Raw genomic sequence first — 57671 nt, forward strand, 5'->3', positions numbered from 1 at the left:
TAAGGAAAATGAAAAAGAAATTGAACCATTTAGAAGGAAAATTTATTCGGATTTTAGATTAACTAAAAAGGAAGCACAGAAGTATCTTGATTTTCAAATTAAGACACCACCTGTTGTAGTAAATGAGTTTAAACTAGCTGGTGAAGAAGTTCAAACTTCGTTGTTTCCTGGTAGGAAGAATCCCGTTATTGTTTCTGAATATCACAGAGGAGATTCGTTGTCTTGGTATGTTGTGAATCAATCTGTAGTTAGAGATAAAGAAGAAAATCCATTTTACGGGATAATGGAAGAGAGTGAAAAGGTAACAAATTATAAATTAGAAGGTGCAAACATTACTTTTGCAGAATCATCTGAAAGTAATACGAAGTATATGGAAGGAATTGTTCCTGCAAAAGGAAAGAATAGCGCTTATCAAGTCATATTACTTGCAAATGATGTTAGTAAAGAAGAATTAGAGAAAGTTATGCTGTCCTACATAAAATAAAAAAAATAGAGTCTGAGGATACTGTTCCTGAGGCTCTATTTTTTATTTTAGAAAGAATCATTCTACGCGAATGTACAGAAAATCTCTCTGTTTATTAATAAAATTACTATTAAAAATCTTAATAAAGAGGCTCGTAGATATATAACTAAAACAATTCTTTTATAAAAAAGTATTCACTTTCTTACCCTAAAACAATGATAGGAATATAAGTACCCACTTTCTTGTCTAAAAAGTATCCATTTTCATGTCCTTGTACAACTATAAAAAGACATGAAAGTTTAAACTAAAATCACATAAATAATCGTTGATAAATAGCCATTATCATAAATTTTGTAGGTACTTTCTTGTCTCAATAACAGGACATGAGAGTCTAAACTTTTTAAAATTGGGACAAGAAACTCTAAACTATTTAACCAATAATAATGAAATATATTAATTTTATAAAATTGAGGATAATAGCCCTCCTATAATTATGAGAGCTATTATTTTTATGTTTAAAAGTATTTCTCTTTTGAACTTTTAATATCATTCAAATTAGTATGCTATAGTTTACTTCCTACCGATAAATTAATTTCCTCATATGAAATCTTTTTATTATTGTTAGCACCTGACTTATGAACAACAGCTGTTGGACTCTGGTTAAAATTCATACTCAAACTTTGGTTAGAATAATGGCCAGCGGGATCAATGTAATATTTATAATCTATTATTTTTTCTATATCTATATCAGCATAGGCAATTCCCTCTGTTTCTGCTGGAATCATATCGCTAATGGGCTCCCCATTAGGTGCATAAATACAGGTGTGTCCACTTTTAAATGTATTAAAGTATTCTTCCTGCTCTGCTGTTAGACAGATTTTTTGTTTTATATAATCTGAATATATAGAAGATGTCATAATAACGAAAGTTTGTGTTGATATTGCATAATATCTACTAGAAATCTCATCATCAAAGTATCCTGGCCAAGATGCTACATGTACTTGTTCATTTTGAGAATTCATAGCAAGTAAATTTAGAGGAACTTGGTGTTCCCAACACATTAATCCACCTAAATTTCCTAGTTCAGTTTCAAATACAGGCATGAAACCTCCATTTCCATCTCCCCATATAAGTCTTTCTGCAACAGACGCTTTCATTTTTCGATGTTTTCCAATTAAATCACCTTTAGAATTAAACCATAATTGAGTTAGGTATAAAGACCCACCATCTTTTTCACTACAAGAAATACATACATAAGTATTGTTTTTCCTTGCAGCTTCACTTATTTTTTGAATAGTTAAGCTCGGGATTTCAACAGCATTTTTATAAAGTTCATGATAGAAGGATCTTGTATATTCTGGGTGACCAATAAGAGCAAACCAAGGATACCCAGGAAGAAAAGCTTCTGGGAAAGCGACTAATTTCGCTCCATTTGATGCAGCTTCAGCAATTAATTCACAAGATTTCTCTACCGTTGAATCTAAGTCTAAGTATACTGGTGCAGCTTGAATAGCTGCTGCACGATATTTAGGATAACTGTTCATAATAAACTCCCACCTATCTTTATTATTATTCAATTACAAGGCAATGGTAGCACCTGGAGATTTACATGTAACCATCCACTTTCTGTTATTTTTCACCACCCACTTTGAATTTAATAACTCAATTCAGGTTATTGACCTTATTAATCAAAAATTAGAATCACCAATTTTATGAAAAACCCGATTATATTTTTGAATATAGAACAAAAATGAATCTTAACCGTAAAATATATTCCTATGTTTAATAAGTGGTTGAGTAAAATACTGATTAAGTGGATGTTTTATTTTTTTTTAGTTCTATTAGTATTAAATATATTACCAATTACATTTTTTGGTTAATGCTCTTAAAATAATTATTAACTAGATATAAAAGGCTAAATTGATACTAGATGACTGGTTAAAAAGGAAGGGATAAAATGAAAAATCAAAAATCTAATGTACGAGTTGCCGTTGTCCAAGCTGCTTCTGTCATTATGGATCGAGAAGCAAGTACAGAAAAAGCAATTTCACTCACTCTTGAAGCGGGAAATCAAGGTGCCAACATAGTTGTGTTTCCTGAGGCTTTTCTTCCAGCTTATCCAAGGGGACTAACATTTGGGGCTACAGTAGGCAGTCGATCCCAAGAAGGCAGAAAAGACTGGCTACGTTACTGGGAAAACTCAGTTCCAGTTCCTAGTGAAACAACTAAAAAATTAGGAGAAGCAGCACGTAAAGCTGGCGTTTATCTTATTATTGGTGTAATTGAAAGAGATAATGAATTTAGTGGAGGAACTTTATATTGTTCTGTATTGTTCTTTGGGCCAGATGGAACATTGCTTGGAAAACATCGTAAATTAAAACCGACGGGTTCTGAACGTCTCATTTGGGGAGAAGGGGATGGTAGTACACTTCCTGTTTTTGATACACCTTATGGAAAAATAGGGGCTTTAATTTGTTGGGAAAATTACATGCCATTAGCGAGAGCAGCAATGTATGCAAAAGGCGTTCAAATCTATATTGCTCCAACAGCAGACTCTAGGGAATTGTGGCAATCTACCATTCGTCATATTGCAGCGGAAGGGAGATGCTTCGTTTTATCTTGTAATCAATATGTTAATAAAGATATGTATCCTGTCGATTTAGCCTGTTATGAAGACTTGCTATCCTCTCCTGATGAGATGTGTCCTGGGGGGAGTGCAATTGTTGGTCCTTTAGGGGAATATATTAAAGAACCTGTTTTTGGAAAAGAGGATATTCTCATAGCAGATCTTGATTTACGAGATATAGCATACAGTCAATTTGATTTTGATGTAGTAGGTCATTATTCAAGACCAGATGTATTTCAACTCTTAGTAAACGAGGAGAAAAAAAAGAACGTAAAATGGGAAAGGTATGAATGAATAATAAAATTGTTTACTTTTGATCTGAAAAATAAGAGCCATAGTACATTTCAAATGTATTATGGCTTCTAATTTTGAATACTCACTTGCTCTCCCTATTGTAAATAATTTCGAGTCTGATATACCCCTTATTCTAGGAGTATTGTTTACTTTATCGTATATGTGAAACAATGTACTTACATTAACAGAGCAGGTTAATTAAATAAGTAGAACAAAACCATCCTATGTAGGATGATTTTGTTCTTTATCATAAATTTTTGAGGTGGAAGTGTCTATTAATAGGTGTTCTACTATATTTTTAGTGATTGGTATAAAGTAATTAAGTATTATTCCTCCTAAACAAACAGTTAATAAAGTTCCAATGCCAATTGGACCATTAAAAATAAATGCCACAATCAAGAATATGAGATAAATAAATGTTCTGGATAAAAATATATTTGTTCTAGTTAATTCTTGTATGATTAATGTCAATCTGTCTACTGGAACCGCTGCAAAATTTGTGTGTAAATAAATTGCGGTGCCAAATCCTATAACAACTAGGCCGATTATAAAACAAACAATTTTACTATACCATAGTTCAGGTGATATCAAATTTTTCAATAATAACAGCCACATATCGATACCGATACCTGTTATAAAAGCTGTTAATAACCCTAAAACTTCAGGTCTTTGTCTTTTTAAAAATGAATTACAACCGATCAATATGAAAGCTAGAATGATTTCCCAACTGCCTACTGTTAGCCCCACGTTTTTGGATAGTCCCACCAAAAGTGCATCAAAAGGTGAAGTTCCAAGGTCTGATTGTATAGTGAGAAAAACACCAAAGGTTAATATTAAAATTCCTAATACATAAAGAACATATTTTATTTTACTCACCTCTTTATATTTTTATTGCAAATACAACAATAATGAGTTATATTTAATATACATTCTTTTTGTTGTATTTACAATAAAAACAGTTGAGGAGTTAATTATGAAAGAAATTCTTCGTGAAATTGGTAAGATTGCAAGAGCATTAGATTCTATTAGTAATATAGAATTTAAAGAATATGACCTCACAAAAGGGCAATATTTGTACCTTGTACGAATATGTGAAAACCCGGGAATCATTCAAGAAAAGTTAGCTGAGATGATAAAAGTAGATCGAACAACAGCTGCACGCGCTATAAAAAAACTAAAAATAAATGGATTCATCGATAAGAAAGATGATGAACATAACAAAAAAATAAAAAAACTTTTCCCAACAGAGAAGGGCAAGAATGTTTATCCTTTTATAAAAAGAGAAAATGATTATTCTAATATGGTTGCATTAGATGGATTTACAGAAGTAGAAATGGAGACCCTATTTAACCTTCTTCAAAGGGTGAGTGAAAATGTAGAAGTTGATTGGGAATTTGTTAAAAAAGGAAACAAAAGAAATTATTGATTATATGAAATTCATTGCATTTGCAACAAAAAACAAGAGGTGAAATTTTATGGGTTGGAATTTAAAGAAATTTGACGAGTTAACAAATATTGAACTATACAATCTTTTAAAAGAAAGAACTTTAGTTTTTGTGGTTGAACAAAATTGCCCTTACCCAGAAGTTGATGGTAAAGATCCTTTTTCATATCATCTTTTTAAAGAAAACAATGGGGAAATCATTGCATATTTAAGGATTGTACCTGCAGGTGTTTCTTATCAAGAAATTTCCATTGGAAGAGTCTTTGTAAAGAAAGAATATAGGGGACAAGGAATTGCAGAGGAACTTTTAAAAAAGGGGCTAGATTTTATCCAAAATGAATTAAAAGAAAAAACTGTTAAAATTCAAGCCCAAGATTATTTGAGAAAATTCTATAGTTCCTTTGGTTTTCAAACCATATCTGAAACATATTTAGAAGATAACATCCCTCACATCGATATGGTTTTACAAAGATAACAAAACTGATCATTATTAGGTGGTCGTTGGAGTTATCTTAAGGTGTAGAAGAGTTTGTTAAGAATTACACTTAAACAAACGGGGGCGCAAGTTTAACACGAAAAATTTAAAATCGGTTCCTAAATATTGTAAAGGAATCGATTTTTATGCTCCATTTAGCTTAACGTTGTATATCCGCATTTTCCTGACGTTCCTCCTACTGGTGGGAATGCCATTATCTAATTTAATATATTTAATTGGTTTAACCAAAGAACTGTTAATCATAGCAAAATCAATTAAATCTTGTTTCTTACTAAGCATTGAAAGGGTTACTTGGGAACCTAAAGAGAAATTTTTTGTCACAATAAACTTACCTTCTCTTTTTTCTTCTATTTTATTGTCACTAAACAAAAGGGCCCATAATTAATTGGAAACATATAATAGAATTTATCTAATGTGAAACTCAAAAAGACACCTTGAAATAAGGTGTCTTTTTGAGTTTCACATAAATATTAATTCCATATTATCGTATCTTTTTTCTTTTCCATCATATCTACTATACAAGCCGCCAATTCCCGAATCCCATATTCTATTTTATCTTTATTTACCTTGGAGATACTGATCCGAATGGCCTTTTGCTTGCTTCCTTCTAAATACATTCGAGATGCATTATCTACATAAATGCGTTTTTCTTTTAACAAATCAATCAACTTGTCTATGTTTATATGTGAAGGCAAGAAAATAGTAAGATACAAACCACCTTGTGGTTTCGTAAATTCTATATAATCTGGTAAATAAGAAGAACAAGCATTTAATAAGATATTCATTTTATTAATATACAATTTTTTAACATTATCTACATGATAATGAAACATGCCACTTTTTAGATAAATTTCTAAAGCACCTTGTGAGAGTGTCGATGTATTAAAATCAGAAACAAATTTATAATTTATAAATGAATCAACCATCGCTTCAGGTAGTATAACTGTTGCGATACGTAATCCCGGTACAAAAACTTTTGAAAAACTTTTAACATAAATGACCCTTCCATTAGGTTCATATGCAAATAATGGATCTGCTTTTGAATTCTCATCAAATTCAGCCAAATAATCATCTTCTACAATGTAAACATCATATTTTTCTGCAAGAGCGACCATTCTTTTCTTATCTTCATTTGTATAATGATGGCCAAGTGGATTATGAAATCTTGGCATAGTATAAAAGAATTTAATATCTTCATCGCGGAACAAGGCTTCTAGTTTACCAAAATCAATTCCATCCATTGTTAAATCAATTCCTATTATCTCATTTTGATTTAACTGTAAGGTATTTATCATACCATAGTAGGTGGGTTGCTCAATTAATACTTTTTTCTTCCCGTTTAAGAAAGGCATGATTGATAAGATATTTAACGCTTGTTGTGACCCCGAAGTAATAACAAGTCGCTCAGGCTTTGTAAACACTTGTGAATGATGTAAGTAATTTATTAACTCTTTTCTCAACGAGAGTAACCCTTGCGGCTCACTATAAGCGAATATTTGTATTTTATAATACTCGATTGCTTTGTTGATACAATGCTGAAAGTCTTCATACGGCATGGTTCGTTCATCAGGACCTACAGACAAAAAATCTACATCATGCGTTTCATCAGGTACTATGTGTGTATGAACGACGTAATAACCACTTTTAGGTTTAGAATAAACAATATGTTGTTTTTCTAATTCTAATAATGCTTTTACAACCGTATTTTTACTACATTGAAATTGATCAGCCAATGTTCGGATAGAAGGTAATTTATCTCCAGCTTTAAAATGCTTATCTTCTATTTGTTGTTTCAACCATACTAAAATACCTCTATATTTTGAAATCATATAAATTCTCCCTGTAATCTGTACCATGACAGACATGAAATTCTACTATATAGAAAAAAATTATTAACAATTATAATCATATTTAATTAGCTTAAACAGTTTAATGATTATTATGATGTACATTCATGTATTTGTGAAGGGGGAAATGAACATTAAAATTCTATGTTGTTGCTTTTAAATCATCAAAACATTCAAACCTACCAAGAATTATAGTAAAAAAGAAAAGTAATGTTGAAAATATTGAGAAAGAAACAAAATGGATAAGAGGCGGACTACGGTGTAAAAGTGATTGTTGTCACAAGCTAACTTATAACATATAAATCATTTAATCGTTCAACGGTTTTAGTTCAACATATGAAATAAATTTGATAACCAATCCAAGTAGAATTTAAGGTGTATGAATTACAAATGTGAGAACTTTTTTCTGATTGAACAGTTGTTACCAATTGTTTTAGTCACTCAGTAGTTAACATGCAATGTCAACAGTATTAAATGGAGGAGTTATGAAGAAACAGCAAGGAAAGAAACAAGAGAAGAAAATAAAAAATAATAAACAGAATAGACGTATATCTATCCGATTAAATATAATGTTTCTTTTCGTATTTTTACTATTTTCAGCTATTATTATTCAACTGGGAAAGGTGCAAATTATTGATGGTGAGACCTATAAGAATCAAGTGGAGAAAAATGAGAATGCAACAACGAGTATTCCAGTCCCACGTGGACATATTCTAGATAGAGAAGGAAACGCTGTTGTAAATAATCGTATGATGCGTACGATTACATATACAAGGTTAAAGAATGTAACTAATGATAAGATGTTAAAAGTGGCAAATGATCTTGCAAAGGTACTTGAAATACCTGATAAAGATCTAAGTAAGTTAACTGAGACGGATAAAAAGGACTTTTGGATGCAATTAAATAAGAAACACGCGGAATCACTAGTCACAAAAAAAGACATAGAAAAATATAAAGAAAAAGGAATTGAAGGGAAAGAGTTAGATAAAAAAATAGAAGACTTAAGGCGAAGTCGTATAACAGAGGAAGAATTGGCAGAGCTAACAGCACAAGATTTAAAGGTATTAGCTATTAAAAGTAGAATGAGCTCAGGTTATCAATTTACACCTCAAATTTTGAAAAAAGATGCGACAGATGAAGAATATGCAAGGATAAGTGAACATCTCGCTGAATATCCAGGGGTAGATGCAACAGTTGATTGGGAACGTAATTATGTGAATGGGGAATTGTTCCGCTCTGTATTAGGAAATATTACAAGTAGCGAAGAAGGTTTACCAAAAGAAAATTTAGACTCATATTTAGTACGCGGATATAACCGAAATGAGCGTGTAGGGAAAAGTTATATTGAACAAAAATATGAAGATGTACTACATGGTACAAAAGAAGAAGTTAAATATATTACGAATAAATCAGGTAACATCATAAACACGGAGAAGGTTTCTAAAGGGAAAAGTGGCAATAGTTTAACACTAACAATAGATATGGAATTACAAAAGAAAGTAGAAGAAATTATAGAAAAACATTTGAGAGCATTTAAAACTTCAGAACCATTAATGGATCGAGCTTTTGTTGTCATGATGAATCCGAATAATGGACAACTTTTATCTATGGCGGGTAAAAAGATTGTACAAAAAGATGGGAATATAGAACTTCAGGATTTAGCATTAGGTAACATGACGACTTCATATGAATTAGGATCCTCTGTAAAAGGAGCTACGGTATTAACCGGATACCAGACAGGTGCTATCCAACCAGGAACGCAATTTTATGATGCTCCTATGAAATTTAAAGGTACACGAGTTAAGAAATCTTGGAATGTATCTGGATTTGGTAGTATTAATGAATTGAGAGCTTTACAAGTATCTTCAAATGTCTATATGTTCCATACAGCTTTGAAAATAGCAGGAGTTAATTATGTACCAAATGGCTCGTTATCTATTAAACAAGAAGCATTTAATACAATGCGTTATTACTTTAAACAATTTGGTTTAGGAGTTCAGACAGGGATTGATTTACCGAATGAAATTACAGGACAAACTAGGAAAGTAGATAGTCAACCTGGATTTCTACTCGATTTCGCCATTGGACAGTATGATACCTATACACCATTACAATTGGCACAATATGTTTCAACTATTGCAAATGGTGGATATCGAATGCAACCTCAAATTGTAAAAGAAATACAAGAACAACCAATAAAACAAGAAGAGGTTGCTAAAGTTATACGTTCTATAGAACCAGTGGTATTAAATCGAGTAGATATGAAGACAGAATATATTGATCGAGTAAAAGAAGGCTTTAGATGGGGATTTCAAGAAGGGGATGGAACGGGTGTAAAGTACTTCAAAAATGATCCATACAAGCCAGCTGGGAAGACAGGGACAGCCCAAACGGTTTATGGTGGAGATGACCCAATTGGGAGAAATGAAAAGGGAGAACGGATAGAATGTTACAACTTAACATTAGTTGGATATGCTCCAAATGATAATCCGGAAATAGCATTTTCAGTAGTAGTCCCATGGCTAAAACATGATAATAAAGGGATCAATTCTATGATTGGAAAGGAAGTTCTAGACGCATACTTTGACTTGAAAAAACAACGTATAAATGGTGGAACTACTAACATAGAATCTACAAAGCCCAAACAATAAAACTTACTTCCTTATGAGAAGAAGTTAGCCTTTACCAGGGTTAGAGATACTCTGTTTATATAAAATACTTTCATACTAATTAAAGAATATTAAAAATAAAAAAGGAGAAATAGCAACTATCAGAGTTGCTATTTCTCCTTTTTATTTTTGTAATGTCTTATAAAGTCAAATTAATTCAATGAAATATCATAATGTTTATTATCAAAAATTACTTATCTATTATTTTTCGTTTTAATTATTTTATACTGTACAGTTATATATCCTACGTGAATTCTGTACCATGACAGATGCGAAAATCTGTCCTATAGAAAAAGTTCGATATCAGTTAGAATCGTAATTAATTAGCTTACTCAGTTTAACTACAAATTGCATCTATGTATCTATAAAAGGAGGATCGAATGAAGAACAATATAAGAAAAGGAATGTTACTTGGTTGTATTGGTGTTATTTGTTTTAGTCTGACACTCCCAGCAACAAGAACGGCCGTACCTTACTTTGGTGAGGCAATTGTTGGGTTAGGTAGAGTTGTCATTGCAGCAATAATAGTAGGTATTATTTTTATTAAAAACCAAGAGAAAATACCAAATAAAGACCAAATGAAAAGCCTATGGATTGTTGCTATTGGTGCTGTACTTGCTTTTCCATTATTATCAACCTACGCAATGAAATCATTACCTGTATCACACGGGGCCATTGAAGTTGCATTATTACCACTTGCAACAGCTGGCTTTGCCACATGGAGGGGGGGAGAGCAACTTTCCAAGCGTTATTGGATTGCAAGTATCATTAGTACAATAACTGTTCTTCTTTATGCTGTATACCTTGGATTAGGCCAATTACAGATGGGTGATATAGCATTAATTGCAGCTGTATTAATTCTCGGTTTAAGCTATGCAGAAGGCGGAAAACTTTCGAAGGATCTTGGAAGTTGGAAAGTAATCGCATGGGCGAATTTAATCGGTGCTCCTTTCTTTATAATTCCTGTTGGACTAAGCATATCCAGTGATATGCTTCAAGCTCCTATAGAGGCCTGGATTAGTTTATTCTACTTAGCTATCATAAGTCAATTTTTAGCTTATATCGCTTGGTATGGTGGCATGTCTTTAGGTGGCATTGCAAAAGTTGGTCAGTTGCAATATTTACAACCATTTTTAATGATTATTTTTTCTGTTTTATTCTTAGGCGAATCAATTACATGGCTAACAATTGTCTTAGCTTTTATTGTTGTCATCTGTGTAATTGTGGGTAAAAGTGAGCCTTCAGCTAAGAAGGAATCTTACTATGAAAAGCATGTACTTCATAAATAAGGTGTCAAGTGTATACCAAGCTAATTAATTATTTCAGTTAAAAACATCATAAAAAATTCGATGTCTTAGAAATGAAATTCAAATAAATTTAATATGAGATATTCACTCCCCTTTAATAGGGTGAATCTTGAGCTGTATTTAGTTATCCATGAAAAGAAAATTGAAAGTTACGGGACTAACTAGTAACGGAAGATAAACAACATACAGATTAATTTATTGTACTACTAAATACAAAGCGATTGAGGATAGTACAGCTTTTACAAAATCGAGAATAAACTTCACTTTTAATTTGTTAATCATGGTAAAAATTAAACAACATGAAGTGGACTACTAGGATAGAAAGAAGAAATAAGGTATGAAAATTAGACTTAAGAAAAAAAGGGTTATAAGTGTATTACTAGCTATTATAGTAGTAGCGATAGGTTATTACATGTTTCATTCTATTACAAATCCTAAGCTAGTAAATGCGGTAGAGGGAAACAGTGTTCAACAAGTGAGCAGTCTACCTGAAAATAAATTAGAAAAATCGATACCTAATCGTTTTGATGGTAAAGAAAGAAAAGTTGTATATTTAACTTTTGATGATGGACCAGGAAAATATACAGCTAATTTATTAGATGTATTAAAGAAAAATGATGTGAAAGCAACATTCTTTTTAATTGGCGACAATGTGAAAAGGTTCCCAGATTTGGTGAAACGAGAACATGTAGAGAACCATTATGTGGGCATGCATAGTATGACACATGATTTTAAAAAGTTATACACCAATCAGGAATATGTTAAGGAAATGAAAGAAGATCAATCTTTAATTCGGAATGTTATTGGAAACACACCGAAATTAACACGTCCACCATATGGATCAATGCCTGGCTTAAATGAATCACTTCGAAATGAGGTGGTCAGAAATAATTTAAAAGTATGGGATTGGACAATTGATTCTTTAGATTGGAAATACAATAAATTACCCGTTGATGTAGCAGCTGCAAAAATTGTTCAAAATGTCTTAGCAGGTGCGACGTCTTCAAAAGAAATTGTTTTAATGCACGATATACATCCACAATCTGTCGCGGCAGTTCCAGCAATTATAAAAGGATTAAAAGAAAAAGGGTATGAATTTGAAGCTTATGATGAGAATAATCATTTTCCAATAAACTTCTGGCATGATAATCGTATATAAAAAGATATGTATTAGTTAAGAGAAACTCAGAATGGAATAAGCAATTTATATAGGGTTTATATATTCGTAAGAGCGTGTTTAGATAAATAGATGAATACACGCTCTTTTTGCTTTGTTATTTTTCATTAGAAATTAAAGTTTAGACTTTCTTGTCTAAATAGTTTAGAGTTTCATGTCTTTGTACAAGTACAATAACAGTAAGAGGGGATAGCATCTCCATCCAATCAAGAGTTCGTTAAATTCACATTTAACGAACTCTTGGAAGGTGAAATTCTAACTCTACTAGGGGTAGTATAACATTGCTATTAAGTTAAAATTTATAAATCTAGAAAAGCCTAGAAAGATTTATTTTCCACGCTTCTTATTATTAATAAATATTTACTGTTGTTCTAAATTTCTTATATAAGATTTCACAGCTTGTAAATTAGGAGTTACACTTGGAATAAATACATTAGCACGTGCGATTGGCTCTGCCAGTGGAGGGAGCAAATCCCTCAATGACTAATAGTTGAAGCAAACGGACTTTTAAAATTAGATATTTTCCTACCTAATTTCATTACTACTGTCTATTTTTGAGGTGGGAGTCTTAATGCTTTTGGGTTTTATGAAAATAAAAGAGCCTGTTTAAGTTAGAAAAACAGGCTTTAAAACCTTAAATAAGAAGGAAAGAATATAAAAGTATGAATATATTTTTGAGGTACGGCAACGATTCCTTCTAATTTGGGCCATTCATACCCCAAATTATGATGGATTTGACTCTAAAAAATATGCTAATGAAATAGCAGGAATTGTTTTAGAAAAGTAAAAAATAGGGCGTAGAAGACAGAATCTAGATTTGGTTAACCTCACGTTGTTTTAGGTTTAATTGATTTTAAGAACGGAAGGCAAGCATAAGTTTATGCTTGCCTTTTTTCGTATTAAAATGAACATAAATATTTATATTCATACATTTAAAAAAATAATTAGAAATTCTTTAAATATAGATTGATTAATGAGGTCGAATTTTAAGATAAAATATAAAAATTATATATTAAGATTATAAAACTTATTTTTATTAAAAATTGAAATGTTTATTAATATACCTACCGATATTAAATTGACCATTAAAGAACTTCCACCAAAACTTACAAATGGAAATGGAGTCCCTGTAAGAGGAAATAGTCCCGTAATACCGCCTAAATTTACAACAGATTGCATACCAATCATACATCCTATACCAATTGCTATAAAACTGCCGAATGGATCTACACATAATTGTGCGATTTTTAAGGAGCGAAGTACTATAGTCAAAACTCCAACCATTAGAATAAATACACCAATAAATCCTAGTTCTTCAGAAACTATTGCCATTATAAAATCAGTATGTGGTTCCGGAAGATAACCTGTTTTTTGTATGCTATTTCCAAATCCACGACCAGTGATTCCTCCAGAGCCAATGGAAATAAAAGAATTTACAAGCTGGTATCCATTTCCTTGCGAATCAAGAAAGGGATTGAAAATCGTAGTAATACGTGTCTTTTGAACTTCTGACAAACTATATTGAATCAAGAAATATAAAATAGGTAACCACAAAATAGAACTGATGATAGTTCTTTTGATTAGTAGATTTATATTTATTCCTGAGCAAAGAAATATGCTAAAACCTATACCTAATATTAAAAGTGCAGATCCTAAATTTGGTTGTTTAAAGATAAGAAAAAAAATTGTGGTTAAAAAAAATAAAAGTTTTCCGATACCACGCCAGTTATTTTTAGCTTGTTGTTGTCGTAATGCAAAAAAACGGGCTGTTACAAGTATTGTTCCTAATTTAAGAAATTCAGCTGGCTGTATTCCAAAGATCCATGATTGAGCATTATTTACCACTTTTCCTTTCCATAAAACCATAATTAATAAAAGAATCCCCCCAACCATAATACAGATTGAGACTATTCGTTTTTTCCATATTTCATATGGGAGTAAAGCACAAACTATTAATCCTATTGTTCCTAAAAGTAGCTTTGTTAATTGAGAATCAACAAAATGTCTACTGTTATAACCGTAATGTTGGACAGCGACAATGGAGCTTGCACTATACATCATGATAATACCTAAAGTACATGTTATGAATAGAGGAAGGAGCAATAGATAATCGAGTTTTAATATTTTTTTCATTTTAATATCCTCCTGATTTAAAACAAAACATAATATTACATTTGCTAATGAATAGAATCTTGTTCTCGTCAATTACTAAATATGACTTTTGTTTAGGAAGATTCTATCGCTTACTCCCTGTTTTTTTACGCAAAAATCCCCCTAGTATGTAACTAGAGGGATTCAAAATGGCATGACTAAATAAGGCTTTTTCCCCCTAGTAGAGCTTTGGCACTATACAACGTAAAGTAATGAAAATTCATCACTTAGCTATCTTAAGAAGAGCCTTAATCCGACAATTCCTGTTCTACCCATTGGCGTCTTTCGACATTTTTGGGCAATAGCCTGTGTTTGCATAGGAGCCTCACCTAACAGGTTAAGCAATATAAATTTTATGTGTTTGTTTCGTGTAGCAAGCATAAATATATTTTTTTTGCTTGTCAAGCAACCGTATTGCTAATTTTATTTATTTTATTGCTTAATAGTCCTTTGAGAAATGATAAGAGAAAATGTATGTAATCATTCCGTATAAGTACATATTTTTGACTTGTAGTGTATCGTTTGATTAAGTAGTTTAACCACCTAAATTTGATAAACAGTAAAGAAGATTTTAATTATAAAAGAAGATTTTTTTAGAATGTTCTTTTGATATAAAGAATGACTAATTATTTATCTTTTGTTATACAATTGGAATTTGATTAAAAACAATAAGTTTCATATATTTTATAACTCTTCTTCGAATTAAATCTATTTGAATTCTATGTTTTTTAAGGGGAATTTTAAATTTATTATAAAATATAATTTCATTTTCAATAAAAGATTTTTTTATGAATGGAATTGAAAGTCAGTTGACAAATATTAAATTCTGGTTTAAATTTTGAAGTAATTCAATAAACTTTGTTAGGTGAGGCTCCTGTATAGAGAAACGCTGCTGCCCAAAAATGTCGAGAGACGCCAATGGGTCAACAGGAACGGTCGGATTAAGGCCCTTCTTAATGTAGCTGGTTATAAAAACCTATGCTATACAGTGCTAAAACTCAACGAGGGAGTGGTATACGATTTGATAGAAAGGCACCTCTGTGATTTTGGCAGGGCGGTCTTAATAATCATTTATTTGTATTGTGAAAAAACCTTTACTCCTTTTTGAGTAAAGGTTTTTCTGTTTAATTTTATTTATTTTTATCTTGTCTATATTCAAAAAGGAGGTAATTCTAACTAATGAATTGATTGCAATGTAACTATTATTGCTTTAATAAAAAATTTAAGACAGATAAAATAAAACAAAACCACTCATGAAACTCTAGAGTCTCCCTTAGCAATATGAGGAGGAGTTAACATGAAGAAATTATTAAAGGAATTACTTATAACCAAAAATAACTTGGATGCAGAGAAAGTTTTACGTCATCCATCGTATGATATTGCACAAGAAGTAAAACAGTTTTCAATTGAAGATCAAGTCATATTGCTAAATACAATACCTGTATTAAAAAGCTCTAAAATTCTTCAATATATGAGTGCAGAAGAAAAATATAATATCTTAATTCACTTATCTGAAAATAAAGCCAAAAAGTTGCTAAATTTACAACCGATTGATGAATTAGTAGATTTACTTCTAGCGGTTCATCCGGAAAAACAGGCTAAATTAATGGCGTATCTAGATAAAATTACAAAACATAATGTGAAAAAATTGATGACTTTCAAACCTGAAACGGCAGGAAGTCTTGTAACAAGTGATTTTGTTGCAGTTAGAGGAAATTGGTCAGTAAAAATGACATTGAAGTACATTAGGGAACATTCTAAAAATGTAGAATCAATATCTTATAGTTATGTTCTTAATAATCACGGTTATCTTAAGGGAATCGTTTCCATACATGAGTTATTACTAGCACCAGATGAAGAGATATTATCTACTATCATGATTCAAGAGGTAATTTCAGTACAAGCTGAAATTGATCAGCAAGAAGTTGTAAAAAAGCTACTGAATTATAATTTAGCAGCAATACCTGTGACAACAGCAAATAATAAAATGATTGGTATTATAACATTTGATGACGTAATGAATGTTATGGAAGCAGAAGCTACAGAAGATATTCAAAAGTTAGGCGGAAGTGAACCATTGAATCAATCTTACTTTGAAGCTAGCATTTGGAGCATTTTCTTAAAACGTCTACCATGGCTATTACTTCTTTTTGTTGCTGAGGCATACACAGGTACGGTATTAAAGTACTTTGAAGACGAAATTGAAACTGTAGTTGCCCTTGCTTTCTTTGTTCCATTATTAGTAGGTACTGGAGGGAATACAGGAACACAGGTTGTAGCAACAATTACTCGTGCAATTGGTATCGGAGAGGTGAAATTTAAAGACCTTTTCCGTGTAATGAAAAAAGAATTTGCAATTGGTATGCTTCTTGGGCTTGCACTTGGGATAGCTGGGCTCACTCGTGCTTATATGTTAGGAGTTGGAACAGAAGTTGCACAAGTTGTAGCAATTACTTTATTATTTATTGTTATTTGGGCTTCTATTGTAGCAGCTGTTTTACCTTTGATTCTAAGAAAATTAAAACTAGATCCTGCAGTTGTTTCAGGTCCATTTATTACAACGTTTGTTGACGGAACAGGATTAGTAATCTATTTCATGGTTGCAAAAACGTTATTAAATTTATAAATATACACTGAAAAAATAAAATTTGGAATAAGTATTTTGCCCTAATTGTTAAAATATAGCGGGGAATTCAGGCATGAGGAAATCAAACACTTTTGTCTTTAGATAAATAATATTTTAATGGATTTATTGAATGTAATGAATGCTGGAGGATAAAACTATGAAACATCTCAGAAAAATCTTCAAACGAATTTTGCTTCTATTGTCTATTTTCATGCTTATTGGCATAGGAATATTATTTGGTACTAGTTATGGCCAAGAACTTCGCATAACAATGGCTGGGAGTATACTAACTTCTCAACATCCACAATATGCGAAATATACATTCCTATCTCAAAAGGAACTAGATAAACTGCAAGATAGAATTAATCATCCAAAATGGTCAAACAGTGATGAACATATTTATAAAAAAATAGCAGGAAAAAGATTGGAAGAATTAAAAAATCAGCCATTAGAAATTGATGTAGAAACAATTAAAAGCAATAAAGATAGTCGTTTTCTTTTCGAAGGAAGGTTAGTTACCATAAGCAATCCATTCAATGTTAAACTTGTTAGCCATCAAGGAACACAGGGGACTAACAGGGGAGAAAAAATTAGTGTAATGGCAAAACGTAATCATGCACTTGTTGCTGTGAATGCAAGTGGATTTGCTGATGAAACAGGAAGGGGTGGAGGCAATGTTGCAACTGGAATAGTAATAGAAAATGGGAAAGCTATTGATACAAATATAGATAGTAATACCCCTACAATTATTACGGGTTTAACAAAGTTTGGGCAAATGATAACAGGAAATTATTCTACCCGACAACTTTTGGATAAACAAGTCGTTTCAGCAGCAGGATTTATGCCACAGTTAATTGTAAATGGTGAAAAAATGATTACAGAAGGAGACGGTGGTTGGGGTTCTGCTCCGCGGAGTATTATGGCCCAAAAAGAAGATGGTACAATTATGTTTCTAGTCATTGACGGTAGACAGACGCATAGTATAGGGGCTACGTTAAAAGAGTGTCAAGATATTCTATATGAAAAAGGGGCTATAAATGCAATGGCAATGGATGGAGGATCTTCGGCTACTCTATATTTAGGAGGAAGGGTTATAAATTCACCGTCTACATTATCCCATGAAGATCGCTATTTACCAAATGCTTGGGTGGTAACAGCAAATCCAAAACAGAAAATAAATATGACGATAGATGGAGAAAAAGTAAATTCCGAAACATTCGATAAATTTGATACAAATATTATATCTCATTAAATAGTAATAAGAAGCAAATGTAAATATGAAATGTTTTTATAAACCAATTAATGTAAAATTTATATTATGTATTTTTTATATAACAAAAAGAATATGGGCAAAGAACTCAAGAGAATAGAAAAGCTTGCATTGAAATGACTATTAAGCAGTATTATTCTGATTTAGAAGCTATTAAAAAATTAGAAGAAGTAAAAGCTTAATTAATATATATAATTTTTGGGCGCATAAATGAATGAATGAACAGTTGATGGTTGAATTAAATGATATAGGTCTAAGAAGATGAAACCGTTCGAACTTCTGTCCGATGGTTTGGATATTCCCGTTTTCGCTTGGCAAGTGAAAACGGGTTACATATTAAACTGGAATCTTTATGATTTATCTCGACAATTGCGTGTGTTCGGCTGGCAAGTACTCACCTATCCATTGCCTCCAGATATGGAAGCAGTTACTATTATGCCCGTTGTGGTTCGAAACGGATTTTCCATGTATCTCCCGCACTTATTTTTAAAGAACCTCAAACAGGCCGTGGCCTTCCTGGATTCCCTAGATGGGCCTATGATGCTACATGATACGAAATGTGATAATGGGTTTCATCACTAAGTGGGGAAAGATTTCGTTATCATTAAGTTGAGCTATCCACATGAAATTGGTACATAAAAGCTATGGGATACATGATGATAGATGATGAGCAAATTGATGTCAGAGAGCTTTACAATATCAAATCACACGCCCAATTTGTAGATATTGCCTTTTAAATTTAAAAATAGTTATAAAAAAAATCAGAGGCACCTGATTTTTACTCATGAAAAGATTAAAAAAGCCCTCAAAGATATGGAGAGAGAAGGAGTGAACAGTCGGTTCACTCCTTTATTTTATTATTCCTTACTGAAATTTTCCAGGAACTTTCTAGCCAATAAGGACATGTAACTGTCCTTAAACCAGATTGCCGCAATCGTGATTTGGAGAGGGAAGGACTGTCGATTTCCTTATAGATCAGACTACTGTGGTTCGCCAGCTCAAACGCGAATTTCGGGATAATGCCGAAGCCGGTTTTCTGACAAGTCTCGCGTATCAGCTGTCGAATCGGCGGTAAATGACCAGAGAGCGCCCGTGCAGCTCTTCGATTCGGATTACATCTCGCCCGCTGCTCCAATCCAGCTCCGGGGTCATCACCGGCTCGCAATTTGAAAAGGTTTTATAAGATTAAAATCCTATACATTATTTCTTTGATTTTCCTTTTGAAAACTTGCTTTTTTCATATACAAGCATTTTCCTAGGCTAAGGTTAATTGCATTTATATTCATCTATCTAGTTTCAACAATAATCTCTAATCCTATTTTTCTTTATCTTTTGTTTTTAATTAAGGCGTTAATCTTGTTATATCTCATTTTTTAAATGGAAATTAAATATTATTGTACTAATTATAATTTTATTGAAAGCCATTGTTTCAACTGTTGTAAATGTATCTTCCATCTCTCATGTTTTACTTGCTCTATTTTATTTAGTAGAAGAGAAGATTCGTGAAATGTAGCATCACCTTTTAAAGTACTTTGTAAACCTGATAGTAAAGCATTAATAGATAAAACAACAATGGTAAAGAAAATAACAGGCCCCACTGCTACCCAAGGAAAGTTCATTAGTTTTTGATTAGTGTCACTAATTAATACAAGACTACCTCCCACATTAAAGGAAATAGTTTCAAATAAAGCTAAATGCATCATTAATATCATTACCTGTAGTATTTGTTGATGAAACCAAATGAATAGTTTTGAAATTAAATAAGGCCTAATATGAACTTTATATATGTGATAAGAATATCCACCAAGTAGCTTCGAAGTTATAACATATTCACGTTTTAAGAGTAATCTAACTTCATTGCTAATAAGATGTGTTAAATTTGGTATGCCAATTAAAGTAAGAACTACAATTGTATAACATATCCATTTATTTTCAGGATTATCATAGATACCTGACATTGTAGGACTGATTAGTAAAATTGCTAACAGAGTGGTAGGTATAAATTGGAAAATTTCAAAAATCCAATTTATATATTTCGTCCAAGTGTAAAAAAAAGCATGTAATACCCCAAATATAAGTGAGAAAGCGAGTCGAAAGATACAAATGACTATAGCGAAGAAAATTGGTATTCGTGCAAAAATAAGAACTTGTTTTAAAATATCCACTCCATAATCTCCAGTACCCAATGGATGCATTAAAGAAGGGGGTGTGGGTACAGATTGAAGATCTAGATTTTCAGAATTATATTCAATTGAGTATTCTAAAATAAAGCTAGTTATAATAATGCTGAATAAAATAAAAAGACCTACTAAAAATTGTGTGTTTTTATATAATTTTTTTATCATATAAATACCTTCTTTCTACTATAACAATTTTTAAGACTTCAAATAAAAAATAAAGTGGGATCATGAAAAGTAAAATACCAATGGAGATAATTTCAGGGTTTTGATGGCTAATCAAAAATCTGAACAATCCAAAAGAATTAAATAAAAATTCAAGAATAATTGAATTGGAAATCATTAGTAACAAAATGGATTTCGCATTATAAAAAATGGAGATTGATGTATTACGCAAAACATGGTGATTTAGTATATAAAAATGTTTCAATCCTTTGGCGATTGCTAGATCAATATAACTGTTTGACATTTCATTTTTATAGTTAATTAAATTTATTTTATATAGATAAATCGTTGGTAAAATTGAAAGAGTTGCAATAGGTAAAAAATATGTTGTATTTGTTATTGTAGAAAATGGAATAGTAATAAGCCAATTTGTATTTTTATATATTAAAATAATAATTAATTGTACAGATATTATTAAAAATAAGTCAGGTATAGCTTCTATGATATTCAAACTTTTCGAAATTATAGATTGGATTCTTTTTGGTAAATAGAATGTGAATTTTGTTAAAACAATAGATAAGAATACCGCAATAAAAAAAGCTGAAATTATAATAGTTAAGGTATAAAAATATGACTCTAATAAATTGGGTAATAATAAGCGTTTAATACCATAAATTTCATATGTTATATGTAATGGATCTAGTAGGGAATTAATAACTTTTTTCACATAACTAATATACTCTAGCCAATCCAATTCAAATATAATTAGTTTCTTATTGTTTTGTGAGGAAGTCAAAAACAATTTTGGTAGACAGCAAATGAAAACAACTCCTATAGCAATTAAAATAATTTCTAGAAACACGAATATAATCCTTTTTGTAAAGTGCATAAAATATATCTCCTTAAAATAATTTATTTTCATTGTTTTCAACTACTGCTGTCGAATACCCTCTTTAAAAGAGAAAAATATTAATCTAGATTTTTCAAGAACTGCAATTAATTTTAATGATAAATATAAAATTCTCAAGATTTGAATATTCTTAAAATTTTTTATATTGTTATTGACTTCCTTTATTTGGTTATGTATTGTAATAAATGTAATAAAAATCCTAAAAAAGGAGGGAAAAAGATGAATAAATTTATGCGTGAACTAAAAGCAGAAGAATTAACAAAGTACAGTGGAGGTATTAACCCTACAAATGAAACAGTAATTCATGATGGTGGAGGAGCAGGCCCAAACTGTAGAAACTTACTTGAGTCATGTATGGTGTTTAAAAATTTAAAATCGTGTAAATTATATGACCAATTTTGCTAATATGTTTAAAAATCAATATTACTTAGGAGGGAAAAAGATGAATAAATTTATGCGTGAACTAAAAGCAGAAGAATTAACAAAGCACAGTGGAGGTATTAACCCTACAAATGAAACAGTAATCCATGATGGTGGAGGAGCAGGCCCAAACTGTAAAAGTTTATTGAATGAATGTCTAGCAAAACGCCCCAAATCATGTATTCTGTATAACCAATTTTGCTAATATGTTTAAAAATCAATATTACTTAGGAGGAAAAAAGATGAATAAATTTATGCGTGAACTAAAAGCAGAAGAATTAACAAAGCACAGTGGAGGTATTAACCCTACAAATGAAACAGTAATCCATGATGGTGGAGGAGCAGGCCCAAACTGTAAAAAGTTACTTGAGTCATGTATGGTGTTTAAAAATTTAAAATCGTGTAAATTATATGACCAATTTTGCTAGACAGAGTGGGTTAAGACATATAGTTGTATTGTAGTATATATAATAACCTCAAAAAGTATAGTATCATAAAAGGTTATAAAAACTGAATTTTCATTTTTTGTAGATGCCTGTTTAAACTTGTATTAAAGATTCTTGTAACAGATTCCAAAACTCTATTCAAAGAAGGAGGATTTTGGGATCTGTTCCTATAAAGTATGAAAAATAAAACTTTAAAAACCTAATATTACGCAAAGGTGATAATAAAAATGAAATACATACATACAAAGCAACAAGAAGAATACGATTGTGGAATAGCTTGTGTCGCATCTATTTTTAAATATTATCATTTGCATCATGGTATTAATTACCTTAGGGATCAAGTTACTTATAAAAATGGATATGATTTAAAAGATTTGATATCGTTATTTAGTCAAGTTAATCATTTTTCTTGTAAAGCAGTTGAGATAAATAAAGAAGATATTGGAGAAGCATTAAAACACATTGAAGGACCTTGTATAGCTTTAATAAATAAAGGGATCAATGAATCTTATGAAGGTCACTATATAATTGTTTATAAAAGGAATAAAAATAAATTGGTAATAAGTGACCCGGCTAACGATAAAATATCTAAAATTACTATTGATGAATTTAAACAATATACTACAGGCATATTTCTTTTAATTGAATCTAAAAATTGTAATTCTGATAAAAATACAAGTTATCATCAGAATTTTTTCAAGGAATTGATAAAAAATAATAAATTGAATATCTCGTTTGTCTTATTTTTATCTATTTTGTTTGTCTTGTTTTCAATTAGTAACTCTTTCTTCTTTAAACTTGTAATAGATGAGATAATTCCTCACAATTATGAATATCTATTGCTGGAATTCGCTTTGATTTTTTTAGGAATTAATTTTTTAAGTAATGCATTTGATTATTTAAGAACTTACATAATTAATAAGGCAGCGATAAAATTAGACAAATCTATATCGAAAGAATTTTTTAGGAAAATATTAAAACTACCTATTAATTTTTTTGAAAATAGGGACGATGGCGACATTATATCGAGATTTAATGATATTTATTATATTCGGAATTTAGTTAATATAGCTTTTGTTTCAGTAATATTAAATACTGTAATTTTTTTAGGAATAGGATTCGTCCTTTATAACATCAATGTTTTACTTTTTTTCACTGTTCTTATTTTGACGTTGATTTTGATAGCAATTACTTTTATGTATTATGATATTATCCAAAAAAGAAATAAAGATTCTATGAGTAAAAATGCTGATACCCAATCTTTTTTAATACAATTTATAAAAAATATGAATAATATTTATTCTTTAAACAAGAAGGAATATTTTTTCTCTGCATTTAACAAAATTTTCAATAGGGAACTTAATGCGGCGTTAAAAGAAGCAGTTACAATAACAAATAATAATGGACTAAAAAAACTTATTCAGACTTCATTTTCTATCATATTATTATATGTTGGTGCTAAACAGATTATGGCGGATACTATGTCATTAGGGGATTTACTTTTTATAAACTCGTTAACTATGTTTATGCTAAGCTCTTTATCAGGATTAATTGAATTGCAAGGAGAAATTCAAAAATCGCTTGTGGCTAAGGAAAGATTGACTGATTTAATGAATTATCCAGTAGTTCAAAATAAGCCTCAGACAGATATTACAAGGATTAAAGACATATCTATACAAAATTTAAACTTTAATATTAATGATCACTGTATTATTAAAAATGTTAATATGAATATTTCTAATAATGATAAAGTTATTTTAATCGGTGAAAGTGGTTCAGGAAAAACTACGTTTTCTAAATTATTAAACAAACTCTATCAAACTAACCCATCACAAATATATATTAATGGTGTTGATATTAATGAAGTTAATGATAATAGTTTAAGAAAGGAACTTATTTATTTAAATGAAAATCCATTTCTCTTCAAAAATACAATTAAAGAAAATATATGTATGGGAGAATATTTTACTGAAGATGAAATTATAAAGGCTTGTAAAATTGCACATATTTATGATGTAATCACTTCACTTCCTAAAGGATTTAATTTTGTAATAAATAATAGTCATTCTAATTTGTCTACGGGACAAAAACAGCGCTTATGCCTTGCTAGAGCAATTCTTCATAAACCAAGTGTTTTAATTTTAGATGAATCGCTTAGTAATGTAGATTCTGATAATTTCATGAAAATTTATGATGCTTTATTAGATTTAAATTCGATAATAATTTTTATTACACATAATCCTGAGTATATAACAAAATATGATAAGAAATTTATTTTTAGAGAAAAATCCATCTTCGAAATGCAAAAAGAATTTGAGAAACAATTAAATTAGAGGTGAATAAAATGTCAAAAAAAATCCTGTTTTTCAGTTTAGTTATTCTAATAAGTATAGGTTCTCTCTTTTTTATCTTTACTTCAAAAGATTTAGAAAAACCTAACTATACTAATATTGATATGAAGGAATATAAAGGTAAAATAAACTCAAAAGATAATTTTTATGTTTACGTTTACAAAACTAGCTGTACAGCATGCCAAACCACTAAGCCATCCTTAAATGAAGTAATTAAAGAAGATAAGAAAAAGGTATTTGCTATAAACATGGAGTCAGAAGAAAATATGGATATTGAATTTTTGAAAAAAAATAACATTCAAAAAACACCCACTCTACTAAAATATAAAAATGGAGTAGAAATGAACCGGGTAGAGGGGATCCAATCTAAATCTGAATTAAAGTCATTTTTGGCAGAATAAAATTAATTTGATTTTTTTAAAGGAGTAAATATATGATATATTTTTCTTTTCTTGTTTCACTAGTAGCTACGATAGGAAGTTTATATTTTAGTGAAGTAAAGGGCTATGTTCCTTGCAGTCTATGTTGGTATCAAAGAATTTTAATGTACCCAATTCCTTTGTTAATTTTCATTTCAATACTAATTAATGATAAAAATATAAAATATTATCTTCGTTATTTTTCATTGATAGGTATAATTATTTCTTCTTACCATAATTTTATTCAATTTACTCAACAGAAAAGTAGCTTTTGTGGTATTACAAGTAGCTGTTTAACAACCTATGATAAATGGGGAGGTTTTATAACAATTCCGCTTATGTCTTTAACAGCATTCATAATAATATTCGCTTTATCATTTTTTATAAACGGAAAGGTTCTGTTACAAAGTTCGAAAAAATCATAAACTGATTGACAAATGGGAAACAATGTTTAGGAAGTACCTAGTATATTCATTTTATTATAGTTAATTTTTCCTAAATATAAACCTAACTAATCTTGAGTAAGAATGGTGGCATCTTACTCAAGATTAAATAGGTTTAAGTCTGTTAATCAATAAAATTTTAGTTTAATAATTTTCATCGGAATATTTTGGAGTTTTATGTCCTTGTACAGATAGGATAAGGGGTAACGGCCATCTTATAATTGTCCGTTAAATAAAAATTTAATAGACACAATAAAAATAAGAATCTATACATCATATTTTTTTCAAAAGAAAGTGATTATACACCAATTAAAGTAAGGTTTAATTATGTATTTTTTATACAATAAAATTTAATTTATATTAAAATACATATGTTTGAGTAGGATAAAGAATAAGATTTTGCAATGGGAATTTGCTAAACTCTTATTCTTTATTTTTCCCTATTCTTCCTAAGCTATCTTTAATAGTTGTTTCTCCAAGCTGTGTGTATAACAAAGCTGTATCTTGACTCGTATGTCCAAGTTGCTGCATGACTTGTAACGAATCTTTTTCTTCCATATATAATTTATTTGCCAATGTATGTCTTAATTTATGAGGAGACATTCTTTTTCCATATGCTTTAGTATATTTTTCTACTATATCTTGGATAGCCCTAACCGAAAGAGGCTGTGCAGTATGTTTATATTTCGACAAAAACACATTTTTTAATTCTTTCCCAGGAGCATATTTCTTATCTCTAATTTCCATATACCTTTCAAGATCATTCAATGCAATAGGGGTAATCCATACAGAATCTTCTTTGTTTCCTTTTCGAATTACATCAATTAGTCTTTCTTTTAAGTTTATATCTTCCATACGAAGATCGGCCAATTCACTTACTCGAATACCACTACCAAGGAAGAGGGAGAGGATAGCTACATCACGCTCTTTATCTCTAAGAAAATAGAATAATTGATGTTTTGTTAAAGATTTTTCATGTTCGTACTTAACGTAATTCAAAAATTCTTGATCGTCATCATTATGAAATATTTTAGATCTCATACGTTTTGCACGAGCATTTAACGTTTCTTTATCTTTATGTATTTCAATCTTAGCCATTACATTTCTATAAAAATAACATTCTCCATCATCATTCTCTGATAGGGCGGTAAGGTACTTAAATAAAGACTTTAAGGCTGAAACTTTTCTGTTAACCGAGGAATTCTGCATGTTTTGTTGTAGTTTTAAAAACCTCATAAAGTTCTCAACATCTTTTTTCTTTAAATTCTCCAAATCAGAGAAGGATATGTCTTTAATAAGCTTATATTCAATAATTTGTTCAGATAATAGCCAATTAAAGAAAACTCTAAAATCATATACATAATTCAGTAGGGTGGAGGGAGAGGCATCATGCAATTCTTTGTACTCCACAAATTCTTCTATGTAAAAGGGCATTTCATTTAAATTCTCGTATAATTTCTTACGATGTACTGATTTTTGACGTTGCTTGCTGTAATCCATAAAAATCACCTCATATATACTATAACAGAAAAAATAAACGAACACAAGTTCGCGTTAAATTCAATTTTTACACAAACTTATTTACATAATTAAATTATGAGATGCTCAAATACAATCAAAATTGAATGGAATAATGTAGTTGCTCAAATAGAATTTATTGATAGCTAAGTGATAAATTTGTATAAGACTTAAAAATTAGTGCAAAAACTACATATAAATGTATGTAAAATAAAATAAATTTGATATATAAATTCATACAAAAATAATTTCAAAATATTAATCAAATGTAAATTGATTAATTTAATCATGTTTATAAGGAATAAATTAGATGAACATAAGAAAAAATCTTATAAATAAAAATGAAACTTGCTATAATAATTTTTAATGCGTTACTCAACAATTAATGATCTCTATATAAAGCATGTTTTAGATAAACACATACTAATATACTTAGGTTCATGCAATTGAGCTCGAAATCCCTAAATACGGTATTAGATTTTTATTTAACTATCTTATTGTTCGTAAAATTGGTATTTCGTGCGAAGTTATTGGTGCTTATTTTTCCCTTTCTTTATAAAGATATAATTCTCCTTACCATCGGCTAGCATGGTTAATTTTTAGTTTTAGATACTTTAAACTATACATATTACATATTAGTCTATAGTTTCGCGTTCCTGCACTAGCAAAGGGCTATAAACTCTTGATCAAAGCGATCGAAGACTTTATAGCCCTTTGCTTTTTAAAATTATAGTAGGAAAACTGCGTACATAGCCAGGAACGTCTCATTTCAGATCGTTTAATGTTTTCCGAATTTGAAATGATAATATCACAGTTTTTTATTAAGATTAAGAAACCGCAGATGAATCTTCTTGCGTACTATTCCAAATTTTTTTCATTTCTTCAGAATTTTCTAACAGATGGTCTAGACTGCCTGTTGCTTCTACTTGTCCGTCTTTCATAACGATGATTTGATCTGCACGACGCAGCACGGCTGGACGGTTAGAAATGACGAGATACGTAGCATCTTGACTATCAAAAATTCGCTCCCACATCGTAAGTTCCGTATTCACATCAAGCGCACTAGAGAGATCATCAAACACTAGCAATTCAGCTTCTCTTACAAACATACGCGCGGCCGCTGTACGTTGTAATTGACCGCCGGATAATTTTGTTCCTCTCGTACCAATTAAGGTCTCCAATCCTTGCTCCATTTGCGAAACATCCTTCTCTAACACGGACAATTGAATCGCTTGTTCTAGGTTCACTTTATCTTCAGGAAGCCCCATCAAAATGTTTTCACGTAGCGTTTCACTTGATAGCTTTGGAACTTGAGGTGTATAGGAGCTACGTGGCGATACAAAGAAAGCCCCTTGATCTTCCACAAGTTGATCGTTCCAACGAACTTCGCCTTCCTGCTTTGGCAATAGACCGAGCAGCGTCTTCACGAGTGTGCTCTTTCCAGAACCGACTCGACCTGTAACTACAGTCAACGTGCCCCGTTGGATGTACAAATCTACATCCTGAATGCCCTGCTGTGACCGTGGGTAGGTATAGCTCAGACCTTTTACATCCAATTTATTCAAATGATGTTCTACCGATTTTTCTACATACGGAACTTCTGGAAACTGTCCATCCAAATAAACGGGTCCGTGCTCAGTCAGCTTATCCACTTCACCGCCTTGCATGTCTAAAATACGATCAATAGATACACCCGCCTGCTTAAAGCGTGCAATTAGACGTCCAAGGAAGTGTGTGACCTCTCCAAGCCATCCCAAGTAAAAAATGAATAATACTAAGTCACCCGTGGAGAAACTTCCATCTTGAACAGAGGCAGCTGCAAAAAATAGAATTAAACCTGTTCCGAAGCGAATCGAATTCTCAAAAATAGTGTTTAGTAAATCACTGAACAACTGATCTCTAACAGAGAATACTTGTCGCTTTTCGTTAAGACTCTGCAGGTATTTTACCAATTGTTTTTCAGAACCAGATGTTTTGACGGTTTCCACACCATCGAAAGTATCCGCGATAAAACCTGTGACACGTCCCATCGCTTGACGACTCGCTCTTCTATACTTTTCAACATAGGTTTTCGCAATATTACTTACTATCATTAATCCTACTAACGGAATAAAGACTATCAGCGTTAATTTGACGTTGATTTGGAACATAATCACCAATGCGACAATCGCAAAAAGTGGACGATAGATTAAATCTGCTGTCCAACCGACAAATCCTGCGATTTCATCAATGTCATCACGGAAACGACTGATTGAATCACCAACCGAGCTCGGCAATGCTTTGGCAGCAGGGCGTTTAAAAATGTATTTAAGCACATTTTTACGCAATAAACTTGCCACGACAAAGATAAAGGTGAAATCAACATAAAAACCAGCAATCAATGTAATGGCCCGGACAAGTAAAGTTGCAACCAAAATGATAATTAAAAAACCGATATCATTTGAAACAACTGCCGCTCCATCTAAAGCGTCAAAGATTTCTTTTAAAACAATCCCTGTGGCTAGTGGAAGTCCATGAACCAATGCCCAAAGAAAAAAGGCACCTAAGTAAAGTCGTGGACGGAAGCGAATGAGGCGACCTACCAATTTCCATATCTTCATGCGATCACCTCCGTTAAACCAGCTTTCTTCAGTTGGGCAAAACGCGAAAGCTCATCCTGTTCAAGAATTTCACGTTTGTCATGCTCAATGATCTCTCCGTCCTCAAGTATCATGATTTCATCCACTTTTTGAACAGTTTGCATGCGATGAGCGATAATAATCGCAGTCCGTCCTTCTAGCAATTTCTTCATTGCTTTATCCATAATCTTTTCTGTGCTAGCATCTAGACGAGAAGAAGCCTCATCCAAAATAACCAATCCTGGATCCTTCAAAAAGACACGAGCAAAAGCAAGGAGCTGAACTTGCCCAGCTGAAAGACCATTGTCGCTTGTTGAGAGCTCCGTATCGAGTCCATGAGGCAATGAATGCAGCCAATCGCTCAGTCCGATTTCTTCGAGTATTTCAATGATACGTTTATCCGAAGGACTATCGTCAAACATGGTAATATTATCGCGGACTGTCGCCCCAAATAATCGGACATCCTGCGTCACAATACTAACGTGTTTACGTAGTTCGTCAAGCGGAATGTCGCAAATATCATGTCCTCCAAGGAGCAGATTACCTCTTCTTGCTTCATGCAAGCGCAATAGTAATCGAGTGATGGTGGTTTTTCCACTTCCCGTCCGCCCAAGTAAGCCTAAAGTTTTGCCAGACTCTAACTTGAAAGAAAGATCATTTAAAATTGTAGAATACTCGTCGTAACCAAAGGTGACGTTTTTAAATTCTACTGATAACGATTCTTGAGCCAGATTCACCTTATTTTCATCCTTAATACTGCTTTCCATAGACATCAATTCTTGAATACGCTGAATACTAGCACTTGCCTTTTGGAAGTCCTCCATTTGCAAGGTTATACGTTCTAAAGGAGCACGCAAAGTATCCATATAGTAGAACATCAAGAATAATGTCCCCATAGTAATAAACTCTTGCTTCATGAGGTAAGAACCAAGAATAAAGACCAACGCATACCCTAGAGCAAATACACAAATAGTTGCTGGCCACAAGGCGCGTGCACGTACATAAGCTTTTCGCTCTTTAATCAAAAGGTTATACATATTTTCAAATAACTTCCGCATCACATAGGAAGTTCCTTGATTCGCTCGAATATCTTCCATGCCTGTGAGACGTTCTCCAAGAAAACCGAAGAAATCGGCGCTCGCTTGACGCGCGATCACCCAAAAAGGAGTAGCATATTCACGAATGCGGTTAAGGGTAAAGAATGCCAATATCGTGAATGTGACAAACGAGAGACCAATCCAAATGTTTTCGATGAGTAAAATAATCACAATTCCAAAAATCAACAGCATATTTCCTAAGACTTGAATCACAAATCTTGAGAAAAAGTTTGCTAGATTTGTGACGTCTCCATCAATTCGTTCGATCATTTCCCCCGAGGAGTGCTCTTGGTGAAAAGAGCTATCCAGTTTTAAACAATGCAGCGTCAATTCTTGACGCAAAGCATTCGTTGCTTTCCACGCCACGTTTTCACCAATATATGTTTCAAAGAGTTGTACTATTTGATTGACAATTGTCAGCCCAATAAATAGTAAAGCCACTAGTTTTAAAATTTCAAGACCACCAGAGGTACCAGCAGTATCAATGTAGTAGCGCATAATCTGCGGGCTAATTAACTGTAAACCAATCCCGCTTAACAACAAAATTAGCAAGAATATTACCCTGGTACGTTGAGGAGCAATATACTTTGTATATAACTCTTTGTAATCCTTCAACGATATTTTCATAACCTTTGATTTCTCCTTTTGTATTATTGGGCAGATTGAGCAGATGCAATAATCCGTTTAATACAGCTGACATACATCTCTGATAATGATTCTATTGTTGATTTTTCGTGTACATTTGTGCTGTATTGCCAGTTCAACATAATTTGGCTGTTATAGACCCAGCTTCTAACATCGAGTTCATAATATCTTTGTGCCTTTGGACTACGCACTGATCCACGGGATTCAGTAGCATGTTCCCACAAAGAAGGTTTTGCCTCTCCCTTGCGCCCTGCACTTCCAATCAATGGACCATCATAGTCAAAAGAAACTTGTGGTGTGGGGATTTGAGACAAAGCTTCTTTCACAACTTGATCTTTACAGAGCGATTTCATCACGGCATAGTTAAAGCCGTATTGACGACTCGTCTCGAGCCGTTCTTTCGTCGATAATAATATTTTTTCAATCGACTCATCACTATCTATTTCAAACTTTGTTGGGAAAGAAGTGGTAAACCATCCCATCGTACGGGACAAGTCTATATCTTTACTTATGTCTTCCCGTCCATGAATTCCTTGATCAATGAGCACACTGCCTTCGCCATTCCACTTGACAAGGGTCATTGCCATAGCGGTGAGCAAAACATCTCCTACGTGCATCTGATATGCTGCTCTCACCTCTTCAAACAAGGATTCTGTATCTTCAACACTTAACGCAAAATAAAATTCAGCTAAGGATACCTCGATATTATTGCCATCCTCGCAGTCCCTTGGCAGATCACGATTTGCTGTTTTCTGTTCTTCTACCCAGTGCTTCATCTCCTCGAAAAGTTCTGGTGATTGGGCATAGGCTGTCAATTTCTTTGCCCACTCCTGATAAGCAGTCGTTTTAGCAGGCAGACGCGGAACCAATCCTTTTTCCAAATCCATATAAGCCGTCTGAATATCTTCCATCAGGAAAACCCAAGACATATGATCAATCACCAGATGGTGTACGACGATGAAGACACGTTGTCCGCGAACACCCAAATCAAACAACACCACTTTGATTAAAGGTCCCTCTGTTAAGTTCAACTCAGATTGATAATTGGACACTGCTTGCTCTAGTGCGGATTTCTGCCGCTCTTCAGCTACATCTGAAAAATCCATATATTCAAATGTGTTATGGTCTTTGCGTTGTTCTTGGAATTGTATCCACCCCTCTTCTGTCTGGCGATAGCGATAGCGCAAGCGCAACACATCATGATACAAGACGATATGCTGAACCGCGGCTTGCAGTAAATTAGGTTCAACCGATCGAACCGTTTTTAGCACGATAGCCGTATTCCAGTGATGCGCTTCGACAAATTCTTGTTCAAAGAACCATTGCTGCATATGAGTCATTGGCTCATGGAATTCCCAAGTATAACTTCGTACTCCCGTCTGCTCCTGTGTACTAGCAACCTGCTTTTCTCCTATCTTAGCACTGGAACAATCATGGATTATGGAGCGTAGAGCTTCCATAAAACCTTGAGCAAGCTGTTCAATTGTGGCACGATGATGAAGATTGTCACTATACTCCCAATTAAAACGTAAGCAACCGTCGATTACAGCCCCATTAATATCGACAAGGTAGTTACGCTGGTCTCGTGCACTCCGCAACGAGCCCATTGATTCAGGAGCAGCTTCAAACATAGATTCTACCGATGAAACTTCATTAAACTGACCCAGATAATTAAAGCTGACCTCTGGTTTTGCTAATGCAGCAAACTGTTCTCTCACATGATTTTGTGAATGCAAATAACGAAGCAGGCCATAGCTAAATCCACGCTGCGGAATCTTCTTTAATTGCTCTTGAATTTGTGACATAACAGAAGTAAGTGAACAATCTAGTTCTAATATAACTGGAAATTCTGAAGTAAACCAGCCAACGGTTCTACTAACATCCAGATCATCAAATAGATCTTCCCGTCCATGTCCTTCTAAATTAAGAAACAGAGAAGATTCCCCTGTCCATTGGCTAAATATCTTCAGCAGTGCAGTTAATAAAACATCATTTATCTGAACATTGTAGAAAGCGGGAACTTGCTGGAGCAAGGACTTGGTTTCCTCTGCTGTTAGTCCTTCCGAAATAATTTGAGAAGAACCTACCGTATTGTCTCCTTCTTTCTTATCAATCGGTAGAGCAGAAACGTCTCTTTGCGCTAAATTAAGCCAGAAAGGAATATCCTCTGCTATGTTTTGTGATTGAGCATAATCCACCAATCGCTCTGCCCACATTTTGTAAGATGTAGTCTTGACGGATAACGGAGGGGCCTCTTTACGGCGCAGAGATTGATAGACCGTTTGGAAATCATCCAAAAGAATGCGCCAAGAAACGCCATCCACGACCAAGTGATGGATGATAAATAGCAATCGCTCAGGTTCATCCTCACCTAAATCAAATAATACAACACGTAGGAGTGGTCCATTCCATATATCCAGGCTTGCCTGATACTTCTCAGCCAACTTAGTTATCGTGACAACCTGCTCTTTTTTAGCCATTTCTGCTAGATTTATCCTTTCAAAAGGAAGGGAATCATAAGAATCTTGAAATAATTGCTGCACTCCCGTAGCTGTTTGTTCAAAGCGAACACGAAGGGCATCATGATGTTCGAATATTCGTTTTAGCGCTTCTTGCAACACATCAATTTTTACGCGTTCACGTAGTTGCAAAAACGTCGCCTGATTCCAATGATGGGCATCCAGATACTCCTGCTCAAAGAACCACTCTTGAACAGAGGTTAATGGTGCCACCCCGCTGACAGCGCCTTGCTCAGCTTGCAGCGTTTTGGCTTCGCTTACCATACTTGATAGCTCTTCAATTGTCTGATGTTCTAAGAGATGGGTAGGACGGATAAATATTCCCTGCTGCTTACTTTTGTACGCCATTTGAATACTTAAAATTGAATCTCCACCTAATTCAAAGAAATTACTTCTGACCCCAATCTTTTCTAGATTAAGGACCTCCGCCCAAATATCTGCCAACACTTGTTCGACATGGTTTCGCGGAGCAACGTAAGTGTCACTAGACGCTGCCTCAATGAAATTTGGAGCAGGCAATGCTTTATAATCCAGTTTTCCATTGGGGGTCAGCGGCATGGCATCCAGCCACACAAAGATATGAGGTACCATATATTCTGGAAGGCATTGTTTTAAAAAGCCCTTTAACTCCGCTTCTTGAAGCCTGATCCCCTGCTCACATACGACATAAGAGACAATCTGTTTATTATCACCCACACCGTCTCGAACCATGGTTGCTACGTCTTTGACACGCGGGAACTGTCTTAATACCGCATCAATTTCTCCGAGTTCAATGCGATATCCGCGAATTTTCACTTGATAATCGACACGACCGATGTATTCTAGATTTCCATCACTCAAATATCGTCCTAGATCCCCTGTTTTGTATAATCTTGCTTGGGGGTCATCTACAAAGGGATTTTGCAAAAATGCCGCGTTTGTTTTTTCGGGATCATTCAAATATCCACGGCCAACTCCTATCCCGCCCACATAAATCTCCCCTGTAACACCGATAGGCACGGGATTTAAGTGAAAATCGAGCACATAAACTTGCAGATTTGGAATCACTTTCCCAATGGGGATATTGACGGTATTTTCAGGCGGGCTCTCATGGATTGGATACATCGTAACATCATCTGAGCACTCAGATGGACCATAAGCATTCATTAATGGGATATCAGCATAATGCTCAAACCACTTGCGCGCTAAATCAGGAGGGAATGCTTCCCCAGTCACACTTAAACACTTGAGTTTTGACAACTTTGGCTTCAGAAAATGCTCATTCTCTATCCCATGAAGAAACGCACGTAATAAAGACGGTACGATTTGCATAATATGAACCCCTTGGACATCCGCCTGCTGAAATAATTTTTCAGGATCGCGAGCCACGTCATAATTAAAAATGTGTACTTTTCCTCCGACCAATAAGGCAGCGAGAAACTGCCATACGGAAATATCAAAACATTGTGATGCAGTTTGTGCAACGATATCTTCGTTGATCAAATCAAAATCCTGGATCATCAAAAACAGATGGTTAATCATTCCCAGTTGTTCAATCATAACCCCTTTTGGTTCACCAGTAGACCCTGACGTAAAGAGAACATAGGACAAATGCTTTTCTCCAGTCACAACAGGCAGGTTCTTTTCATTCTGCTCCCTTGCAAGTAAATCCTCTGCCACAAAGAATTGAGGAGGTTTATCCGTAGACATGCCCTCTAACACTTCTTCCATCTTCTCTGCAAATTCTGAAGTCACTACTATGGTGCGAGTGGCACTTTTTTGAATAACCTTGCGCATTCGCTCCACAGGATAGTTAGGGTCAACAGGAAGATAGGCCCCGCCCGCTTTAAAAATGGCAATCATCGTGGCAACGAACCACACACCACGTTCAGCGAGCAAGGGAACCACGGAATCAGGACCTACATTCTGTTTCACCAATCCTCTAGCCATTCGGTTGGCTTTTGCATTCAATTCACGATACGTCCATGCTTCTTCTTCAAAGCACACAGCAATCTGGTCAGGGGTCTTTGCCACCTGTGCTTCAAATAATTCTTGAAAACTCTTATCCAATGGAAAATCAGCTTTACATTGATTCCATTCCACTAAGACTTGCTGACGTTCTGCTTCGGTTAAGAGGTCTACTTCTGCCACCGATGCTTGATTATACTCTACCAAAGTGTGCAAAGCATTTAGGAAATGCTGAGTAAACCTTTCAATGGTATCTGGAGCAAACAAACTAGAATTGTAGACGAGTTCTCCTCCGAAAGCTTCCCCTTGATTTTCAAAAGTAAGGGTAATATCATTTTTTAAATCAGGAATTTCGCCGTGTATCTCCGAATAGGCTAAGATGATATCAAATACAGGACAACTGTTCAATTGTTTCTTGATTCCTACATCCCTAATGACATGCTCAAAGGGATACGATTGATGCCTATATGCTTCCAATAAAGTTGCCCGAATCTGTTTGATCAGCTGACGCATTGTCGTTTGATCATCTATCTTATCAATAACCGAGACAAGGTTTGGTTTTGTCTCGGTATCTTCTCCTGTTTTACGACTAGGACTCCCTACAATAATAGAAGGGTTTCCTGTATACTTGTACAGGCAAGTTTTTAATGACGTCATCAGTAAAACATAGATTAGAAAAGGAGAATCCTTCGCTAATTTACGTACTTTACTGGACAACGCAGTTGGGATGTTGATCGTCTCAACATATCGCTTATCTACGTATTGAGCGGGACGAGAATAATCCAGTATTAGATTGGTACTTGGAACATCTCCAGAAAGCTTGTCGGCCCAGTAATCCCGTTCTGCTTTCAGCTGTTTATCAAAAAGTAACACCATAGGAACAGAACTCCTTTCATGCTGAAATAATCTTAGAATTAATCGAAATCAAAATCATCCAATTCATCATTAGCTATTTGCTCCCCTGCAGGGACAGAGACTGCTGTCTTCTCCATTTTGATATCTAGCAACTGAGTTTCAGGGTGCTGTAAAATATATTCGATCAGTGTAAAAAAGCGTTTCATGAGCAGCTCTATTGTTGGCTCATCAAAAAGTGGAGTACTATACTCCATGATACCAAGGATTTCCTCATCTCCCTCTGCCAAAGTCATACATAAATCGAACTTTGCCATCTCTGTGTTGGTATTTATAAATTGCATATCAAGACCCAACAGCTCTACATCTTTAGTCAATGATTTGTGATTATGATAATCAAACATCACTTGTACCAAGGGAGAATAACTAGAAGAACGTGGCACCTTCAGCGCATCTAAGAGTTTGAAGAATGGCAGCTGTTGGTGGGAAAACGCTTCAAGTGTTGTCTGACGAACATTCTTTAAGAAATCACGGAACCTCGGATTCCCAGATAAATCAGAACGTAAAGCCAGCGTATTGATAAACAATCCAATCAATCCTTCCGTCTCTACCTGTCGCCCCGCTACGGGCGAAGCTACCACAATATCCTCTTGGCCGGAATAACGATAGAGCAGTGTTTTCCAAGCTGCCAAAAGGATCATAAACAAGGTAGCCTCTTCTTGCTTACTAAACTTCCTAAGCTTTTCAGTCAATTCCGCTTCAAGTTTAAAGGAATAGCTCGCCCCTTGGAAATTCTGTACTGTTGGACGTTCATAATCTAGCGGAAGATCTAGCAAAAGTGGAGCTTGATCAAGCTTGGCTTGCCAATAGTTTAATAGCTTCTCTAATGGTTTTCCCTGTAAATATTTTCGTTGCCAATTGGCAAAATCATAGTACTGGATAGGAAGAGCAGCTAAAGCAGCTTCTTCCCCTTTCACTAAGGTGTTATAAAGAGTAACAAGCTCACGGATGAAGACATGAATCGACCATCCATCTGATACAATATGGTGCATCGTCACCAACAACACATGTTCATCATCATCAAGCACCAGCAGACTTGCACGGAATATCGGTCCCTCTGCAAGATTGAAAGGAATCTTCGATTCTACGTCAATCCGCTTTTGAACTTCTGCTTCCTGGTCTTCTGGGTAGAAGCCTTGCAAATGTTGAATGGTTAAAATCGAATCGGTTACAGACTGAACTTCTACCGAAGGCATACCATTGACTACAGGAAATGTGCTTCGTAGTGTATCGTGACGTTTGACAACTTCGCATAGACTTTTTTGTAACACTTCCTGATTGAGCTCCCCTTTTAATCGGATCGCCAACGGAACATTATAAAGCGCACTCCCTTCTTCCAACTGGTCTAAAAACCATAAACTCTGTTGGGCAAAGGAGAGAGAAGCTTCTTCATCATCTTTCATCGGGATGATTTCATTAAGGTCTGTTGCCGAAGCTAACTCTTGTTGTGCTACAGAAACTGTTAGCTCTAGAGAATCAATATACTTGGATAATTCTCGTAAGGTAGAGTATTCATACACATCCTCAAAGGCGATCTCCACACCAAAGCTTTTCTTGATACGTCCCATCACACGCGAGCCATTTAAGGAATTTCCTCCTAGTTCAAAGAAATTATCTTCCACACTGATTTCATCTAGTTTTAATACTTCTCCCCACAAACGAGCCAAAGCTTCTTCCGTAGCTGATACATTCTCGCCTGTCACCCGGCAGTGATATGCATCTTTCACAGTTGTTTTGGCAGGACCTATACTCTTCTCAAATGGGCGAGGGTCTTCTACCCAACAACGAATTTTTTCAAATGGGTAGGTTGGAACCTCGACACGTTGAAGCTGAGCAGATTGATAATATTTATCCCAGTTAATTTTCAGCCCTTGAGCGTACATGGCAGAAAGCGTCCGTGACAAAGAGAATGACGTTTTTGAAGTAAAGGATGAAAATACACTTAAATGCGCTAGTTGAGCCGTCAACTTGTTCATTTCTCTTGACAAAATACCTTGTGCACCGACTTCTAGATAGAGCAAGTACCCTGCTTTACTTAGTTTAGATGCTAACAATCGGAGCTTATCTGCTCCTAAAGGCTTTACGGCGCCCAGTTCTACAGCACCTTGGATCCCATCTGACAGTGAAATTTCTTTTGAAATCACTTTTGCCACGAGATTCCCCACGCCATTACCGATAATTTTGTTGGATGAAATCCCGTGCGAACGCCAAAGTTGATATAGGGAATACTGGTATATTAATTTCTTTACATTGTAGTGATCGGCCTGCTCACCAGCGACCTTCAAGCACTCGGTATATATTTTTTTAAAAAGCGGGTAATGACTCAACAAGAAGTCGATTTGATTTTGCTCAGCCTTTACATCATGTGAAAACATAAAGACTACCTTGCTTTCCTTGGTCATGCGAAACTCATCAGGTGATTTGAAATCGCGTTCTAAAGATTGAATCAACTCCTGCTTATAAGCCGCTGTCACTGCATAGCGATACATATGGTCATCGCGTCCCCGGTTAAGGACATATGCAATATCTGTAAGCCGTGAAGTCTCACCTTGGAGATATTCTAATAAATTCACGCCATACCGATGCAGACTAGCAGCAGATTTTGCAGAAAGCGTTATCAGATGATCCTCTTGTTTTTGCTCTTCCTCTCTGACTAGCAGGGGACCTTCTTCTAAGACAAGGTGTACATTGGTACCACTTAGACCAAACGAGCTGACACCTGCCCGTCTAGTTCTCCCTTGAACTTCCCAATCTTTCAAATCTGTATTGACATATACCGCTGTATTTTCAAAGTCAATATGCGGATTGGGTGTATGAAAGTTTAGTGATGGGAAAATCTTTTTATTTTTCAAGGAGAGCACGACTTTAATAAAACTAGCAATTCCCGCTGCGCCAGCAAGGTGACCAATATTCGTTTTAAGAGAGCCGATAGCACAGAATTTTCGTTTCTCGGTATAACGTTTAAAGGCATCTGTAAGCCCTTTAATTTCAATAGGGTCCCCAATTTGCGTACCTGTACCATGGGATTCAATATAAGAGACAGTTTCTGGTTCGATCCCCGCCAACTCCCAGGCTCTGGTGATTACTTCAGTTTGCGCGCCTGAGCTTGGAGCTGTAATTCCTGTGGAACGCCCGCCATCTTGGTTTGCGGCTCCACCTTTGATGACAGCGTGTATTGAATCGCCATCCTTAATCGCTTTTTCAAGCGATTTGAGAATAATGATCCCACCTCCTTCTCCACCTACAATGCCATTTGCAGACGAATCAAACGTCTTACACTTTCCGTCCGGAGACTCCACGCCAAACACTTCATCACCTTGATCTTTAAGCGGAAAATCGAGATTCAGATTTATACCGCCTACAATCGCACATTCTGCTTCACCCATCAGCAATTTATTATAGCCCTCATAAATTGCTAATAAGGAGGAAGAACAAGCCGTATCAATCACCATAGCAGGACTATGTAAATCAAAAAAGTGTGAGATTCTTCCAGCAATCACGGAATGAAGATTCCCAGGAACACCTGTAGGATCAAATTCTGTAATTAATTGATAATAAGAAGGCTTGGGAGCCCCAGGTGCTCCCAAAATGACTGCCGTTCTGCTACCCTTGAATTCTCGTAAACTATACCCGGCGTTTTCAATCGCACTAGATACCAATTGTAAAAGCAAGCGCTGATGAGGATCCATATTTTGGGCTTCACTTCTTGAAAAATGAAAGAATTGGTAGTCAAATTCATCGATTCGATCAAGATACCCACCAATTTGATAATCTATAGACGGATCAATAGAAGAGTTTTCTTTTCTTTCAACCGATAACTCTTTGACGCTATCGATACCATTGCTCAAGTTATAATAAAACTCATCTAGGTTTTTTGCGTCTGGAAATATGCCGCTGAGTCCTATAACGGCAATATCGCGATTTGACATCATGATTCCCCCTTAGTCCGACAAGCTGACTGTATTTACTATAATTCGAAGTTTTCAATTTCGTTTTCCTCAGCTTCCCCTTGCCCTTCTTGTTTATCAATAAATTCACTAAGCGAAGCAATGGTATTGTGTTCAAATAAATCAACCAACTTTATATTTGGATACTTCTCTTGTAGTAACGCTAGCGCATTTACACTCTTTAAAGAATTTCCACCAATTTCAAAGAACTTATCATGAATGCTGATTTCTGCCGTTCCTAAGACCTTATACCAAATCTCGGCAACCCACTTTTGCGTCGGTGTTTCTGGAGCAATAATTGGACGAGCGGATTGACTGGCAGGGTCAGGAAGGGCTTGGCGATTAATCTTTCCGTTGGCTGTCAGCGGAAATTTATTTAAAAAGACAAAAGCAGAAGGGACAAAATATTCAGGTAAAATGGATTGCAATCGCTCGGACAGCTCTTCTTGAGATGGCACTTCACTTGATGAAGCAAGTAGATAAGCAACCAAATACTTGTCTCCTCCGTGGTCGTCACGAGCTAGGACAAGGGCTTCTTTAATGCTTGGATGTTGTTCTAGTGCGTGCTGTATTTCTCCTAACTCAACACGGTAGCCACGAATTTTGACTTGGTCATCCACCCGTCCAAGGAATTCAAGATTACCATCTGGAAGATATCGTACAATATCCCCTGTACGATACAGAGTCTGTTCATTATCAAAAGGATTCTCAATAAAACGATCCGCTGTAAGCTCTGGGTGGTTTAGATAGCCTCTGGTTACACTTTCCCCACCAATGTAGAGCTCTCCAGCCGCGCCAATCGGGACAAGCTGACATTGACTATTCATAATATACACTTTTGTATTGGCAATCGGTTTTCCAATTGGTACCGTTGCTGCTACAGTTTTTTCCTTCCGTTCATGCAACCCATAGGTCGTTACACCAATTGTCGCTTCTGTTGGCCCGTAGTGATTTATGATGCGACAATCAGGGGCTAGGTCTTGGATTCTGCTCACTAAATCCCAAGAAAGAGCTTCCCCTCCAAGCACCAGCAGACGCTTCGGTAAAAGATTTGCTGATTGCGGCGCAGACAGCAGGGTAGATAGATGAGACGGGACAATTTTCAAACAATCAATAGTATGATATTCACAGTAATCGGCGAGCTGTTTTGGATCTAATAGACGCTCTTGGGAAATAATATGCAAGCGGCCTCCTGTACACAAAGAGGTATAAATAACCGTATTCCCCAAATCTGCTGCAAGTGTAGATACGGTGGCATAACTTGCAGCAGAGCCAATCTCAAATCGATCGTACATCCCATTGAGATAGTTTAGGAGCTGCCCGTGTTCTACGACGACTCCTTTCGGTTTTCCAGTCGAACCAGAGGTATAAATCGTATAGGCTGCGTTATCAATCGTAACAGAACGATTCGGGTTATCCTTGCTTTCTGTAGAGAGTTTATCACCATCACTATCCAGACGAATTACGTTTTTTTCTGTTGCTGGCAAATCAGACATTAATGCTTTTTGAGTCAAATAAATTGAGATATCAGCATCTTGTAAGATAAATTGTTTGCGTTCTGCTGGTAATGCGGGATCAATCGGTACATACGCCCCACCAGCCTTCAACACACCTAGCAGCGCAACAATCATATCTAAAGAACGTGCCATACAAATGCCAACCTTGACCTCTGCTTCTACTCCTTGTTGGACAAGAGCGTGAGCTAGCTGATTGGCACGCTCATTTAATTCGCGGTAGGTCAGTTGTTGTTCCTCAAAGATTACTGCTATCTCATCAGGCGTGCGCTCTACTTGCTGTTCAAATAATATGTGGAAGCATTCAGAAGCAAAAGGAGAAGAAGCAGGGTTGGTAGCGCTTCCTGTTAACAGGTGCTGTTTCATCTCTTTGCTCAAAATATCTAAATCTGTAATTAACGTCTCAGGCTGCTCCACAGCATGCTTAACAAGTTGAATATAAGATTGGAGTAATTCGCGTACGTATTCTTCTTCCCAATATGGATTCGTATAATAAATATCAAGTGAAAGTGATTCTTCTAATTTGGTACAAGACATCTTTAGATCAAAGTAATCCACTAAGCTTGTCAGCTTTTCGAGCTCAAAGTGAGGACTTTCAGAAGAAAGCATCCCTACAGCTTCACTATACTCAAATCCACTGGAGAAATATATGTCGTTACTTTGAACTAGTCCATATGAGAAGTATTCCTGCCATTCATACGCATTGTACTGCGCTTCAGCAAGTTCTTGTAAAACTTCATCCATACGCGTGTTAGCAATGTAAGTATAGCGAACAGGCGCGGTGCCAGCTAATAAGCCTATGGTTTTTTCCATTTCTTCGTACTTTCTGCCATCAAACACATAACCAGTAGTGATTTCGCTTTGCCCTGTCAGATGCCACATGAATAGGTGCCAACTCGCAAACAAAAGGTCTTCTAATGAGAGTTCCCACTTTTCTGCGACTTCCTCAAATTGAATAGATAGGTCAGATGAAAGCATGATACTTTCAATATTAGGCATCTTAGGAGAAAGTTCGGATAAATCATTCCACGGGAGTTTTAATTGCATCGCTTGTTCCCATTCCTGGTTTTCCCAAAAAGCGATTCCTCCCTCTTCATCTTCCTCATAGATATCGTTTTTCCACTCGGAAAATTGAATGTATTGCAACGGCTCCTCTTCTTCAAAATCAACCGGCGACATATAAGCTTCCTGAATCTCTGCTACGAGATTATGAAGACTTACCGTATCAGCGCATAGCGCTGAAATCGTCATCAACAGTACGTTGTGCTGTTCTGTAAGTGAGATCAACGTGAGCCTAAATAATGGTCCGTTTTCCAAATCAAACGGTTTAAGCTGCTCCTTCTCATATAATACTTGGATTTTCTTCGTATTATCTGTTTCTGCTTCTACTTGCAAATCTACCTGTTTCCATTCTGGTACCATTTCCTCATGCACGATTTGTAGCGGTAATTCCATTCCTTGTAATTGCTTAAAGGTTGTGCGCAGTGCTTCATGCTTTTGTACGACTTGTTGAACCGCATGTTCTAATTTGGTAAAATTCAATTCCCCCGTTAGCGATAGGGAACACTGAGAGTAAAACGACGGACCATTCACTCCTAAAATCCATAAGCGTTCTTGTTGTGGAGACAATCGAAAGCCTTTAATACATACATCTTTCATATTCGCTCATCCTTTTAATCATAATTTTATAATCGAATAGTCCTCGTCTGCCTATTTTCGGTACGGATCAGCCATGGCAACTACGACTTTACGTTGACCGACAAATGGATTTCTCCCATGGGCAATCAACATATTATCCAACATGAGTACATCGCCTTCCTCCCAAGGGAAAACGATAAGTGCTTGACGATATGCTTCACGAATCATTTCAAGGACTTCGTTTTCAATCGGGCTGCCATCACCATAGTATGCATTGCGTGGTAACTCCTCTTCGCTTACTACGGACAACAGAGATTCACGAGTTTCTTTTGGCAAGCTCGATACATGGAAAAGATGAGCTTGGTTAAACCACAGCATTTCCCCTGTGACAGGGTGCTTTTCTACAGCTTGACATACTTGTTTCGTTCTCAAGCGGCCATTTTCCAACCATTCAAATTCAATGTTGGCATCGCGACAGTATTGTTCGACCTCGCCAGGATCATCGGTTTGAAAGGCATTTTGCCAAGTAAGATCTAACCCGGCACCAAAATTACGAACATACATCACTTTTTTCTCCATAAACTTCTCTTTGATTTTTTCATCTAAAATCTCAAATACTTTGCGATTATCAGCAAGCGGAGTCTCACCTTGTTCATCTGCCGGCTTCACACAGTAAAACCATATTTTTTGTGGCCAGTTAGAGCTATACGACATCTCACTATGCATCTGTATAAATTGATCTGCTGGATACTCTGTAGAAGTATAAACCTTACCACTGACCTCTGAACGCGGCGTTGAGCGTTCATGATAATTAAGAAGATTAGGTGTGATCACTTTTGTAAACTGTTCAAATTCGTCAGTAGATCCCGTTTGAAAGCCACGAAAAAGAATTCCACCATGTTCAACCAACTTTTTGTTCATCTCTTCTTCATTACCAACTACCCACTTCGTAAGATTAATATGCTGAGAATTTGGCTGCATCACGAGCGGTATTTTGATAGATGGGTCCAAAAAGCTGGAGGTCACTAATTGTCCATTAGAGATCGTTACTGCTTTGGGCTTGTTCTTCAAAAAATTCTTTTTCTTGATTCCTTCTTTTTTCTTTATTTTCATCGCTCTCTCCTTCTTCCCTTCTTCTGTAATCATAGGTAAAGCACCGATTGGCTGTTCCGGGTTGCTTATAATACTCTGAAGCAATGTGATAAGGTGATTCAGCATGCGCTGAATCGTTTCATCGTTAAATAATTCTGTACTATATTCAATTCTCCCGCCCACACCTTTTGGCGATTCTGTTACATCTAGCATTAGGTCAAACTTGGCTGTTCCTGTATCTGTTTGTAAAAATTCTATGTCAAGCCCTGGCAATTCCAAATCCATACCTGGTATATTTTGGTAAATAAATTTAACTTGACACAAAGGGGCAAACCCAGGGTTACGCTCCAATTGCAACGCATCTACGATCATCTCAAAAGGAATTTCTTGATTGTCATAGGCTTGCAGAGCTGTTTTCCGTACTCGTCTAAGCACTTCACGGAAATGAAGATTCCCTGACAAATTTGTACGCATTGCCAAGGTATTGACAAAGAATCCAATTAAGTTTTCTGTTTCTAGGTTGCGTCCTGCTGCCGGTGAACCTACAACGATATCTTCCTGTCCTGTGTAACGGTATAACAAGGTTTTCCAAACTGCTAAAAGAGTCATATAAACGGTAGCATCCTCTTTGCGACTTAAAGTACGAATCTCCTCTATCAACTTTTCTGGCAGTGTAAAGTATAGACGTTTTCCTTGGAATGTCTGTACTTTAGGACGCGGACGATTCATAGGCAATGGGATGACAGATGGCACACCTTTTAACTTTTTCTCCCAATAGGATAGTTGTGATTGGATATGTTCACTCTCTAATCTCTCATGCTGCCATGCGGCATAATCCGCATACTGAATCAACAATTCTTTTGGCTGCACGTTTTCCTCTAGTGAGTATTTCGTGTAAAACTGTTGTAACTCTTGAAGAAAGACCATCATTGACCAGGCATCAAACACAATATGATGAACCGCTAAAGACAATACATGTTCTTCTTGGTCTAACTTTAGTAATGTCGTACGAATCAAAGGACCCTGTGCTAAGTGAAAAGGCCGCTTCCCATCTTCCATCAGTAGACTCTGTACTGCGCGCTCACCATCTTCTGGCGACAGATACGACAAATCCTTTACAGGCAATGGATTGTGAAACGGAGGGGAAATCTCCTGCACAGGATTCCCCTTATCATTTTTAAAAGTCGTGCGTAATGCTTCGTGGCGCAGGATAATTTTGTTAAAGCTGCGCTCCATAGCGCTCACATTTAACGCTCCTTTTAGGCGGATCGCGATTGTAATGTTATAAGCAGCACTACTTGAGTCCAATTGATCAGCAAACCATAATGCCCGTTGTGCAAACGACATGGGGTTATGATGTGCCCCTGACCGTTTTGGGATTTTACGTTCGGTACGTCCCGCATTCTCCCTTTTCTTTTTCAATTTTAATTCCAGCAAAGCACGTTGCTTTGGACTAAGCGAAGACAGTCTTTTTTTTATATTACTCATCACCTATTCACCTACAGCCATTTCTTCCGCAGAATATTTTGCTTTTAAATCTGTCAACTTTTGCATACTTTCCATTACCGAATCCAAGTCGAGTCCGAAATCAATTAAACAGCCAATCTCATTTACCCCCAACACTCCTAGCCTTTGAATCACCTTTTCACACTTTTCTGGTGTCCCTAATAAGGAGCTTCCCTTATAATAACGTTCAAACGAAAAAGCGAGCAGATCGTCTTTGGACGTGTCGATGATATTTTTCATTTCACTGTTACGCTTATCTTCCGATTTCTTGTTTGAATTGTCCTGCTGATCAAGAAACTTACCGAGATACTCATACATTGGGAGTCTTACTTTCTCTTTCACCGTTTCATCATCATCCCCGACAAAGGTGTGCAACATCACCGTTACCTTCCCTTGTTGTGGATCATATCCATGGCGTTCTAAGGAGTCTCGATATAGTTGAATTTTGTAAGCTAAGTCATCAAAACTTTGAGTAATCAGAGCAGCGAGGACATTCGCCCCCATTGCTCCTGCTTTTATCCACGTCTCAGGATTGCCCGAACTAGTAATCCAAACAGGCAATTGTTTGCTAACAGGCTTTGGCGTTAGACTTACAGTTACCTCTTTATCTTCTACACCCTCGAAGACCACTTCTTCACCAGCCCATAGCTGTTTCAGCTTTGCAATCCCTTGGAATGTAATTTCTCTACGATTGTCATAGTTTTCGGGACGGAAGACAAAGTCTCTCGGATTCCATCCTGTTCCAAAGGAAAGCCCTACCCGTCCCTTCGATAAATTGTCTACAATCGACCACTCTTCCGCAATGCGAATTGGGTGGTGCAACGGCAAAACGATACTGCCTGATCTAATTTGAATATTTTCACTAATTACCGCAAGCGCTGAAGCGACAACAGAAGGGTTGGGATAGAGCCCTCCAAAGTCTCGAAAATGCCGCTCAGGAACCGAAACGAATGAAAATCCGGCCTGGTCTGCATATTTGGTGGTTTCTAGCAATAGTTGGTACACATCGTCCGCTTCCGCCTGTCCGTTACTAGAAAAGAAGAAAAGACCGAAATCCATATTTACCTTAGCACTGACCTCTTCCTCGAAACCTGTCACTTTGTCTGCATTGTTTGTTTTCAGCGTGTTTCCTAATGTTTTTAAGGAAACACGAGACAACCCCTTCTTCTTCAACTTTAACTCTAATAATTCACGCTGCTTGGGTGAAAGAATTGAAAGACGTTTGGACCAATCACTCATGGCCATCATCCTCCTCATCGAGATGAATCGCCGCTGCGATCTCATCCTCGATATCAGCATCTGTCAAGGATTCGATCTCTACTAGCAAGCTTTCCAATTCATCATCTTCTAAGCTTTCTAGTTCTATTTTAGAAATCCATTCAGCTATGCCTGCAATGCTTGGTGCTTCAAATAGTTGATTAAGAGATAACTCTACCTGGAACACCTCGCGCAGACGCGCAAGAAGCTGTACAGCTAATAAAGAGTGCCCACCCAAATCAAAGAAGTCATCATGGATACTGATCTGCTCCATTCCAAACAGCTCTTTCCAAATCTTTGTAATCTCTTCATTTGTAGACATTGAGAGATTATCAGAGATGCGAACAGTATCTAACTTATTAGAAACTCCGCCGATGGCTTCCAATTGTTCAAAGGCGCTTGTTGCCTTCCATTCTTCATGTTGTTCAATCAGGGCATGTAGATCCTGCGTCGTAATAGCCATTTGTGGTTGTTGGGCATATAAAGTACGGAAAAGCGCATCAATTCCTTCTTCAAAAGTCATTCCAAAAGTTTCACGATTTTGTCTCAGTTCTTCTTGGAATACAGTTGCCGTAGGCAATGCTGCTCCTTGCCAATCATCAAACTGCCATTGTCCCCAGTTGATAGAGATGGTAAGTCTATTTTGCTGCGCATGGTGATAATGGGCAAAAGTATCTAAAAAGCTGTTCGCTGCTGCATAATCAACTTGACCTAATCCGCCATAAATGGCTGATAAGGAAGAGAACAAAATCATAAAGTCTAGCTCTTTTCCTTTTAATACCTCATCCAAAGCTAAGGCCCCTTTTACTTTTGGCGCTAATACATTCGCTGCCATTTCTGGGGTTTTCAATTGGATAAGTCCTGCACCTGGAACCCCTGCCAGATGGATGACACCATTGATGTTTCCGAAATGCTGTTCTGCCGCGCTTACCACGGATTGTAGCTCTGTTACATCAGATACATCAGCTTGGAAAGTCAACACTTTTGCTCCTAATTCCTCAAGCTTCTGTATCTTTTTTATGCGCTGACTGATACGATCTTCCCCACCATGATTAGTAAGATATTGCTTCCATTCTTGCTTATCTGGCAGACCAGAGCGTCCGATTAATACCAGCTTGGCCTGAAAATCGCTTGCTAGCTTTTCCGCAATCGCAAGCCCGATGCCACCAAGACCACCTGTCAAAAGGTAAACGCCACCTTGACGCCACTGGTTCTCTTCAAGTTCTGTTTTCTGTAACGGTACGGCATCAAACGTTTGTTGCCAGCGATAATTCCCACGATAAGCCACCACAGTATCCTTCGCAGACGATGTGGCTTCCGACACAATTTGTCCTGCCAAACGCTGCTGACAGTTGACGTCTTCTGCCGAGATAGATATGTCGACATGGCTGCAATCAATATTTGGATATTCCTGTGGGATGACACGCACAGGACCTGCGATAATAGAAGCCTCTGGATACAACACTTCATCGCCTAAAATACTTTGTACATTATTGGTTACGACCATCAAACGAATTTGGTCCTCTGTGTTTTGAATGCCAAATGCTTGCGCCAAATAGAGCAGGCTAGTAAAAGTAAGATCTTGTGTCTGTTCAAAGTCAGACAAGCGCCGCTTCTGCTCTGATGTCACCTTAACTGCCCACATGTGCAAAACCGTACTCGGAAGTTGGTCTAGTGATTGAATCAGCATCTGGTAATCGGTGCGCTCCGCAGGATTAATTGTATAAGCAGACCCTTGCTGGTCAAAGGCCTCTCCAGCTTTTACTGTAATCACCTCTTTAAATTTGGACTGCAATTGTTCTGCCACTTGGGCATGAAGACCCCATTTATCAGTAAATACAATCACGGTCTCGTCTCCCGTTTCTCTGGTTGGAATAGGAAGCGGTGATTGTTTCCATGTAGGCCTGTAGAACCATTCAGATCGATTGGATTTTTTATCCATTAACTTTTGCGTGTCTCGTTTAGCAACCATCACCTGATTTGGCTCCACCCAGTGGCGTTGACGCTGAAATGGATAGCTTGGCATAGGAATGCGATAACGCTGTTCGTCCTGGTATAAAGACTCCCAATCTACTTCTACACCATTCAACCAAAGTTTTCCAACTGAACTCATCAAAAATTCCAAATCTTCCGCCTTTTTATCATTTACATGACGCATAGATGTGATGACATGATGCGGCTCCACTTTTTGCTGCTTCGTCAACATACTTAATGTACGTCCAGGTCCTACTTCTATAAAAACAGGGCTGTCTTCTCGTAATGTTTCTATCCCTTCAGCAAAGCGCACAGCTTGTCTTAGGTGCTGTGCCCAATATTCTGGACTTGTCGCTTGTCCTTCTTGAATCCAGGTTCCTGTAAGATTGGATACGTATGGAATAGTCGGTTCTTGTTTCTCTATATTGTTTACAAGTTCTTTAAAAGAAGTCAAGATAGGGTCCATCATTTTAGAATGGAACGCATGACTAGTATGCAAGATCACGGCCTCAATATCTTGCGCCTCCAATTTCGCTTGAAAACTCTTAATTACTTCAGTCTCCCCAGATACAACACACAATGCTGGTCCATTAATGGCAGCGATTGATAAATCTTTTCCCAGTAATGGCTTTATATCTTGCTCTGGTAGCGGTACTGCTAACATAGAGCCTTGCGGCAATTGCTGGATCATCTTACCTCGCATCGAAATCAATGCTAACGCATCTTTTAGACAAAATACTCCAGATAAACAAGCCGCCACATACTCCCCGACACTATGTCCAATCATGGCATCGGGTTTAATGCCCCATGCCATCCAGAGTTTGGCAAGCGAATACTCAATGACAAATAAAGCAGGCTGTGTATACTGTGTCTGTTTTAGCTTACTAGCAGCCTCCGTTGCCTCGCATTCCTCAGGATATAGTAAGGTGCGAATATCAAAGCCTATATGCTCCGTTAAAATTTCCGCACAACGATCCACTTCTTTACGGAAGAGCATCTCACTCTGATATAGCTCGCGTCCCATGTCTACATATTGGGCTCCTTGACCTGGGAACATGAATACAACAGGCTGTTGTTCATCCTGTGCAACCTCATGTGTAGAAATTCGTTTTGGATCCTCCAACGCTTGAATGGCTTCTTCGCGATTGCGACACACAATCATACGACGCTTTTCAAAGGCACGGCGTCCAATTTGTAAAGTATAGGCAGCATCAGCCAAATTTATATCCGTTTGCTCGCTGAGATGATCACGCAATCTCTCAGTCGCTTCTTCCAGTGCTGCTTCCGTTTTCGCAGATAAAACGAATAATTTCCATGCTTTCGAGTCGTCTGATGACGACACAACAGGGGCTTCCTCTAAGATCACGTGGACATTGGTGCCACCAACTCCAAACGAACTTACCCCGGCCCGACGAGGTTCCTCGCCTGCTGCCCACTCTTTCAATGCTGTATTTACATAGAAAGGACTATTTTCAAATTCAATCTTGGCATTTGGTTTTTCAAAATGCAGACTAGGTGCTATTTCTTTATGCTTGAGAGATTCAACCGTTTTAATTAACCCTGTCACACCAGCTGCGGCATCTAAATGTCCAATATTTGTTTTGACAGAGCCGATTGGACAGAATTGTTTTTCGTCTGTATCGACTTGGAACGCACGGGTTAATCCCATAATTTCAATCGGATCACCAAGTGGAGTACCTGTACCATGTGTTTCAATATAGCCAATCGTGTCAGGAGAGACACCTGCCACAGCCAAGGCTTCCGTGATAACTTCTGCCTGTCCATCCACACTCGGAGCGGTATAACCAATTTTCATATCGCCATCATTGTTGATCGCTGAACCTCTGATGATTGCTTGGATAGAATCACCATCTTCTATCGCATCTTCTAACCGCTTTAGCACAACAATGCCCATTCCACTTCCAAAAACGGTGCCTTGGGAGTTTTCATCAAAGGCACGGCAATGACCATCAGGAGAGGAAATCCCCCCCTCTTGATACGGATAACCTTCACCTTGACTCACCTTGATGGAAACGCCCCCCGCCAATGCCATATCACATTCACCATTTAATAAGCTTTGACAAGCCATATGCACAGCGGTCAAAGAGGTAGAACACGCTGTTTGGATGTTCACACTTGGCCCTTTAAGATTTAATTTATAAGACACCCGCGTTGGTAAAAAGTCCTTATCATTTCCAATCATGGTTTGGAACTCACCTACGTTTTTAATGAGGTCCGGGTTGGAAAGCAAGTTGAGAATCATATAGGTGTTTAAGGCTGCACCGCCATATACACCGATTAATCCGTCATACCTTTCAGGATCGTACCCCGCATTTTCCAGAGCCTCCCAAGCGCCTTCCAAAAAGAAACGTTGTTGCGGATCCATCATCGATGCTTCGCGTGGCGTATATCCAAAGAACGCGGCATCAAAAAACTCAATGTTGTCTAACATGGCGTTTGCTTTTACATAGTTAGGGTCTTGAATGTTTTCCTCAGCTACACCAGCTGCCTTTAATTCTTCATCTGTATGAAATGTAACCGACTCTATACCATTACGCACGTTATTCCAAAATGCGGAAATATCTTTTGCACCTGGAAAACGCCCCGTACTACCTACAATAGCAATCGCTGATTCATAGGATTGATCAAAATTACTCATTTCGTTTCCCTCTTTTCCTTTTTAGCTTGAGCACGCTGTTGTCTGCGCTGTCTCTGTTTTTTTTGAACTTCCTTACGACTCTTTGCTCGATCTACCTTCTCTTCCATTCCCTGGTGTTCCCGCTCTCCTTGATGCAACACATTAGCTAGGGTGGCTACCGTTGGATATTGAAACATGTGCATGGTTGGAACTGCTTGATCCAGTGTCTCACTCAACCTACTGCACACTCTTACAACGAGTAGAGAATGGCCACCTAAGTCGAAGAAGTTATCTTTCAATCCAACCTTATCCACGCCCAGTACTTCTTTCCACACATCAGAAATAGTTTGTTCTAGCTCCGTTTGCGGTGCTGTATAAGAGGTTGTAGACAGAAGATGATGTTTTGGCGCCGGTAATGATTTCCGATCTACTTTCCCTGTTCCTGTCAATGGCATTTTCTTTAATAAGGTGAAAGTAGAAGGTATCATATATTCAGGCAGAAACTTTTTGAGATATTGTCGGAAATCAGAAGTGATATCAGCGGTCGTCATGATCACATAAGCTGCGAGACGCTGCTCCCCTGGTACTTCCTCACGAACAGCCACAGCACATTCTTGTACCTCCGGGTGCTGGGCAAGCAGTGATTCAATCTCTCCAAGCTCCACTCGATAACCGCGAATTTTCACTTGGTCATCAACACGGCCTAAAAATTCTATACTGCCATCTGGGCGATAGCGCGCTAAATCTCCACTGTAATACATGCGAGCATTTGGCTCATCACGGAATGGATTCTCAATGAATTTCTCCTCCGTTAAGTCCGGGCGGTTGAGATATCCATTTGCCAAGCAGTCCCCTGCAAGATACATAACGCCTGGAACCCCAATGGGAACAGGATTCAAATGACGGTCAAGAATGTACACCTGTGTATGATCTATGGGATAACCAATAGACGGCAATAGCGGCCAGTCATCTGGATTCCCAGTTAGAGCCATCGTCGTGATAACATGGGTTTCAGATGGTCCATAATGATTATGCAGCGTACAGTTGTTTAGTTTTTTAAACAAATACCTCACACTCGGTGTGACTTTCAACTGCTCACCTGCTGTAATTACTTCTCCTAAGTGTGTTGGCGCTTGTACTTGTCCACTGACTACAGCTTCAGCAAGTTGTTGCAAGGCAATGAACGGAAGATAAAGTCTCTCAATCTTCTTTTCATCAAGATAGTTCAATAGCAACACAGGATCTCTTCTTGTCTCTTCTGTAATGAGCACAAGTTCTTCACCAGCACATAGAGTGGAGAAAATTTCCTGATAGGAAACATCAAAACTAAGAGATGTAAATTGCAACGTCTTCATAGGCCTTGTTAATGTAATATTTTTGTGCTGCCAAGCAATTAAATTAGCAAGCGAACGATGCGGCATAGCGACACCTTTTGGCTCCCCAGTTGAGCCAGAAGTGTAAATCAAGTAGGCTAAGCTATCTAGCGTATCATCTCTTGATAAATTGTCGCTCTTTTCTTCATCGATCCGCTGCCATTCTTGGTCTAGGCATATGACTTGGGCTGAAGATAAAGCTGGAATCTGTTTGGACAATGACCCTTGGCTCAATACCAGGTTGACTTGAGCAGCACCTATGATAAAGGCTAAGCGTTCTTCTGGGAAATTCGGGTCCAACGATATAACCGCTCCTCCTGCCTTGAGAATCGCTAGGACAGATATGATCGTTTCAATGGAACGATCCAAACAAATTCCCACAGGTGAATCCTTACCTACTCCCGCTTTACGGAGGTAATGTGCCAACTGATTAGCACGATTATTTAGTTCGCAATAGCTAAGATTCTGCTCTCCAAACTGTAGTGCTGACACGTATGGTGTTTTTAACACTTGCTCTTCAAACATACGGTGAACACTTTGTTCTACCTTTTTATTAGATGCCCTATCATTCCAATCATTGAGCAGCTGCTGTTCTCGCTCACTTAGCATCGGTATCTCCGTAATGGATTGGTGAGGATTTTGAATCACCTGCTCTAGCAATCTTTCTAAGTGTCCGAGCATGCGTTGAATGGTAGCTCGGTCAAATAAGTCCGTATTGTACTCAATCGTTGTCGCTAGTCCATACTCTGTCTCTTGAACGAATAGCGTCAAATCAAATTTGGAAGTCTTATTATCAATATCAATTCCTTCAAAGACCACTTCATCCATCATAAACTCTTGCGACGTAAAGTCTTGATAAGCCAACATGATTTGGAATAATGGCGAACGGCTCAGGTCACGGTTTGGCTGCAGCTCTTCTACTAATTTTTCAAAAGGAAGATTTTGATGTTCATAAGCTTCTAAAGCTGTGATACGTACCTGTTTTAATAACTCTCGGAAACTCATATTCTCCGTTATTTGAGTGCGCAACACCAATGTATTGGTAAACAACCCAATCAGCTCTTCTACCTCAGACAATTGACGGTTGGCAATCGGTGAACCGATCAATATATCCTGCTGATTGGTATAACGATAAAGCATCACTTGAAAGGCTGCCAGCATCGTCATAAATAACGTAGCATCTTCTTGGTAACTCACTTTTTGCAAGGCTTTCAGCAAAGATCGAGAAAGATTCCGAGTCTCATGCGATCCGTTAAAAGTCTGCACAGGCGGTCGTGATCGATCCGTTGGAAGTTCTAAAGCGGGTGGCGCACCCTCTAGTTTTTGTTTCCAATAGTTGATCTGTTTATCTATAACTTCTTTTTGTAGCCACTGTCGTTGCCAATTAGCAAAATCAGCATATTGAACCGGCAATTCTGGCAGCTCAAGCTTTCCACCTTGCGTCCACGCTCCATAATAGGCTGCTAACTCCTTCATAAAAACATCCATCGACCATACATCAAAGACAATATGATGAACGGTAAGCAGTAGGATATGTTCGTTTGGTTTCAATCGGATCAAAGCTACTCGCAACAATGGACCTGTATGCAAATCAAACGTCTTTTTAGATTCTTGTTCGATAAAGAAGGTAATCTGTGCCTCTTGTTCCTTATCAGAAAGATGTTCAATCTCTACCAAAGTCATATTTAAATTCATATCTAGATGAATTTGTTGTAACGCTTCTCCATCTACCTTAGCAAAGGTGGTACGCAATACTTCATGACGACGTATGATGTCATGAAGCGCCTTCTCTAGAGCAGAAACATTTAGGTTTCCTGTTACACGGAACCCAATTGGAATGTTGTAAAACGCACTGTTTGAATCCAATTCATTTAGGAACCACAGCCGCTGCTGAGCAAAAGAAAGAAGCGGTGAGTCCTCATCAGACCTCGGTTCAATCGGCGGAAGTTGCAGTTGTTTCTCTGCTTGACTCAGTCCTTCCACTTCCATTGCTAAACCAGCAATCGTTGGATTTTCAAACAAACTGCGCAAAGGCAATTCTACATTGAGCTCCTTACGCAAGCGGGAAATTAATTGAGTCGCCAATAGGGAATGACCACCTCTCTCAAAGAAGCTGTCATGGATGCTCACCTGATTTACGCGCAGGATATTACACCAAATATCTGCCAACTGTTTCTCCATTTCAGTACGCGGTGCTTCAAACTCATGATTCCCTGTTAATTCCGTACCCTTAGGAATCGGAAGTTCGCGTCGATCGATTTTTCCATTTGGCGTTAAAGGAAATTTTTTCATAACAACAATCGCTGATGGAACCATATAATCTGGTAAATTTCTCTTTAAAAGACTACGTAAGGATGAAAGATTAGGCTGCTTATCATTGTCAGCGATGACATAAGCCACCAAACGTTTATCGTTGACCACATCCTCACGTTCAATCGCCACGGCTTCTTTAATACTCTCATGCTCGATCAACACATTTTCGATTTCACCCAACTCAATACGGAACCCTCTGATTTTTACTTGGTGGTCGATACGAGAGATGAACTCCAATTCACCATTCGCTCGATAACGCACTAAATCACCCGTTCGATACATCTTAGCATTAGCTTTATCACTAAACGGATCGTCTACAAATCGTTCTCGCGTTAATGCGGGACGGTTAAGATAGCCAGCCGCCAGCCCTTCTCCGCCGATATAGAGTTCACCTGAAACCCCTGTTGGTATAGGATTCAGCTGACGATCAAGAACATAAATGCTCGTATTGGCAATCGGGCGACCAATAGATACCCAATTTTCCCCTGGTTCTACTTTAGAAATCGTAGAGTAAATGGTCGCTTCCGTCGGTCCATAAAAGTTCCAAACGCCGGCACTGCGTTCAAGGAGTTGATTGGCTAGATTTATTGGAAGTGCTTCTCCCCCTGTAAGCACCTTAAGGTGGCGATGTCCTTCCCATCCCGCTTGGAGCAACATCTGCCATGTAGCTGGTGTTGCTTGCATCACTGTCGCTTCACTTGTCGTTAATAGTTCAGCCAAACACTCTCCATTTGTGGCTTCTTCACGTTTCGCAATTATGACACAAGCCCCCATCATGAGCGGCAAATACAATTCCATTCCAGCGATATCAAAGGAAATGGTCGTCACAGCTAAAAAGCGATCCTGCTCTTGTAACTCAAGGTGTTCGTTCGCGGCTAATAAGTAATTGGTCAGCGCATCATTGCGAATCTGAACGCCCTTAGGTTTTCCTGTCGAACCGGAGGTATAAATGGTATAAGCTAACGAATCATTCGGTCCATAACACTCTAGGTTGTGGTTAGGCTCCAGAGAAATTGTTTCCCAGTCCTGATCGACATACACCACTTGCGCTCCGTGTTCTGGAATCTGTGTTGCTAAATCCTGGTGGGTTAATATCACACGCGTCTTAGAATCCTCAAGCATAAAGGAGACTCTCTCTTGCGGATAAGACGGGTCAAGCGGTACATAGACTCCTTCCGATTTGAATACAGCAAGCAGGGAAACAAGCATTTCTAGAGAGCGCTCCATGTAGATGCCTACAAGCGTACCTGCTTTTACACCTTGTGTTTGCAAGTGACGTGCTAGTTGATTCGCACGACAGTTTAATTGTTCGTAGGTCAGCGCCTCCTCATCGAAAATGACCGCTAGGGCTTTAGGAGTTTTTTCCACTTGCTCTTCAAAGAACTGGTGCATCCTCTTTTCTAGTGGATAATCTTTTTTTGTATCATTCCAGTCTATAATTAATTTTTTCTTTTCTTTGGCT

30 protein-coding genes, 3 pseudogenes and 2 riboswitches (1 of these 35 running past the window's edge) are annotated in these 57671 nt (G+C 36.6%); of the genes and pseudogenes, 17 read left to right on the top strand and 16 right to left on the bottom strand.

Annotation, left to right across the window (positions count from 1 at the left end; all coding sequences use genetic code 11):
* A pseudogene (locus H6481_RS18240) lies at window positions 1-484 on the top strand (transcriptional regulator); the annotation flags it as partial.
* Window positions 485-1026: 542 nt separating this feature from the next.
* Here H6481_RS18240 and H6481_RS18245 read toward each other — a convergent pair.
* A complete protein-coding gene (locus H6481_RS18245) occupies window positions 1027-2007 on the bottom strand; it encodes a carbon-nitrogen hydrolase family protein (protein ID WP_182812604.1) in 981 nt (326 codons plus the stop codon).
* A gap of 413 nt (window positions 2008-2420) precedes the next feature.
* Between H6481_RS18245 and H6481_RS18250 the strand changes: the two genes are divergently transcribed.
* Complete coding sequence (locus H6481_RS18250) at window positions 2421-3383, top strand: carbon-nitrogen hydrolase family protein (RefSeq protein ID WP_182812607.1); 963 nt, start codon at window positions 2421-2423, stop codon at window positions 3381-3383.
* Window positions 3384-3605: 222 nt separating this feature from the next.
* Here the strand turns inward: H6481_RS18250 and H6481_RS18255 are convergent, their stop codons facing one another.
* Complete coding sequence (locus tag H6481_RS18255) at window positions 3606-4250, bottom strand: YitT family protein (protein ID WP_098641189.1); 645 nt, start codon at window positions 4248-4250, stop codon at window positions 3606-3608.
* Between the two features lie 106 nt (window positions 4251-4356).
* Here H6481_RS18255 and H6481_RS18260 point away from each other — a divergent pair, with 106 nt between their 5' ends.
* A complete protein-coding gene (locus H6481_RS18260) occupies window positions 4357-4809 on the top strand; it encodes a MarR family transcriptional regulator (RefSeq protein ID WP_053512694.1) in 453 nt (150 codons plus the stop codon).
* A 49-nt stretch (window positions 4810-4858) separates the two neighbouring features.
* Window positions 4859-5302: a GNAT family N-acetyltransferase gene (locus H6481_RS18265; RefSeq protein WP_053512695.1), complete on the top strand. Its 444-nt coding sequence runs from the start codon at window positions 4859-4861 to the stop codon at window positions 5300-5302.
* Between the two features lie 491 nt (window positions 5303-5793).
* Here H6481_RS18265 and H6481_RS18270 read toward each other — a convergent pair whose 3' ends face one another.
* Window positions 5794-7152: a PLP-dependent aminotransferase family protein gene (locus H6481_RS18270; RefSeq protein WP_182812610.1), complete on the bottom strand. Its 1359-nt coding sequence runs from the start codon at window positions 7150-7152 to the stop codon at window positions 5794-5796.
* Between the two features lie 587 nt (window positions 7153-7739).
* Here H6481_RS18270 and H6481_RS18275 point away from each other — a divergent pair.
* From H6481_RS18275 to H6481_RS29145, 4 genes and pseudogenes are all read left to right on the top strand, one after another.
* Window positions 7740-9821, top strand: coding sequence for a penicillin-binding protein 2 (locus H6481_RS18275; protein ID WP_259347376.1), 2082 nt, complete (start codon window positions 7740-7742; stop codon window positions 9819-9821).
* 398 nt (window positions 9822-10219) lie between these two features.
* Entirely contained in the window at window positions 10220-11128 is a 909-nt protein-coding gene (locus H6481_RS18280; RefSeq protein WP_182812616.1) for a DMT family transporter, read from the top strand.
* Window positions 11129-11483: 355 nt separating this feature from the next.
* Entirely contained in the window at window positions 11484-12305 is an 822-nt protein-coding gene (locus tag H6481_RS18285) for a peptidoglycan-N-acetylglucosamine deacetylase (RefSeq protein WP_182812619.1), read from the top strand.
* 739 nt (window positions 12306-13044) lie between these two features.
* A pseudogene (locus H6481_RS29145) lies at window positions 13045-13110 on the top strand (D-alanyl-D-alanine carboxypeptidase); the annotation flags it as partial.
* 218 nt (window positions 13111-13328) lie between these two features.
* Here the strand turns inward: H6481_RS29145 and H6481_RS18290 are convergent.
* A complete protein-coding gene (locus H6481_RS18290; protein ID WP_182812622.1) occupies window positions 13329-14456 on the bottom strand; it encodes an FtsW/RodA/SpoVE family cell cycle protein in 1128 nt (375 codons plus the stop codon).
* A 185-nt stretch (window positions 14457-14641) separates the two neighbouring features.
* Window positions 14642-14818: riboswitch (M-box (ykoK) riboswitch) on the bottom strand.
* A 506-nt stretch (window positions 14819-15324) separates the two neighbouring features.
* Window positions 15325-15490: riboswitch (M-box (ykoK) riboswitch) on the top strand.
* A gap of 281 nt (window positions 15491-15771) precedes the next feature.
* Here H6481_RS18290 and mgtE point away from each other — a divergent pair.
* The 3 genes and pseudogenes from mgtE to H6481_RS18305 all read left to right on the top strand — a co-directional run.
* Window positions 15772-17100 (top strand): magnesium transporter, encoded by a 1329-nt coding sequence (gene mgtE / locus H6481_RS18295; protein WP_182812625.1) that lies wholly within the window; start codon window positions 15772-15774, stop codon window positions 17098-17100.
* 157 nt (window positions 17101-17257) lie between these two features.
* Window positions 17258-18352: a phosphodiester glycosidase family protein gene (locus H6481_RS18300; protein ID WP_182812628.1), complete on the top strand. Its 1095-nt coding sequence runs from the start codon at window positions 17258-17260 to the stop codon at window positions 18350-18352.
* Window positions 18353-18631: 279 nt separating this feature from the next.
* A pseudogene (locus tag H6481_RS18305) lies at window positions 18632-18952 on the top strand (glutamate decarboxylase); the annotation flags it as partial.
* 821 nt (window positions 18953-19773) lie between these two features.
* Here H6481_RS18305 and H6481_RS18310 read toward each other — a convergent pair.
* Together H6481_RS18310 and H6481_RS18315 are read right to left on the bottom strand one after the other, a co-directional pair.
* Window positions 19774-20715 (bottom strand): peptide ABC transporter permease, encoded by a 942-nt coding sequence (locus H6481_RS18310; protein ID WP_182812631.1) that lies wholly within the window; start codon window positions 20713-20715, stop codon window positions 19774-19776.
* Window positions 20696-21601: an ABC transporter permease subunit gene (locus H6481_RS18315; protein WP_182812634.1), complete on the bottom strand. Its 906-nt coding sequence runs from the start codon at window positions 21599-21601 to the stop codon at window positions 20696-20698. Before H6481_RS18315 ends, H6481_RS18310 begins: the two co-directional genes overlap by 20 nt.
* Window positions 21602-21841: 240 nt before the next feature.
* On the opposite strand from H6481_RS18315, the gene H6481_RS18320 reads away from it, so the two are divergent.
* From H6481_RS18320 to H6481_RS18345, 6 genes are all read left to right on the top strand, one after another.
* Window positions 21842-22027: a hypothetical protein gene (locus H6481_RS18320; protein WP_182812637.1), complete on the top strand. Its 186-nt coding sequence runs from the start codon at window positions 21842-21844 to the stop codon at window positions 22025-22027.
* A 37-nt stretch (window positions 22028-22064) separates the two neighbouring features.
* A complete protein-coding gene (locus H6481_RS18325; protein ID WP_086420007.1) occupies window positions 22065-22247 on the top strand; it encodes a hypothetical protein in 183 nt (60 codons plus the stop codon).
* A 37-nt stretch (window positions 22248-22284) separates the two neighbouring features.
* Window positions 22285-22470 (top strand): hypothetical protein, encoded by a 186-nt coding sequence (locus H6481_RS18330; protein WP_182812640.1) that lies wholly within the window; start codon window positions 22285-22287, stop codon window positions 22468-22470.
* A 245-nt stretch (window positions 22471-22715) separates the two neighbouring features.
* The gene (locus H6481_RS18335) at window positions 22716-24821 is read left to right on the top strand and encodes a peptidase domain-containing ABC transporter (RefSeq protein ID WP_182812643.1); all 2106 of its coding nucleotides are present in this window, start codon (window positions 22716-22718) and stop codon (window positions 24819-24821) included.
* 11 nt (window positions 24822-24832) lie between these two features.
* Complete coding sequence (locus tag H6481_RS18340) at window positions 24833-25240, top strand: thioredoxin family protein (protein WP_182812645.1); 408 nt, start codon at window positions 24833-24835, stop codon at window positions 25238-25240.
* 32 nt (window positions 25241-25272) lie between these two features.
* Entirely contained in the window at window positions 25273-25683 is a 411-nt protein-coding gene (locus H6481_RS18345) for a disulfide bond formation protein B (RefSeq protein WP_182812648.1), read from the top strand.
* Window positions 25684-26124: 441 nt separating this feature from the next.
* Here H6481_RS18345 and xerS read toward each other — a convergent pair whose 3' ends face one another.
* The 10 genes from xerS to H6481_RS18395 form a co-directional block, all read right to left on the bottom strand.
* Window positions 26125-27201, bottom strand: a complete 1077-nt coding sequence (gene xerS, locus H6481_RS18350) for a tyrosine recombinase XerS (protein ID WP_137035907.1) — start codon at window positions 27199-27201, stop codon at window positions 26125-26127.
* Between the two features lie 845 nt (window positions 27202-28046).
* Entirely contained in the window at window positions 28047-29819 is a 1773-nt protein-coding gene (locus H6481_RS18355; protein ID WP_182812651.1) for an ABC transporter ATP-binding protein, read from the bottom strand.
* Entirely contained in the window at window positions 29816-31561 is a 1746-nt protein-coding gene (locus H6481_RS18360) for an ABC transporter ATP-binding protein (protein WP_182812654.1), read from the bottom strand. Before H6481_RS18360 ends, H6481_RS18355 begins: the two co-directional genes overlap by 4 nt.
* 23 nt (window positions 31562-31584) lie before the next feature.
* A complete protein-coding gene (locus H6481_RS18365) occupies window positions 31585-36921 on the bottom strand; it encodes a non-ribosomal peptide synthetase (protein ID WP_182812657.1) in 5337 nt (1778 codons plus the stop codon).
* A gap of 38 nt (window positions 36922-36959) precedes the next feature.
* Window positions 36960-40886, bottom strand: coding sequence for a condensation domain-containing protein (locus H6481_RS18370; protein WP_182812661.1), 3927 nt, complete (start codon window positions 40884-40886; stop codon window positions 36960-36962).
* Window positions 40887-40924: 38 nt separating this feature from the next.
* Window positions 40925-44077, bottom strand: coding sequence for a non-ribosomal peptide synthetase (locus H6481_RS18375; RefSeq protein ID WP_182812663.1), 3153 nt, complete (start codon window positions 44075-44077; stop codon window positions 40925-40927).
* A gap of 51 nt (window positions 44078-44128) precedes the next feature.
* Window positions 44129-46636 carry a condensation domain-containing protein gene (locus H6481_RS18380; protein WP_182812665.1) on the bottom strand — a complete coding sequence of 836 codons (2508 nt, stop codon included), beginning with the start codon at window positions 46634-46636 and terminating at the stop codon, window positions 44129-44131.
* A 3-nt stretch (window positions 46637-46639) separates the two neighbouring features.
* Window positions 46640-47893 carry a MupA/Atu3671 family FMN-dependent luciferase-like monooxygenase gene (locus tag H6481_RS18385; protein WP_182812668.1) on the bottom strand — a complete coding sequence of 418 codons (1254 nt, stop codon included), beginning with the start codon at window positions 47891-47893 and terminating at the stop codon, window positions 46640-46642.
* A complete protein-coding gene (locus tag H6481_RS18390; protein WP_182812671.1) occupies window positions 47886-52544 on the bottom strand; it encodes a type I polyketide synthase in 4659 nt (1552 codons plus the stop codon). Before H6481_RS18390 ends, H6481_RS18385 begins: the two co-directional genes overlap by 8 nt.
* On the bottom strand, window positions 52541-57671 hold the 3' portion of the coding sequence (locus H6481_RS18395; RefSeq protein ID WP_182812674.1) for a non-ribosomal peptide synthase/polyketide synthase. It continues 7715 nt past the right edge of the window; 5131 of the gene's 12846 nt are visible here — the last part of the coding sequence; its start codon lies off the right edge, out of view; it ends in the stop codon at window positions 52541-52543. The genes H6481_RS18390 and H6481_RS18395 overlap by 4 nt, the downstream gene beginning before the upstream one ends.

Source organism: Bacillus sp. ME78 (genome assembly GCF_903970865.1).
Classification (GTDB): domain Bacteria; phylum Bacillota; class Bacilli; order Bacillales; family Bacillaceae_G; genus Bacillus_A; species Bacillus_A cereus.

Coding starts and splice junctions, on each gene's coding strand:
- H6481_RS18385 (WP_182812668.1), bottom strand. CDS start 47,893: ATGAGTGATTGGTCCAAACGTCTTTCAATTCTTTCACCCAAGCAGCGT.
- H6481_RS18315 (WP_182812634.1), bottom strand. CDS start 21,601: ATGCACTTTACAAAAAGGATTATATTCGTGTTTCTAGAAATTATTTTA.
- H6481_RS18285 (WP_182812619.1), top strand. CDS start 11,484: ATGAAAATTAGACTTAAGAAAAAAAGGGTTATAAGTGTATTACTAGCT.
- H6481_RS18290 (WP_182812622.1), bottom strand. CDS start 14,456: ATGAAAAAAATATTAAAACTCGATTATCTATTGCTCCTTCCTCTATTC.
- H6481_RS18335 (WP_182812643.1), top strand. CDS start 22,716: ATGAAATACATACATACAAAGCAACAAGAAGAATACGATTGTGGAATA.
- H6481_RS18310 (WP_182812631.1), bottom strand. CDS start 20,715: ATGATAAAAAAATTATATAAAAACACACAATTTTTAGTAGGTCTTTTT.
- H6481_RS18390 (WP_182812671.1), bottom strand. CDS start 52,544: ATGAGTAATTTTGATCAATCCTATGAATCAGCGATTGCTATTGTAGGT.
- H6481_RS18275 (WP_259347376.1), top strand. CDS start 7,740: ATGTTTCTTTTCGTATTTTTACTATTTTCAGCTATTATTATTCAACTG.
- H6481_RS18250 (WP_182812607.1), top strand. CDS start 2,421: ATGAAAAATCAAAAATCTAATGTACGAGTTGCCGTTGTCCAAGCTGCT.
- H6481_RS18340 (WP_182812645.1), top strand. CDS start 24,833: ATGTCAAAAAAAATCCTGTTTTTCAGTTTAGTTATTCTAATAAGTATA.
- H6481_RS18355 (WP_182812651.1), bottom strand. CDS start 29,819: ATGAAGATATGGAAATTGGTAGGTCGCCTCATTCGCTTCCGTCCACGA.
- H6481_RS18380 (WP_182812665.1), bottom strand. CDS start 46,636: ATGAGTAATATAAAAAAAAGACTGTCTTCGCTTAGTCCAAAGCAACGT.
- mgtE (WP_182812625.1), top strand. CDS start 15,772: ATGAAGAAATTATTAAAGGAATTACTTATAACCAAAAATAACTTGGAT.
- H6481_RS18370 (WP_182812661.1), bottom strand. CDS start 40,886: ATGTCAAATCGCGATATTGCCGTTATAGGACTCAGCGGCATATTTCCA.
- H6481_RS18270 (WP_182812610.1), bottom strand. CDS start 7,152: ATGATTTCAAAATATAGAGGTATTTTAGTATGGTTGAAACAACAAATA.
- H6481_RS18300 (WP_182812628.1), top strand. CDS start 17,258: ATGAAACATCTCAGAAAAATCTTCAAACGAATTTTGCTTCTATTGTCT.
- H6481_RS18280 (WP_182812616.1), top strand. CDS start 10,220: ATGAAGAACAATATAAGAAAAGGAATGTTACTTGGTTGTATTGGTGTT.
- H6481_RS18330 (WP_182812640.1), top strand. CDS start 22,285: ATGAATAAATTTATGCGTGAACTAAAAGCAGAAGAATTAACAAAGCAC.
- H6481_RS18265 (WP_053512695.1), top strand. CDS start 4,859: ATGGGTTGGAATTTAAAGAAATTTGACGAGTTAACAAATATTGAACTA.
- H6481_RS18365 (WP_182812657.1), bottom strand. CDS start 36,921: ATGGTGTTACTTTTTGATAAACAGCTGAAAGCAGAACGGGATTACTGG.
- H6481_RS18320 (WP_182812637.1), top strand. CDS start 21,842: ATGAATAAATTTATGCGTGAACTAAAAGCAGAAGAATTAACAAAGTAC.
- H6481_RS18375 (WP_182812663.1), bottom strand. CDS start 44,077: ATGAAAGATGTATGTATTAAAGGCTTTCGATTGTCTCCACAACAAGAA.
- xerS (WP_137035907.1), bottom strand. CDS start 27,201: ATGGATTACAGCAAGCAACGTCAAAAATCAGTACATCGTAAGAAATTA.
- H6481_RS18345 (WP_182812648.1), top strand. CDS start 25,273: ATGATATATTTTTCTTTTCTTGTTTCACTAGTAGCTACGATAGGAAGT.
- H6481_RS18360 (WP_182812654.1), bottom strand. CDS start 31,561: ATGAAAATATCGTTGAAGGATTACAAAGAGTTATATACAAAGTATATT.
- H6481_RS18325 (WP_086420007.1), top strand. CDS start 22,065: ATGAATAAATTTATGCGTGAACTAAAAGCAGAAGAATTAACAAAGCAC.
- H6481_RS18245 (WP_182812604.1), bottom strand. CDS start 2,007: ATGAACAGTTATCCTAAATATCGTGCAGCAGCTATTCAAGCTGCACCA.
- H6481_RS18260 (WP_053512694.1), top strand. CDS start 4,357: ATGAAAGAAATTCTTCGTGAAATTGGTAAGATTGCAAGAGCATTAGAT.